This is a genomic window from Pontibacter mucosus (genome assembly GCF_003054055.1).
In the GTDB taxonomy this organism is placed as follows: domain Bacteria; phylum Bacteroidota; class Bacteroidia; order Cytophagales; family Hymenobacteraceae; genus Pontibacter; species Pontibacter mucosus.
Window position 1 is genome coordinate 55,509 of record NZ_QBKI01000015.1, and the last position, 57,381, is coordinate 112,889.

A 57,381-nucleotide genomic window follows, 5' to 3' on the forward strand; every position below is an offset into this window, starting at 1 on the left:
GGAAGTCTTACCAAAGCCTGCAGGTGCAGTTGGTAGCGCTGAGTGTGTTCCTGGTGAACCTGCTGCTGTTCCTGGCTATCCCTGCGGCGCTATGGGGGAACCTGCCCGCCTGGGCCTTTTTACTGGCCTACTTTACCAAGTTTGCCGTCGATTTCTTATTTTTAAGAGAGATAACCAATTTTCTACAGACCCGCCGTTTCCTTTGGTACTTCCTGCCGCTGCAGTTCGTATACACACCTTACGTGCTGATTGCGGCGGTTTGGGGGCTTTTGGGGCGCTACAACTGGAAAGGACGAACCATCAAAACCTATGAGCGACAACGAGTTTGACATACTGGATGAGTTATACTTTGTAACCCCCTACGCAGATCTTAAGAGCACCCTTTCTTTAACTGACGCAGAGCTATGCACTGCTTTACAAGTTCTTATCCGAAAAGGGTATGTCAAAATTTTCTACCCGGACCCCGATACTGAGCTGGAGTACGACGAGCTAAGCTTTAGTAAACACTGTCAGCAGTATGCTTTCCTGGCTACCAAGGCTGGTCTGATTGTGCATAACTCCAGCTAGTACCTTTGTGTTTGCTCCGAAGTTGCTTTCCTGCTTGATAATCAGACAAGTATATAAATGGCTTTTCAGTACAGTACCTCCAAAGTATAAAGTATAGCTGCCAGCTGGTATCAAAAACAGTCATAAGTAAAAGTTTTGGGGTTATTCATGTATCCGCTGATTATCAATGTATTATTGAAGGTCTGTAAAAAGATGCGCCCATAATATCCTGCAGAGACAGAAGAAAGCACGTATAAGTATGCCGGCGGGTGCGCCCTTGGGCAGTTAAAGCCGGACCATCTACTTATACAGCAGGCTTAGTCCGGATGGCTGAGAAGAAGCTCAGTTTTAACCGGAAATATGCCAAAGCTGCTCTTTTTTTTATACTTTTACGTTGTACAAGCATGGGCTTCCGGTGTCTGCGTTGGCACCCTGGGCGGCGGGAGGCGCTGTGCTGAGAACATTAAAAACCCGAACCTCAATGCCTGAGATAAACGTACCGAGTCCACAGCCACAGCAGGAGCTAAACCTGAAGAAGCTGGAGTTATCGGCGCTGCTGGAGATAACGCAGGCAATTAACGCCAACCTGCCCGAGGCTGCCCTGTACAAGATTTACCGCTTCACGCTGCTGGCCCAGTTAGGGATCAAGCGGCTGACCCTGTTCGTACATGACGATCAGTGGAAGTGTGAGATCTGCGCCGGTACCGACATGGACTTCTCCAGGGCCAGCTTGCCGGAGGAGATCCTGGCCTTGCAGGAGATCACCAAAGTATCGAAACTGCAGGTGGAGAAGAAGTGGCGCTGCTTCGATATCGTGATCCCGATTTTGCACAATGGCAAGGTGCTGGCCTTCGTGATGATAGGTAAGATAGAGAAGTATTCCAGCAACCTGGATGCCCTGAATTTTATACAGACGGTGAGTAATATCATGCTCGTGGCGATCGAAAACCACCGCATGGCCCGCCAGCGATTGGCCCAGGAGTCTATCCGCCGCGAGATAGAGATTGCCCGTGAGGTGCAGTCGATGCTCTTCCCCAAGAGCCTGCCCAACGACAGGGATGTGGTCATTCACGCGAGCTATATTCCGCACTCCTCCATCGGGGGCGACTACTACGACTTTGTGGAGATAGATGCCGACAACTTCCTGTTCTGCGTGGCCGACGTATCGGGGAAGGGCGTGCCGGCTTCGCTGCTGATGTCGAACTTCCAGGCTGGCCTGCGCACCATCCTGCGCCAGAACGCAGACCTGAGCACGGTGGTGTCGGAGCTCAACAACCTGATCTTCCGCAATGCCATCGCCGAGAAGTTCGTCACTACCTTTGTGGCGCTTTACAACCGCCTTACCCGGGAGCTGAGCTATGTGAATGCCGGTCACAACGCGCCCATCCTGCTCTACGAAGATAATACCCATACTTTGCTCAACGACGGTTGTACCATGCTGGGGGTGTTTGACGTGCTGCCGTTTTTGAACGTGGGCAAAGTGCAGGTGCCGCACAAGTCTGTTTTGCTGTGCTATACCGATGGCCTGACGGAAGTGTTTGATGAGGATGAGGCCGAGTTTGGCATCGAGGGCACGATCCACTTCCTGAAACGAAACCGCTACCTGAGCTCCAAAATGCTGCACCTGGAGCTGCTCCGCGAAATCAACCTCTACAACGAGGAGGCCAACTTCAACGACGACATCACGCTGCTCTCGTGCCGGTTTAAGTAGTTAGTTGCTAATTGTTGATTGCTGATTGTTTTTCGCAATCACATTATGCATAGGTATACCAAACAATCAACAATCAAATTGCTCCGCCTCTACAAAACACCCACGCTGCTCAAGAAACTCATGCCCGGTTATACCTGGCACCGCGAGGAGGCGGAAAAGGTGCTTTACCTTACGTTCGATGACGGGCCTATTCCGGAGGTGACGCCCTGGGTGCTGGAGGTGCTGGCAACGTACAAGGCCCGGGCAACTTTCTTTTGTGTGGGCGATAATGTGGCCAAACACACAGAGGTGGCGCGGCAGGTGCTACAGCAGGGGCACCGGCTGGCCAATCATACTTTTAACCACCTGAAAGGCTGGCAAACCCCGCTGCAAACGTATGTGGAGAACACCGAAAGATGCCAGCAGGAACTGGTGAAGCTGCAGCCAGAAGGGCTTAAACTATTCCGGCCGCCTTACGGGCGCATTACCGGCAGGCAGGCACAGGCGCTGCGCCAAAAGTATGAGCTGGTGATGTGGGACGTGCTCACCAACGACTACGACCGTTCCCTGGCGCCAGAAGTGTGCCTGCGGCAAAGTATAAAAAGCACCCAATGCGGCAGCATCATCGTATTCCACGACAGCCTGAAGGCGCAGCGCAACCTGGAGTATGCCCTGCCGCGCTACCTGGAGCACTTCACCAGCCTGGGCTATACTTTCCGGACCCTATGATCTTTTCGGTAGCCTATTTTATACTTTATTTCTCGCTCTTCTTGGTGCTGCTGGCGCTGCTGGTGTTCAACCGCAAGACCTATACTTTCAGTTTAAAAGAGCAACCCGCCGTCAGCATCCTGATTGCCGCCCGCAACGAAGAACACACCATCCTGCGCTGCCTGCAGGCCATCGAGGCGCTGGATTACCCTAAAGACAAAATCGAGGTGCTCATCGGCGACGATGCCTCTTCCGATAATACCCGCGCTGTGGTGGAGGCCTTTATCCTGGGCAAGCCGAATTATACGTGCATCCATATCACCCATACCTTGGGCAAGGCCAGGGGCAAGGCCAATGTGCTCGCGCATCTGGCCAAGCATGCCACTACCGATTTCTTTTTCTACACCGATGCCGATATTGCCGTACCTCCGCAGTGGGTAAAAGCTATGCTCTCGGGACTGCAAGACAATGTAGGGGTTGTAACAGGCATCACCACCACAGCGGGAAAGAGCCTCTTTGCCCAGCTGCAAACCTTGGACTGGCTCTACTCGCTGGGGCTGATGCAGGTGGTGTCGGATGTGGGGCTGCGGGTAACGACCATGGGCAACAACATGCTGCTGCGCCGGCAGGCCTACGAGCAGGTGGGAGGTTACGAAAGTATAGATTTCTCCGTGACAGAGGACATCGCCATTTTCAACCAGGTGCTCAAGCGCGGCTGGGGCTTCCGCAACATCTACGACCGCCACGTGCTGGCGCTCTCCACACCGGCTTCCACTTTTTCGGATTACCTGCAGCAGCGCCGCCGCTGGATGCGTGGCTCCATGCACCTGCCATTGTACATGGCCGTCATATTTATACTTTACTCAGCCTACTACCCCGTGCTGCTGCCTTTCTTTGCCTATACTTCGGTGGGGGCGATGCTGGCCATCTTCGGCTTCAAGCTGCTGCTTCAAAGCGTTTTCCTGCATATCTGCCTCCGCCGCCTGGGCCGGAGCGCCCGCTGGTGCCTTTACCCGCTGTTTGAGCTCTACATGCTCATTTCCATGATTATCCTCATCCTATACTTCTTTCTGCCCGTCAAAATCAGCTGGAAAGGCAGAAAATATTAGGAGTTAGAGAGTTTAGGAGTTTGGGAATTTGGGAGTTGTAGAGACGCCATACGTTGCGTCTGTTTAGTTAGAAAGTTAAAAAGTATAAATTCCCTTCATTGACGGGCTAGGGATGGTACGATAATGTTACTCTCAACCATCCACCAATGTAGCCATATAGCCATCCAACAACTATAAAATCCCTAACTTGCAGGTATAAATCGAAAGTAGCACCATCATTGATTGCTGATCAATGATAATTGATAATTGATAAATGAATTTAGTTGATTCGCACGCGCATATTTATTCTGAGAAGTTTAACGCCGACAGGGCCGAGGCGGTGGAGCGCTCGCGGCAAGAGGGGGTGAGTAAAATCTACATGCCCAACATCGACCATACCTCCATTGACGCCATGCTGGAGGCCGAGGAGAAGTATAAAGGCACCTGTATCCCGATGATGGGCCTGCACCCGACCTCGGTGGACAAAAATTTTGAGCGCGAGTTGTACCTGGTGGAGGAGTGGCTGGGCAAACGTGAATTTGCGGCGGTAGGGGAGTGCGGCATCGACCTGTACTGGGACAAAACGTTTCTGCCTCAACAGCAGGAGGCCCTGAAAGTACAGGTAGAACTGGCCAAAAAGTATAAACTGCCCATCGTGCTGCACACCCGCGACTCGTTTAATGAAACCTATGAAATCATTGCCGCTACGCAGGATGGCTCTCTGAAAGGCATTTTCCACTGCTTCAGCGGCTCCGTGGAGGAAGCTGAAAAAGTAAAGGAGCTGGGCTTTCTGATGGGCATTGGCGGGGTGGCTACCTTTAAAAACGGTGGCTTGGATAAGGTACTGCCGCACGTGCAGCTCGAGAACCTGGTATTGGAAACCGATTGCCCGTACCTGGCGCCCACGCCGCACCGTGGCAAGCGCAACGAGCCGGTATACCTGCCCCTGATCGCCCAGCGCGTAGCCGAGCTGATGCAGAAACCGCTAAAGGAAGTGGCGGAGAAAACCACGGCCAATGCCTTAACCCTTTTCAAACTATAGCATGCAGGTTGTAAAAGTAGACATAGACACCGCCGCACCGCTCAACCCGGAGGCCTCCATCCTTATTATTTATACAGGTGGCACCGTGGGGATGGTGTTTGATGAGAAGGAGAAGCACCTGGTGCCCTTCAACTTCTCCCAGATTGTGGACCACGTGCCCGAGCTGCGGCAGTTTAACTACCTGCTCACGGTGCTAAGTATAGAGCCCGCCCTGGATTCTTCCAACGTGTCGGTGCAGGACTGGCTGATGCTGGCCCAGCTGATTGGGGAGAACTATGAAAAGTATGACGGCTTTGTGGTGCTGCACGGCACTGATACCATGGCCTACTCTGCCTCTGCCTTAAGTTATTTGCTGGAGAACTTGCAGAAACCAGTCATCTTTACCGGCGCTCAGGTGCCCATTGGCCGCATCCGTACCGATGCCCGCGAGAACCTGATTACGGCCCTGCAGATTGCCGCCACCAAAAAGGAAGGAAAGAGCGTGGTGCCCGAAGTATGCATCTATTTCCGTAACCTGCTGCTGCGTGGCAACCGCTCCAAAAAGGTGGAGAGCAGCCATTTTGACGCCTTCAAATCGGGTAACTACCCTCCTCTGGCTGAGACGGGTATCGACATAGAGTATAGCTACGAGCACATCCTGCCGCATCCGCAGCAGCCTTTTAAGGTACACCATACTTTGAATGATCAGGTGGCTATCCTGAAGCTGTTTCCTGGTATCACGCCGCAGGTCGTGCAAAGTATACTGCAGGCGCCGGGGCTGCAGGGGCTGGTGCTGGAAACGTTCGGCTCAGGCAACGCCCCCACCAAAGCCTGGTTCCTGGATCTGCTCCGTGAGGCCGTAGACCGTGGCATCCTTATTTTAAATGTGTCGCAGTGCGACGAGGGGCGCGTGGACCAGGGCCGCTACGAAACCAGCAAGCACCTGCTGAACATGGGCGTGATAGGAGGGGCCGACATCAGCACCGAGGCGGCTATCTCCAAACTGATGTATGTACTGGCACAAGAAGGACTTAGCCATCAGGCGCGTACAGCGTTGCTGCAACGGGACCTGCGCGGCGAGATAACTTTGTAAAAAGTATGCGGTAGCTATACTTGCAGATATGCTTTTTATTGGCGTATATTTGCAACTCGATTAACAAAGAGAGTTGTCCGAGTGGTCGAAGGAGCACGCCTGGAAAGTGTGTATACCCCAAAAGGGTATCGAGGGTTCGAATCCCTCACTCTCTGCTGGTAGGAATATCAAAATCAGCTAAAAGCCTGCAAATGAAGAGTTTGCAGGCTTTTTTGTTTTTGCCGGACCCCTAAACTTTACACCTTTTCAGGTATTTTAGGTGCGTTATCCGGTGAGTTCCTTAAACGCCTCCATTGACTCACCGAATAGGAGTTTAACTGATTGATACACAAGGTGTACAGAAGCTGTGTGTCTTGACTGCGGTTGACTGCAAGGCTACTTTTGTCTAGCCTTTTAAGTATGATAAGGAGATTTTGCCTTCCTGAAGAAAAGCATAACAGCCCGTTGGCTGCCTGGCATGCAGTGCTTTGTCACCAGTGCCGGGAGCAGCAGTCTGTACCCCTTGCTTTCAGAGGTTGCCCCAGTGGCCCAGCTGTGGCTGGCGCAGACCAATGCAGGCCAAGGACATGACCTACAGGCCAGGCTTTGGTAACAAAACTACCTTAAGGGGGATGATTGCCTTACCTGTCCGTTCAGCTATTTGGAGAAGCTGTTTCTCCTGAATTACAGCCTCACCACCATTCTCACCTGTTGGCTCCAAATTTTTATGCCTGCATGATAGTAGACAAAAGTCTAAAATGGGAGGAACTCAAAAACTGCCAATAGCTACAGAAACGTAAATAATGTGGAAGATATTAATGATGTAGGTAATACAATGTTCCTAGGCGTTCGCATTTAATTTCACAACGTTGCTCACAATCAAACGCCAACAAAAATAAGAGTTAGCCTGCAGTGAGTTACATCGAGCAATCGCTGCATTACACTTTTGCTGTTCTCTTTTGACGTGGGCCCGGCTGTCCAAGACCAGCGTGCAGTGGCAAGCGGCAGCATCTTGTTAGAGAGCAATGAATGCAAAGGGTACTACCCGCTATTCCCTTTTGATTCTAGAGATTCATGGCTCGTATGGAGCTGGCAAAGGCATCCACGCCACAACCTGTTCGGTAACTTCCTTTCCGTTCTGCTCGTGCAGCCCCCGTGAGGCATCCACATCCCCCACCTCAACACTTTTAGAACCATCCTCATATTTGACAGTCAGGATAATGGGCTTCCCGATTTCAGGAACTGCTCTTCGATTGGTATCCAATTCAAAGTATTACACCATTAAGCATGTATACCATAACTGATGCAGTTTCCATAACCATACCAATTTAGTTACAGTTACTACCTTTGGGTAAATACACAAACGTAAGCTCCCTGCTATGGTATACAAGGTACTAATGACTGCTGCCTTATGCTTTCTTACGTTGAGTGTTCATGCTCAGGCTGTGGATTCATCCTACGCTGAAACTCCTGTAAATAGTAAGATAAGCATTGAGGGAGCCGTGGACGTCTACTACGGCTATGACTTCTCAGAGCCGTTAGCCAGAGAGCGACTCTACACCACGCAGGCTTACCGGCACAATGAATTCAACCTGAACTGGGGTTATATACGGGCACGGTATGCCACAGACCGTGTAAGGGCTACCCTTGCCTTGCAGACAGGCACTTACGTTCGGGCGAACTATGCCGCTGAGCCTGACGAACTGACGAGGCTGAAAGCGCAGGCAAATGCTGGCGTGAAGCTTGGGGAGGGAATTTGGCTGGACATGGGCATCCTGCCCTCTCACATCGGCTATGAGTCCACCTTCTCTGGTGACAACGAGATTTACACCAGGGCGCTGATGGCAGAGAACTCCCCCTATTATGAGACAGGAGCGCAGTTAACTACTAAGGTGTCAGAAAAGCTGACGATGAAGTTCCTGGTTCTGAACGGCTGGCAAAACATAGCGGAAACGAATGATGCAAAATCGTTGGGCTTTGGTGTGACCTACAATCCCAACGGGAAGACAGAGTTAAGCTATAACAGCTACTATGGTAACGAGGCACCAGATGGGGGCGAAGCCAAGCGAAGGTACTTTCACAATGTATATGCCAGCTACGCAGTCTCCGAAAGCCTCTCGTTGGCAGGAAGTGTTGACTATGGGCGGCAGGAACTTTGGGGCAGCGATGAAAAAGGAAGCTGGTGGGCAGCTATGATTATCGGGAGATACCAACTTAGTAAAAGGATTGCCTTGGCCAGCAGGGTAGAGCATTACAATGACAGCAACCAGATAATTGTCTTGACCGACACTTCCAATGGTTTCCAGACATCCAGTGCATCGCTTAATTTTGATTATGTACCTGCCCCCAACTTTCTTGTTCGATTTGAGGCGCGTGGATATGACTCGAAGGATGATGTGTTTGTAGGAGAAGGGGGATACAGCGGAAGGAATGCTCTGTTGGTCACTTCTTTATCGTTTAAATTCTGAGAAGCAACATGTGGTCAAAACCTGATGAGGCTGAAGGTTAATGGAAAAGACTTGACGTTACTTGCCCCCGAAAAACCGGGCCGCTGTAAAGTAGAGGAAACGGCAACCGTAATTCCAGGCGCATGGAACAAGTTTTTTCTTTCCGGCTCAGAAATATCGTGTCTCGCCCGTCTGGAGAAGGTCCCTACCAGTTTTCGCATTGAAGCTTGCGTTTTAGAAGTATAAGCTCTTAACTACTGCTGCTCCGGGCAGACGGGGACTTAACCGAGAAAGCCAGGTATAGCACAACAAGTATGGCTAGTATGCCTGAAGCGGCAAAGGTGGCTGCGGGCCCGTACAGTTGCCAGAGCAGGCCGGCCAGGGCAGAAGCGCCCAGCGTGGCTATACTTTCAAAGGCGGTGTAGGTACCAATGGCAGTGGCAGTATCCTTAGGTGCGCAGATGTTGGTGAGCCAGGCTTTGGATACTCCCTCGGTGGCAGCTGCGAAAAGCCCGTAAACAAAGATAAGTGCCAGGTATACCTCCATTCGCTGCGCCAGCGCCATACCCAGGTAAACCGCCGCAAACAGGCCCAGGCCCGTTAGATATACCGGTTTTAATCCCCACTTATCGGCTGCGATGCCCATCGGGAAAGAGGAGAGGGCATACACCAGGTTGTAGAAGAGGTAAAGGCCGATAACGTGCGTATCGTCCATCCCTGCCTCTTTCATGCGGAGCAGCAGGAAGAAATCGCTGCTGTTGAACAGCGCAAACAGCAGCAGGCCCAACAGCAGGCGCCTGTAGGCAGCCGGACTTTCCCGCCAGTAACGCAGAAACTCCAGGAAGTTATACTTGCTGCCCCCAGTGCTGACTTTAGCAGGCCTGCGTTTTTCCCGTAGCAGGTATAGCAGCAGCACCGAAGCCAGTCCCGGCAAAAAAGCTAAGTAAAAGAGCAGCGTATACTGTCCTGGGTTCAGGTAGAGGTATAGCAAGGCAATGCCCGGCCCGATGCAGGCGCCCAGTGTATCCATGGCCCTGTGGAAGCCAAACACGCGCCCTTTGGTTTGGGGGGTTGCTTCGTCGGAGAGCAGTGCGTCGCGGGCACCGGTGCGCAGGCCCTTGCCAAAGCGGTCGAGGGTGCGGGCGCCAAACACCCAGAGCGGCAAGCTGGAGAGCGCCAGCAGGGGCTTGGACACAGCCGCCAGCAGGTAGCCCCACCGGATGAAGGGGAGTCGTCGTCCGGTACGGTCGGAGAGGCGACCGAAGTAGCCTTTGCTCAGACCGGCTGTAGCCTGCGCCATCCCCTCCAGCACACCTATGAGTAGAACCGAAAAGCCAATACTGCGCAGGTATACGGGCATGATGGGGTAGAGCATCTCGCTGGCAATGTCGGCAAAAAGGCTAACCAGTGCCAACACCCAGACCGTGCGGCTGAGGAGCTTTACTTTCACAGGATTAAACTTTGACCGAATACCATCAACATATAAGTTGTATCTACCAGAAGCCTCACTTCCGTTTCGAGCGTGATACCCCAAAGTCTCCGGCTTCCTTCGTTATACTTTATACTTTGGCCAGCCCCTTATACTTTGATCAATACGTTCATACCTGGATTTATACTTATACTTGAGGTGTAAGTAGCCGGCAAAGAACTGTCACTCAGGCTGAAGGGGCGAGACAAGGCACTCGACAATACGTCCCACCCCCCTGCGAATACCTGCCCTGGCCAAATCCTGCAACGCCAAGTTTTGGCACCACCAAATTCCGGCTACTGTTTGTGATACTTATACTTCCTGAAGTATGAATGGAGGGCGCTGTCTACTTCTCCCTGGCTTTCTCTTGAGCCCCTCATTTTACACCTCGATGCTATTGCCTAACTGCCTCAGGTACAGTTGATGATTCAACGAGGTGCATCCTTCAAAATCAGGAAAAAAGAAATGCAATTGAACACAACAGCAGCTGCAGCAGCAACGTTTATACCATACAACGCACCGCAGACTTTTCTTGATGAGGCACTAATCTCTACACCTTTATTTTTGAGTTGGCTTGTACCTTCCGGAGGGCTGGCTAACTATGCCAAAAACTAAATCGGTGTATATGAAACGTCTCCTTTCTCTCATTTTACTGTGGATCCTTCTCCCGCTCACTTTCATCGCCAAAGCGCAAACCAAACCGGACAAAACCACGTGGCAACACAGCTACGAAGCAGCCGCCAAACAGGCCACGTTGGAGCATAAGCCAATTTTAATGGTGTTTGCCGGCTCCGACTGGTGCAAGCCCTGCATCCTGCTGCGCAGGGAAGTATGGGATACCCCGGCGTTCCGGGACTATGCCCACAACCACTTTGTGCTGCTGGAGCTGGACTTTCCCCGGTTTAAGAAAAACATGCTCCCGGCGGAGCAGACCAAGTATAACGAGCAAATGGCCAGCCGCTATAACAAGGAAGGCGTTTTTCCGCTGGTGGTGCTGACAGACGAAAAGGGACAGGTGCTGGCAAAGACAGGTTACCAGCCTGGCGGACCGGAAAAGTACATTGCCCATCTCGAGCAGCTATTGCAACAAAAGTAACTGCACTGGCCCCTTTATTAAAGGTTATACTTCTATGGCAAAGTCAATCCATCTATCAATACTGCTGCTGTTGCTGGTGATCAGTGGCGTGCAGGCGCAGGACCTGAAGACGCAGAAGAAGGTGCTTTTACTCATGGGCACACGCTTTGAGCTGGTGGCGGTGTCGGAGGATGAGGCGCTGGCAAACGAGGCCATAGAGGCGGGGATAAGAGAAATACAGCGGATAGAGGCCCTCATCTCGGAATGGCAGCCCACCTCGCAAACCAGCGCCATCAACCGGAGCGCCGGGGGGATGCCCGTACCGGTGGACGAAGAGTTGTATGAGCTCATCCGCCGCAGCCTCCGCATTTCGGAACTGACGGGAGGAGCTTTTGACATCAGTTGGGCGGCGGCTGACAAAGTATGGAAGTTTGATGGCTCGATGAAGAAAATGCCCGCACCGGAAGCGGTGGCCAACTCTGTCCGTCACATAGGCTACAAAAAGATACAACTTATACCCGAAACGCACAGCGTGTACTTAACGGAAAAAGGGATGAAGATTGGCTTTGGGGCTATCGGGAAGGGTTATGCTGCCAACCGGGCACGTGACGTTATGCGGGGCATGGGCATTCGCAGCGGCGTCGTGAACGCAGCCGGCGACCTGATTACCTGGGGCAGGCAGGCAGACGGGCAACCTTGGTACATCGGTATTGCCGACCCCGCCAACAAGGACAAGGTGTTCTCCTGGCTCACGGCCAACGAAACCGCCGTGGTTACCTCGGGCAGCTATGAGAAATTTGCCGAGATCAACGGCAAACGCTACAGCCACACCATCGACCCCCGCACGGGCTACCCTGCTACCGGCCTGAAGAGTGTGACCATCATTTGCCCCGATGCGGAACTGGCCGATGCCCTGGCAACCGCGACTATGGTGCTAGGCCAAGAGGAGGGGCTATACCTGATCAACCAGCTCAAAGGGGTGGAGTGCCTCCTGATCACCGACAAGAATGAGATGGTAGCCTCCGACAACCTGCACCTGCATTACTACAAGGGCAAGCCGCAGGCTCCAAAAGCGGCTGCTGTGAAAACTTCTAAACTTTAACCGGTATGAAGATTATAAAAGCCATCATACTGTCAGGGATTACTTTTTTGCCGGGCCTGCTCAGCAGCTGTGAGGTCGTGAAGCCGTACCAGAAAACCTACCTCAACGAGGAGGAGATGAAGCTGAATGCCCGCAAGCTGGAGGTGTTCGAGACAAATTTTCAATCCTACCGGGAGGGTGCCTCCGGCGCGAACGGTGGTAAAGTAGGAGGGGGGTGCGGATGCAACTAAGGTATATCGGGCTGATGGTGGCCTGCACGCTGGCTACTTCGGCCGTAGCGCAAACTCCCGTAACCTCTGCACCGGCACGACGGGTTCGTAAGCTCGAAGACACCGAAGTCAATATCCTGGGCAGCTACTATAGCCAGGACGGCAACCACTCCCCGGTTACAGGAGGCGTGGGCACAGAGCAGCTGACCGATGTGTCACCGGTTGTGATTGTGAATGTTCCGCTGGATACGGTGACCAACCTGAACGTGAACTTCGGGATGGATTTTTACTCATCGGCCTCTACCGACAACATCGACTTTAACGTATCCTCCGCTTCCAAGTCGGATCTGCGCACGCACCTGAACGTGGGCATCAGTCGCCGAAACAGCCTTTCCCGCATCACCAAAAGCGTCACGCTGGGCGCCTCCACAGAGTATGATTACCAGTCCTTCTCCCTGGGGGCCACCTGGGCAAAGGAGTCGCTGGACGGGAACCGGGAGTTCAGCCTGAGTGGCATGGTCTTTTTTGATACCTGGAAACTTATATACCCGGAGGAGCTCCGTGGAAACGGGGACTTGGTGAGCAATGACAAGCGGCAATCCTATACCCTCTCGGCCACCTTATCGCAGGTGCTGAACCAGAAAATGCAGGCTTCCCTGTCAGCGGATATCGTGTACCAGTCCGGGTTGCTGTCCACGCCGTTCCACCGGGTATACTTCCGGGAGCAGGAGTTGCCACGGGTAGAGCAATTGCCGGACCAGCGCTTCAAATACCCGGTGGGGCTGCGGCTAAACTACTATGTGAACGATTACCTGACCACCCGTTTCTTTTATCGTTTCTACAGCGACAGCTGGGGGCTAACGGCTAACACCGTGGAACTGGAGACACCCATCAAGCTCGGGCCGTTTTTCTCTTTCTATCCCTTTTACCGCTTCCATAATCAGAGCGCGGCCGATTACTTTGCCCCCTTCAAAGAGCACAGCCCGAGCCAGGAATTCTATACTTCCGACTACGACCTGTCCGGGTTGAGTAGCCACAAGGCTGGTCTGGGTATTCGCTATTCCCCTTTAACTGGTATAGGCAGGTTTGGACTGCCCTTCTCGAAGAACAGGGCGCATTTCAAAGGCATAGAAGTACGCTTCGGAAATTACTGGCGCAGCGATGGGCTCAGGGCCTTTATCATCAGCACGGATTTGAATTTCACGCTTCCTGGGAAATAGGTGCTTTTATGACATCAGCGTATAGCCTCAATAAGCTCCACAACACAGGCTTCCTGTTGGTTTTATACTTCTTACTTGCCTCTGTCAAGCTACAGGCGCAGGTATTGCCCCCGCAGCCAGACACCGCTGCCGCTTTTTCAAATGTAGGTATGGGGTTGCCCGGCGCAGCGGCTGTGGTAGCCAGAAGAAGGACGGTGCTTTCGCCTGTAGCCAAAGGAGCTGCCGTGTTGGTGGCGGGAGCGGGAATCTGGGCGGCGACTTTTGCCTGGGGCGATGAACCTGTGCAGCAGTACACCCAAAGCCATCGCACGCTAACGTCTGATGCGTTGTCTTCTGTTGTACAGCCATTGGGAAAACAGGGGTACATGGCGCCACTTGCCGGCGCTGCCTTTGCGGGCGGAGTGCTATTAAAGGATGAAAAGCTGCAGAAAGCCGAACTGCTATCACTGGGAAGTATACTCATCAGCGCAGGCGTGACCGGCACCCTCAAAAACCAGTTTCACCGCTACAGACCCAGCGACACAGCAGAAAACCACTATTTTGATGGGCCACATGCATCAGTACATACTTCGCTTCCCTCTGCGCACACAGCCACAGCATTTGCCGTGGCCACCTCTGTGGCGACCGTATACGGTCCTGAACATAGGTACGTACCGCCTCTAGCTTACGGGATTGCTACCTTAGTGGGGTTATCCCGCATCCACGACAATGCCCACTGGACGACAGACGTGATGGCGGGTGCCGTGGTAGGCTATTTGTCGGCGAAAGGAGCAAATTACCTCTACGACATGGCCAATCAGCAGTGGCGGATACGCAAGCAGCGGCGCTTGCTCATCACTCCTCAACCAGGTTTACGATCAGGAGGCGTGAGCGCTACGCTTGTTTTTTAGCCGCTACAGCTTTCTTGTTTGCGTGCTGCTTGTACTTGCTTACATAAAAATGCTCAATCCAGCATCCGGACGCCCTTCGCCTTGGCATGTCGCAGGATTGCCAGGCATGCTAGTCAGCCAAGCTGTACTACAGTTGCGGCCATACGCGAACGGGCGAGCTACCTTGATAAGAAAATCAAAAGAATGAACCTCACGGCATTAGATTGAGCATATGCGTAAGTGATAGTAAAAACAGAGTCAGCAGTTCTCGCGCTTATGAGGCTGGGAATACCCATCTGCTGAAGAATAGTTTAACTCTCCATTCTCATGCCTGAAGTCAAAACGCCGGAGCACCGCATACACATCCAGGGGTTGAGCACAGCCCAGGTACTCGCGTCAAGGGAGAAGTATGGCCTGAACCGGTTGGAGGAGCGAAAGGAAAATGCGCTGTGGGCGGCCATCAAGCGAATAGCTGAGGAGCCGATGGTGGTCTTGCTGCTGGTGGCTTCCCTGATTTACTGGGTAAGTGGCGACATAGGCAACAGTATATTTTTGGCCGTGGCCATTTTGATGGTAGCGGCCATATCCCTGTACCAGGACTCCAGGAGCCGCAACGCGCTGGAAAAGCTGCGTAGCTTCACGCAGCCAAACTGCAAGGTAATCCGCAACGGGATGGTGGAGGAAATCAAAAGCGAAGAGGTGGTGATAGGCGACAGCCTGATGGTAGAGGAGGGGAGCCTGATAGCGGCTGATGGCAGTATCGTGCAGGCGAACGATTTTTCGGTGAACGAGTCGATCCTGACCGGCGAGTCGCTGGCTGTGTTCAAGGACCAGCACCGGGACGACCATTTCGTTTACCAGGGTACCACCGTAGCCAGCGGCTTGGCCATTGTCACGGTAACTGCCATTGGCAACGACACAAAACTGGGCAGGATTGGCAAGAGCATGGAAAGTATAGCCGAGGAGGCCACGCCCCTGGAACTGCAGATCAATAGCTTTGTCCGGAAAATGGTGTTGCTGGGGGCCGTGGTGCTGGTTATCGTATGGGCGATAAATTTCTTCCATACTTATAGTATGCTCGACAGCCTGCTCAAGTCCTTAACCCTGGCCATGAGTATCCTGCCGGAAGAGATCCCGGTAGCCTTCACCACCTTTATGGCCCTGGGCGCCTGGCGCCTGATGCGGCTCGGGATTGTGGTAAAGCAAATGAAGACGGTGGAGACCCTGGGCAGCGCCACTGTTATCTGTACCGATAAGACCGGTACCATCACCGAGAACCGGATGCACCTCGACCGGGTCTTTGCGCTTGCCTCCCACCGGCTTTCCCGTCTGCACGAGGAACTGGACGAAAATGAGAAAGAGCTTATCCGTGTAGCTATGTGGGCCAGCGAGCCGATTCCGTTCGATCCCATGGAGCTGTCGCTGCACGAGGTCTACAAGAAACTGGCTGCGGCGGATGAAAGGCCCTGGTTCAGGATGGTGCACGAATACCCGCTGGGAGGGAAGCCCCCAATGATGACCCATGTCTTCGAAGACAACCAGGGCAGGCGCGTGGTGGCATCGAAGGGCGCGCCGGAGGCTTATCTTGCCTTGGAGGGCCTTTCGGCGAATGAGAAGGGCGAAGTGGAGCGCGTGATGCATGAACTGGCAGGAGAGGGCTACCGCGTGCTGGGCGTGGCGGAGGCGACCTGGGAAGGGAGCAAGTTCCCGGGCACACAACAGGAGCTGCCGTTTGCCTTCAAAGGCCTTGTTGCATTTTATGACCCGCCCAAACAGGGCATACAGGAAGTGTTCGAAGCCTTTTACGCGGCAGGGATAGAAGTGAAGATCGTTACCGGGGACAATGCCGCCACTACCGCCGCCATTGCCCGTCAGGTTGGCTTCCGGGGCTACGACAAAAGTATGTCAGGAGAAGAACTGGTTACAATACCCGAAGCAGAGTTGCCTGGTCGGGTCGTGGGCACCCGAATTTTTACGCGGATGTTCCCGGAGGCCAAGCTTCGCATCATCAACGCCCTGAAGGCAAAAGAGCAGGTAGTGGCCATGACAGGGGATGGTGTGAACGACGGACCGGCCCTGAAGGCCGCCCACATCGGCATTGCCATGGGCCGGAAAGGGTCCGAGATAGCCAAGCAGGCGGCTTCGCTCATTCTGCTGGAAGATGATCTGGGTAAGATGGTGGACGCCGTGGCCATGGGTAGAAAGATCTATGCCAACCTCAAGAAAGCTATTCAGTACATTATCTCCATCCACATCCCGATCATCCTGACAGTGTTCATCCCCCTGGTGCTGGGCTGGAAGTTCCCCAATATATTCTCTCCGGCGCACATCATCTATTTTGAGCTGATCATGGGGCCTACCTGCTCCATCATCTACGAGAATGAGCCGATCGAGAAAAACATCATGGAGCAGCGGCCCCGCAAATTTTCGCAGACGTTTTTCAACTGGCGGGAGCTAACCACCAGCATCGTACAGGGCCTGGTAATCACTGCAGGCTCTTTGTCGATATACCAATTTGCCGTGCAGCAAGGGTATAACGATGCCCTGACCCGCACCATGGTCTTTACCGTGCTGATCTCGGCTAATATTTTTCTGACCCTGGTCAACCGTTCCTTCTACTATTCGGTGCTCACCACCATAAAGTATAAAAACAATCTCGTGCTGCTGATTATTAGCGTGACCACTGTGTTGTCGGGCCTGCTGCTTTATGCAGAACCTTTAGCCCATTTCTTTGGATTTGTTCCCTTAACGGCAGCACAGTTGCTGCTGGCTATAGCCGCTGGGTTTGTTTCGGTGATATGGTATGAGGCTGTAAAGTGGATGAAAAGGCAAAACAACAAGGCCCAGGAAGAATGACTAAATGAATCCTGCCTCACTCACGCTATACTGGTAGGCGTACCAAATCAATTATTTTTTCTCCATCTTTATGGGCAAATTCGGATACCAGAAATTAAAATGAGTCCGGGTAACAGAATCCCTTGTAAATACTTTTTGGCAAGTAAGTGTATAGCGTCTGTGCATCTTGTAGCGACCCGGCCTACTCTTTTACCTTCCTCAGTTTGGTTTATTCCATCACATAATCGGCTGAAAAGGATTTGGGGTAGACTATCCATCTTTTGAGCATCGATTTCCAGAATCCGCTACCAGGCATAAGGCAACCATAGGTAGTATAGAAGCAAAGGCTTTTCACCATCACAGAACCTAAACTTAGGTATGTTTTGGAGATATGTGACACTTTATACCTGCTGGCTAACGCTGAGACGTATATGGTAAGTACTACGGAAGAGATGGGGGCACCGGGCTCTGGCTATGCAATGGTATAATTAATGCATGCATGTCAAGGGGCCTAAAGCACTAACGGGGAAGGGAACCCTTTTCTGGGTTTTTGGGGCCAGACTTTGGGGTAGGGAGCTAATGCCGGGCAGTAGCTTGGAGGCAGGAGTAGGGTTGCCTGCAGAACAATTTCATAGCTCCATGTATCTATCCTTCTTCTATATCGTTATATGTCTATGTTTTTAAAATGATCCAAATATTTAGGGGCGTCTGCCGAGGCCCTGTTATCAAAATGCACTTTCTCATCGTAATGCCCAATTGTTAAAGCCGAAGGCATGTTTATAGAAAAGATCGAAAGAACACTACTCCTGTTGCTGCTCTGCTGCGGCTTGCTGCTAAGCGGCTGCTTTAAAAAGCAAAACGGGGCAGAGGAAAAAGAACCGGAAACACCTGCCACACAAGTAGAGGGCAGGGGAGCCGGCACACCTGCCCCAACGGCTGCAGCCGCCACCCCCGAAAAAGTAGACGTGAATGTATACCTGGAAATCTCCAACGGTATGAAAGGTTTTATGCCAACCGCCGCCGCCGGGAAGGAGGCCACCACGTTCCAGAACAACCTGCTGCAGCTTATCTCGGAGGTGCAGGACGGGCGCTATGTGGGGGAGAAAGGCTTTTACCTGGCCAAGGAGGATGCCCAAAGCCGTCCGGTGCTCGACAGCGTGTCGTACAATACCATGAAAAGCACCATCGTTAGTGGTATTAAGGATGATGTGCGCGGCACGCCGCTTCCGGCGATGCTAAAAGCGGCTTTGCAGAAATCCATCGACCAAGGGGCAGTTAGTGTGATCATTTCTGATTTTATACATGGGCCCAGCGATCAGGGGCAGTTTATCTCCCTGGATGCCGACATCCGCAGCAGCCTGCGCGAAGCCGAGCACAGGGATTTGGCCATCGCCATACTTGCCAATGCGTCGGAGTTTTTAGGTACTTACCACCCGGCCGTAAAAAAGCCGCAGGTAAGGAGAAGCCTGAATGGAGAGGAGATACCCTACTATACATGGGTGATTGGGCCACAGGAGCAGGTGCAGGTTGTAACTAACAGGGTGCTGCGCAACCTGCCGGCGCAGCAGGCATACTTTGGCTTTGAGTATGAAAACATACCCTACACGGCGCTCCTGAAAGAGAAGCAGTTCCGGCCTGCCGGCGTAGTATACTGTAGCAGCCGCAATGCCGATCCTTGTACTTCTGTCAACCTTCAGCCTGAAAAGCAAGAACCGGTGGAGTTTACCATAGGGCTGGACCTGAGCCAACTGCCGCTGTCGATGCAAAGTATAGATTACCTGAAAAAGAACCTGAAAGTGACCGGCACGGGCAGCAGGGCAAGTATGGTGTCGGTTACGGCAGCCGACGAAAGTATAAAAGCCACGCCGGACCTGGCCAGGTATAACCACTTTGTGCGGGTGCGGGTGCCAGAGCTAACGGCAAGCTCCGGAACGATAGCCGTGCAACTGCCGCAGGTAACGCCAACCTGGATTACTTCCTGGTCTACCGACAACGACAACAACCCGGCGGCGGACCCGAAAAAGACTTACCAGCTTACTAAAATAATTGATGGCGTTCAGGCGCTGTACCGCGACCAGAGCGATCTCGTATTCAGTGCAACCATACAGTTTAACAAAGCAGACTAACGCGCATGATTCAACGTTTTTTTTCCGGACTCTACGAAATGGTGCTGGGGCGCCCTATCCCGGCCAACTTCACCAACGACTACCGCGAGGTGGTGTTCCCCAATACCGGCCTGATGCTGTTCATCATCACTCTAGGCATCGTTATACTTTATTACTATGTGCTGAACCGCGCCATGAGCACCGGCCTGTATAAAACGCAGCACTGGGTAATGTTCCTGCTACTGAACGCGATCATTGCTTTTATTATCCCGATCACGCAGGTAACCGGCAACGAGATCGAGACGCACTCTTATACTTACATGTTCGCTTTCGTGAACGTGGTATACAGTCTCATCCTTTTCTTCGTTTTCTCTTTACTACTCAAGAGGGGCTCCGTGCAGGCATGGACCACTCCTATGAAATGGCCTAACAAAAAATAACTATGGCAAAACTTTTTGTATTCGGAATTGGTGGCACCGGCTCCCGCGTGATCCGCTCGCTGGTCATGCTCATGGCGGCAGGTGTCAAGATTCAGAACTGTGATAAAATCGTACCCATCATCATCGACCCCGACACGCAGAACGGCGACATGAACCGCACCGTGGAACTGCTTAAAACCTACAAGCACATCCACGACGCCCTGGGCCGCCGCGACGAGGGGTTCTTCCATACCGACATCAGTACCCTGTCAAGTATAGCCGGAGATGGCACAGCCAAGATCCGTGACAGTTTTGTGTATGATTTCGGTGGGATAAACAAGCCGTTTAAAGATCATGTAGGCTACAACCAACTGGATGTGGAAAGCCAGGCGCTGATCGATTTGCTGTTTACGCCCGAGAACCTGAATAACAGCCTGGACGTGGGTTTCCGCGGCAGCCCGAATGTAGGTAGTGTGGTGCTGAACGAGATCATCGACTCGCCCGAAATGCGCTTTTTCGCCTCCAACTTCCAGCCCGGCGACCGCATCTTCTTTGTGAGCTCGATCTTTGGCGGAACAGGTGCCGCCGGCTTCCCGCTGCTGCTCAAGAATTTCAAGGACTCGCGTACCGGTTTGCCCAACGCAGCCAGCCTGAACACGGCGCTGACAGGCGCGATGGTGGTGCTGCCATACTTTTCCCTGGAGCAACCAGCCGCCGGCGTAGAGGCTGATTTTATCGATTCCAACACCTTCACCACGAAGGCCAAGGACGCGCTTTCCTACTACCAGAACCACCTGAATGGCGTGAATGCCGTGTACTACATGGGCGACACGCCGGACAAACCGATGGAGAACAACCCGGGCCGTGCCAGCCAGAAGAACGACGCCCACCTGATAGAACTGTTGAGCGCGTTGGCCATTGTGGACTTCATGGATTACTCGGATAATGAGCTTTCCGGAAACGAAGTATACCACGAGTATGGCCTGCGCGAAGATGTAAGCCAGGTACAGTTCCAGCACCTGGACAGCGAAACCCGCGACCGCATTGCCAAGCAGCTGATCCGCTTCCATTACTTTGAGCGCTACTACACCACGCACCTGCCGGGCGACGCGCAGGCAGCTTATGCCAAAGGCGTAGACCTGACGAGCGCCGTCCGCAACGAGCCGGTGTTTAAGGAACTGAACAAATTCCTGACGAACCCCGAGTTTGGGTACCAGGCCTGGCTGCGCGAGCTGAGCCGAAAGGAGCGCACCTTTGCTGCCCTCAACCTGAACGAAACGGACTTCAACCGCATGGTATCTGACAAGCAGATAGAGACGGGTTTCCTGAACAAAGGCATCCACCAGGGGGCTTTTGTAAAAGAGCTCAACCGTGCCTCCGAATCCATTTCAGACCGGGATGCTTTCAAAGCCACCATCAAAGCGTTTGAGGCCGCCACCGACAGGCTGGTGGAGGAGAAGCTGAAGTATAGCTAGGCCCCTGGCCCCCTCCAAAAAACAGGAGCGGAGTATAATAAGCTGGAATAGAGTTAGTGTTTCTCTTTGTCATCCTGAAAGGATCTTGTGGGAAGTGAGTATAGACTTTAACTATGAAAAGTCACAACTACTTTGTGTATATCATTACCAACCCGAGAAAAACAGTGCTATATACAGGTATGACGAATGATTTGCAGGTCAGAGTAGAACAACACAAAGCTAACCGCGGTAAACCGGAAACTTTTGCCGGACGCTATTATTGTTACAAGCTACTGTACTTTGAACGTTCTACTTATGTACAACATGCTATAGAGCGTGAGAAAGAGACAAAGCTTATGAGTAGAGAAGATAAGCTACAACTGATAAGGAAGGAAAATCCTATGCTGATGTTTCTGGATGTATAGGAGTAGAGAGGCTTACTGGTTCTTGCCCACAAGATCCTTTCAGGATGACAGATGTGGTAGGAATTACAGCATAAACACACTTAAACTATAAAAGCAGTTTTTTACTGCTGCATGTAAATCATATTATAAAAAACAAACATGCCGAAAGTACTTCGTCTACATAAAACCGGTTCTAACGTGGAAGGCTGGGCTAAAACCAGTCAGATCACCAGCACCGAGATTAAAGATATCACCGATGGCGCCGGTGGCCGGGCCTTGAAGATAAACGCCTCCATCCCGACGCCATTCGCCCGCATGCACCTCTTCGAAACGGCCTTCGATTTTGTGAAGCGCGGCGTGGCAGGTAACAACACCAATACCATTTACCATAAGTTCGTCACGCATTTCTGGGATCTATGGGAACTGCTCTACAACCACCAAAGCTACGCGCAGGCCGGTAACAAGATCATCATCCGCCGCTGGAACAAGCACCAGCAACTAGGGGCCATGCAGGCCAACCCGAACACGAGCCTGCTGGGCCGTACGCTGGAGCTTTTCATGAACGACAGCCGCTTCCAGGGCATTGAGGATATCTTCCTTATCTTCTTCGAATCGACCAGTCCGCGCGGCGACCGGCACATGCAGCTCATTGGCGGTACCTCGCCGCTAACCTTCCTGTTTGTGGCGCCAAACGTAAGGCCGCTAAGTATAAACCGTGCCCAGAACATCGGTACTTACTTCGACCAGAACTATGTGTCGCTGGAGCACCGGGAGCCAGATTTCAGGGAGTATGTGCACAAGCTGTTCGTGTCGAACCCGGCCATGATACAGGCTTTTCCGGCAGTGTACAATGCCCTGGACGAGAACCTGCTGCGAAGTATAAACATGGCCGGTGCGGTGGGGCAGGGCGCTATTGCCTCGCAGTACCTGCAACTCGTGGACTTCCAGCAGAATCCGGTGCATGTGGGGCACATCAATTTCCTGGTGAAGAAAGACCAGACCGCCGTGACCAGCAGCGATTTGTTTATCCGACCCACGCATACCGGCTTTGCCGGCGAAAGGCCCATTGTGCTGAAGCCTGAGCTGCGGCTGGCCCCTGACGTGAAGTATGTGAACAACCTGGCCTGGCCGGTGAACACCGTAGTGGGTTACGCGGATGAAAAGCCGTTGGAGAACCGTTCGTTGCCGGGCGTGGGCTTCAACTACCCATACCTGACCATAAACGATCTGCTGCAGGAGACGCTGGTACAGGTGCCTTACGAGGTAAACACTGATCGTTTTTATAGCGGCACCGTGGTATACCAGCCGGGCGTAACGGAGAAGTCCTTTAACTACCTGCTGCCCATCACGCCTTTATACTTTGATTTCTTCTCGCCGGAGGATCTGGCCAATCACCTGACCTTCCACATCGACGTGAACCATGTGCGGGTAACGCTCAGGGTGCCAACCGAGAAAGGAAGCGTGGTGTACGAGCGCAGCTACTATGACAACCCGCTCAACTCGAAAGATGCTAACGGCAACATCATCCCGGAGAAAGGCCATATCCTTAAATCCCGCATCGGCATGGGTGTGTTCCCGTTCTATAAATTCACCGACGCGGTGCAGTATAACGACTTCTATAAGGTGATGCTGGTGGATGAGGACATCGATCCGCTGCTGGTAAACAAGAACCACTCGCTCAGCTTTTTTGCGGGTGGTAAGCAGCTGGAAGCTGGCGGCGGTATTATCTCGGCCACGGCACACAAGCGTACTAAAAAGAGCAACAGCAGTGCGGGCAGTACTTACTACGAAATCCAGGGCACGCACTTCGATTTTGCGGAATTCCGGCACGAGGGAGTTGATTTTATAGGCAGGGCGCTTGTCGTGCCGAAGTTCCAGGAAATGCAGCAGGGGATACACAACTTTACCTTCGCCATTGACTTTGGAACATCGAACACGCACATTGCCTATACTTCCGGCGCCAACCAGCCGCCGCGCGAGTTCTCCATCACCGCCAACGATCAGCAACTGGTGATGCTCAACAAGCCTTCCGATGATCCGGCCCTGACAGACTACCAGCGTTTCCACAAACGCGGTTTCGGCAGGTTGTTCGCCGTGGAGACCCTGCTTAAGCGTGAATTTATACCGTTGATCATCGGCTCCGGCGGCTCTCTGTATAACTTCCCTACCCGTACAGCCACCTGCGAGTCTATTGATTTTGAGAACCAGATCACCAACCTGTTCGGCAACATCAACATCGGCTTCTCCATCAATACCGAGGGCACGCACCAGGAACAGTACAAGCAGGCCTACCACACCGACCTGAAGTGGAGTGAGACGCTGACCAATGCCGGCAAGCGCCGCATTGAGGCGTTCTTCACCGAGATCATGCTGCTCATCAAGAACAAGGTGGTGCTGAACAATGGCAATGTATCCAGCACGAAGATAGTATGGTTTGCACCGCTGAGCTTTGACGAGTACTCCCGCAACATGTTCCAGAATGTGTGGGATACGGTGTACAACAACGTGTTCAAGAATGGCAGAACGACGGTTTGCATTACCGAATCGGTGGCCCCGTTCTACTTCCTGTCCCGAACCGGGGCGGTGGTGCCGAGCCAGGACGAGAACCTGATCAACGTGGACATTGGCGGCGGTACCACCGACGTGCTGCTGTTCACCAACCGCAGGCCTTCGCACAGCTCCTCGTTCCGCTTTGCCGGCAACGACTTGTGGGGCGATGGCTTTGCCACCGTGAAAACGAGCAAAGACAATGGCCTGCTGCAATACGGCGTGGACCACGTGCTGCGCATCCCGCTCACGGAAGAAGGGCGCGAGTACCGCAAGTTCCTTGAAACAGCGCTTGATAACCCGGATTTCAACTCAGCCGACATCAGCTCGCTTTTGTTCAGTTATGATAAGGAGCTAAACTATAGCTCACAACTGCTGCAGGCGCGCCAGCTGCGGTTGATGTTCTACCTGCACTTCGGCGCCTTGATGTATCACCTGGCGCAGCTGGTGCAGCAACTCGACGTGAAAATGCCGCGCTACATCTCATTCAGCGGCCGGGGCAGCTTATACATCAAATTGCTGAGCGCGGGCAACAATCTCTCGAACGTGGAGCGCTATGCCAAGGCCATCTTCCAGAAGGTAACAGGGCAGGAGCCACCGGCCAACTTTAAGCTGGTGCTGGTGGATAATCCGAAGCAGGTAACAGCCAACGGGGGCGCGATGGCGCTGGAAGGAACAGACCTGAACGACCTGACCAACATCCCGATCATGAAACCAACCGGCTCGGCTAATCCGCAAGACGCCCTGACACCGGTAACCAAAACGCAAATTACGGGCGAGTTGCGCCAGGAAGTGATGGATAACGTGATGGCTTGCCTGGAAATGTTGCTCGACGATCCGGATATTTCGCCGCTGATGCGCTCGATGGGCGTGGAGGTGGACCCGATGCGGGTACTTGACTTCATGCGCGTGAACCTGCAGGATAGTTATACCATGATCCTGGAAGACACCGTGCGTGGCCTGACGGACCGGGAGCCGCTGCACGAGACCATGTTCTTTATGCCGCTCAAGCAGTCGCTCTACTTGCTGTCGAAAGAACTCTACAAGCAGCAGTCGCAGGTGAGCGCCATTTCTTAAAGTATAGGCAAGCGTCTTCAGCTAGGTGTTATCCTGGCCTTTGGTAGAGACAGGAAAGTATAAGTATAGATAATCTGTCTGAGTTTCTTTCCAAAGGTCAGGATGATGCTAAAACCATGTGAGGTAGCGGTAGCCTGAACGTAGTATAAGTCCTAATTCGGAATGTAACATCAAACCATGAATACAACTGCCATTATTATAAGTATCATCGCGTTGCTAGGTGCCGCTTTTGCTTTTTTTAGAGCCGTAAGCGCCTATAACATGCTCACCAAACGCATAAACAGGCTCAAGGAACAAAACAGCGACCTGGAGAGCCGCCTCCGAAGGCTAGAGGGTAATGCCAGCCGGGGCAACAGAGCATCCTCCGGAGAGCCAGGCGAAGGCGGTGCGCAGAAGAGACAACGACACGAGCAGCAGCCTGAGCAGCGTCCGAAACAACGCGAGCGGCAGCAACCCCAGCCCCAGCGGGCCGAGGATGTAGCCGAACAGCAGCAGCCACCAAAACGCAGAAAAGACAAACGCAGAAGAAACGAACCGGCAGAGCGCAATAATCCTGAAGGAAGGGAAAAAGCGGCGCCTGCCTCTGCCTCAGAAGCGGTGCGGATGGAGTTTGTCGGCAGCGACCTGCTGGACGAACTGGAGCGGGAGGCAGCCGGGGCCACGCCACCGCCGGTGCAGCCCGAGGCCGTGCCGGAAGCCGCACCTGACACGGGCACCCGCTTTGCCATTATCCCGGAGGATGGCGTGATACGGCAGCACCAGCTGCAGCACAACCCCGACTCCGACAGCTACATTGAAATGGATTTACCGGCCGATGGCAGCAGCACGACCCGCTACCGCTTCAACCTGTCGGGCAACCACGCCTTTGTAATTGCACAGGGTATTGACCGGCTGGAGAACGCCTTCGCATTCGAGAAACCAAGCAACCGTATGGTGAGCCGGGTGGTGCTGCAGGGCGACGGCATTTTGACCAAAGTGAACAACGGCTGGAGAATCCAGGAGAAAGCACGCATAGATTTCAGATAAACCCTTAGATGGAAGGCATTTTTATACTTGAGGCAGTACTGATATTCATCATACTTGGCTACCAGTTGTATATATACAAGGGGAACAAGCAGAAGATTAAAAGTATAGCCGGGCTATTTCCTTCCGAAGACCAGCTTAGCATACGGGAGCAGCTACTGGAAGCCGGAAGTATACAAAAACCTTCCGAAGCAGCACCCGACAGTACCGTATGGCAAGCCATTCTTGCCGGAAAGCCTTTCCGGGAGTATACGCCCTCCAACCCGGTGATTAAAAGAGTGGTGGCTGCAGAAAACAACATGCTGCAGATAGAGGCCAGGGGAGGTCCGGTGGCCAACCTAAGTATAGCCCGCGAAAAACTGGAGAAACTCTTTGCCGGGGGCAACATCCACCTGGTGCAGGGCGACCCGGACCCACTCATCACCACGGTAGCCTCAGGCGGGCGGGGAACCGCTACCATCGACCTGATAGAGGTGCAGCATCCTTCCGAAACCTTTGCCAGCATCATCCGGAGCACTAACCAGTACCTGAAGCGAAACAAAGGGGCGGCTGCGGATTTCGATATTCTCAAAGACGTGTCGGAGCGGTACTCGGAGGCCATGGATGCCGAGGTGCAGTCTACCGTTGCCACACCGCTGTATGTGGGCCTGCTGGGTACTTTCTCCGGGGTGATCATCGGTTTGTCGAGCCTGATTTGGTCCGGTTTGGGAGGGGACGAAGCGGGCGGCGCCGCGGGCTCTTTTATCACGGACCAGAACATTCCATCTTTCCTGTTTGGGGTACTGATTGCCATGTCGGGAAGCTTTCTGGGCCTGCTGCTGACGCTGATGGGAAACAACGCCCTGAAGAATGCCCGCAGCCTCCGCGACCGCAACAAGAACGGGTATTATACTTTCCTGCAGACCAACCTGCTGCCCAAACTTAAATCGGATATGGCGGCCAGCCTGGGCAACCTGAAGTCAGTGCTCGATTCCTTCAACAAGGATTTCCTGGACAAGGTGCTCGGCTTTCGGCCTATTGTGGATACGCTCACCGAGAACATCAGCACGCAGAAGGAATTCATTGAGAAACTCGATCAGATTGGCTTTACGCAGATGGCCAATGCCAACCTGCAGGTGTTCGATAAGATGAAGGAGAGCGAGCAGTTGTTCAAGAACTTTATGCAGTACCAGGTAGCCCTGAACGAGTCGGTGCGGAAAGGGGCGGAGCTCACGCACCAGATTGGGCAAGTGCTCGAGCGCCTGAACAGCCTGCAGGAGGGCTTCGACAAGGTGCCGGGATATTTACAGAAGCACGACGAGTCGATACAGCGGCAGGTGAATTTCTTTGGGCAGCACGAGCGTGAGTTGAACAACATCGGCTCGCGCATCGAACAGTATTTTGACAAGGCCGCGCTCCGGTTAACTGATTTAATGGAAGCCAGGCTGCAGCACCAGGAGCGGGACGCGCAGAACGCGTACGAAAAATGGCAGCAGCATTTCAGAAGGCTCAACGAGGACAATGTGTACCAGCGCATCCTCGATTACATGCGTCCGTTCGAGGACCTGAGCCAACAGCAGGGGAAACTAAATGCGTCGCAGCAGCAACTATCCGGAGAAATACGCCAGACAAACGAGCGCCTGCTGCAGAAGCTCGAAGCCGACACGGCAATTCAGCAGCAACTGCTGCAGCAGCTGCAACTGCTCAACACGCAGATGGCCAAAAGTATGGAGCCCGGACCGCTGAAGGCTGCACTTGATAAGCTCTTTGGCGGAGGGCAGGGCAGGAGGTAAATATGAGCAAGCAAAGCAGAGACTTCTTCTGGCCCAGCTATGTCGATCTGATGACGGTGCTCTTCCTGGTGATGCTGGTGCTATTTGTGCTGAGCTTTAAACTGTTTCAGGATAAGGACCAGGAGAACCGGGACAATATTGCCCGCCTGCAGGTGGAGGTACAGGAAAAGCGAAAGCTGGACGAGATCAAAGCCGCACTGTCCCGCCTGGATGACAAGTATTTTCAGTATAACGAGCAGTATAAGCGTCACGAGTTGCTGGTGGACGTGCTCTTTGAGCAGAGCAGTGCAGAAATTCCGCAACGGGCGCGGGCACCACTCCGCAGGGCAGGCGAGAACCTGAGCCAGGTGATCAACTCTATCGAGGAGGAGGATGTAAAGTACCTGATCGTGATTGACGGGCGCGCGGCCAGCTTCCCCAAGGGTGATCCGCGTAACATCACCCAGCGGGAGTATGCCCTGCAGCTGAGCTACCAGCGGGCGCTGGCCCTGCTCGACTTCTGGCAAAGCCAGGGCATCAGGTTTCCCAGAGACAGGGTAGAGCTGATTGCCGCCGGAAGCGGGTTTGAGGGGGCAGGCCGCAAGGGAGATATCCGCGACCGGCGCTTCGTCATCCAGATTCTCCCGAAGGTGGGCGCGCTGGAGGAGCAAGCCAGGTAGTACAACACAATGGCCAGTGCTTTGCCTGTCTCACCTGCCGCCCATAACGCCTTTTAGCTGCTTTTGCTCATCGGAAAGCGTTGGACGGGGACATGCCAAACTCTGCTGGTAGTGTTATTCGAAAGAAATAAAACATAGTAAATCAGTGGTTTACTGGCATACTTAATTCAGCCTTCCACTAAAAAATTCATTTTTTCTACATCCTAAGGGGTAAATTCGGCTACCCGAAAGCAAATTCGGGTTTTGGTGTCTCATATCGTAAACAGCACGGTACCTCCGCTGAAATTATTACGCTGCATATTCGTCACAAACTTCAGGCGCTTCATCACTTTTATTGTTTTTCAACTGCCCATTCTGCTATCATTGGTTCATGAATGACATGGCAATCAAAAACGTTATAGCCGAACCTATCCAGCGGAATAAGATAGAGTTCTGGGCAGCTACCACCATTTATGTGTTTGCGCTATTTTCCCTCTCCGTGGACAATAGCCCCAACGAGTCCTCGTTCAGGCACGCCAATGTGGTGTATCACTATTACGAGTATTTTTTCTGGCCCCAGTTGGTACGCTTCACCGTCATTTACCTGGCCTTCCTGCTACTTAACTTTAAGGTGGTGCCCAGGCTAATCCGGAAAGAGGCTGTCTGGCCGAACGTGCTGCTCGTACTGGCTGCATTTGTGGCTGTAGGAGTTGTGACGGGCGTGGCAGACACATACTTCAAGGCTTATTTGCTGCCCGGGTTCGACACCCTGCAGGAGTTCTGGAATTATATCTTCCAGCGCAGCTTTCAGAATACCCTGCGGCTCTTGCTCGTGTTCGGTTTTTATACTTTTATCAAGTATTTCGGGCTTTACCTGCTCTCCAATTCGGCTGCCATACAATCACGGTATCGGATGGTGACGCAAGACGTGATCACAACCTTTATAGTATGGCTGGTGAGTGTATTTGTACTGGTTTTGTTTGATGTAGGGGAAGAGGAAACAGCTGTCTGGGCCTTTGTATCACTTAGCGCCATCCTTTTATACTTCTTCTCTTTTTACGCGCTCATACCTAAATCGCTGGGGAAAAAGCGCCCCTTCGGTTCTTATGAGTTAAAGGTGTTGCTCATACTCATCCTTTCTTATTTGCCTGCCGTTTTCCTCTTACTGCCCGTTCTGGATAATGATGAGGCCTTTGGGATTAGTTTAGCCAATGCCGTGTTCCAGTTGGTGGTTACAGCGCCTGTTACCTGGTTTTTGTATAAACGGCAGTTAAGGGGCAGGGAGGAAGTAGTGGGGCTGAAAAAAGAGCTGGGCTACTCGGTCGCGAACCTGGACTTGCTGCGCTCACAGATAAACCCGCACTTTTTGTTCAATGCCCTGAACACACTTTACGGCACCGCCCTGCAGGAGAACAGCGAGCGCACGGCCCAGGGCATACAAATGCTGGGCGATATGATGCGCTTTATGCTCCACGAAAACCTGCAGCGAACGATACTGCTGGCGCGTGAGGTAGAGTACCTGCGCAACTACATCGATCTGCAGCTGCTGCGCACCTCTGCCTCTCCTGATATCATCATAGAGACCAAGATGGAGGAAGTACTGGAGCAACAGCATATTGCGCCCATGCTGCTTATTCCCTTCGTGGAGAATGCCTTCAAACACGGCATCAGCCTGCAGCACAAGTCCTGGATCAGGATAAGCCTGCACTGTGACCAGAACAGGCTATACTTTGATGTTTACAACAGCATCCATAAAAAGTCGGAGCAGGACCCGGAGAAGAACAAGTCCGGCATCGGGCTGAGGAACGTGAGGCAGCGGCTGGAATTGCTCTACCCTCAGAAACACGAGCTGATCATCCGCGAGACGCCCGAGGAATTCTTTGTGCACCTCACGCTGGAGTTGTAAGTATAAAGTATAAACGGAGTATATTTCGGGCAAAGTATAAAGGCAGGTATGAGAGCAATAGCGATAGACGATGAACCCATGGCGCTGGAAGTGGTGCGTTCCCATGCCGCGAAGGTACCTTTCCTGGAGCTTGCCGCCTGCTTTACCGATGCGTTTGAAGCATTGGACTACCTGCAGCAGGAGCAGGTCGACCTGCTGTTCCTCGACATTAAAATGCCCGATATCTCCGGGATAGAATTTTTCTCAAGCCTGCAGAAGAAGCCGATGGTCATTTTTACCACGGCCTATTCCGAGCACGCCGTGACCAGTTTCGAGCTTGATGCCATCGATTACCTGCTCAAGCCCTTCTCGTTGCCGCGGTTCATCAAGGCTTGCCACAAAGCCCAGGAGCTGCTGCAGCTTCGTGGTACGCAAGCCCCGGCCAGGGACTACCTTTTCCTGAAAACCGGCTATGAGCAGGTTAAGGTATACTTTAAAGAGATCTTATACTTAGAAGCCGCCGGCAACTACGTGACCTTTGTGCTGGAGGACAGAAAGCTGCTCACCCGCATGACCACCGGCGAGGCCACTGACCTTTTGCCAGCCGATAAGTTTGTGCGCGTGCACCGTTCCTACATTGTTGCCAAGAGCAGGATAGAGAAGATCGAGCGCCACCAGGTTACCATCCAGGGTAACGAGGTGCCGGTGGGGGCCTCGTACATACAGCAACTGCAGTTGGTTTAATGGCCCTAAAATCAGGACAGTGAACCTGCGGCCAGGAAATCAATTGTGGGGAAGCCAAGACTTTTATGAAGGATGTTAATTTTAGTCTTTGACCAAAGTTGCTTCCTTCATGTAGGCAGCTAGAGCCAAGTCCTACAATTCCCGAGGGTTCAAATACGCTACGCTGGAAAGAAAAAATACTTGTTCAATTTTCGGTTGCCGGTCGAAAGTTATATGGCATTCTTTGCATAAAAAGGATAACATATGACCTATAAACAATTACATGCACAACTCTACAAGGCAGCAGGAGCAGATGGCATCTTTGTCCCGTGCACTGCAAGAGAAGAAGACATAAGCGCAGTAACGCGAAGCACGGGATTGTCGCTAAACGTGATGTGTATGCCCAAACTGCTAACCTATGAGAAGCTGCCAGAACTTGGGGTAAAGCGGATAAGCATGGCTAATTTCCGCTTTGAGGAGATGTATGGGCATTTTGCACAAATGGTCCGTAACGTTAAAGACCAAAGAACCTTTAGCCCTGTGTTTGCCCATGTTAGTAACTGATAAAGGGAAGATCGAAACCTACTACAAAGCTTTGCTTAACAGAGATCAGAGCTTTGTAGGCATCTTTTTTGTCGGAGTCAGGACCACGTCTGTATTCTGTATTGCCACATGCCGTGCCCGGAAGCCTAAGGCAGAAAACGTAGAGTTCTTCACCACGTTCAAAGACGCGCTGAGCCATGGTTACCGCCCCTGCAAAGTATGCAGGCCAACTGAAAATGCAAACCTGGCTCCCGATCAGGTAAGTGCTGCTATAGCGTTAGTAAGGGATAACCCGAAAGAAAAGATAGCTGATTACACCCTCCGGGAAAAGCAGATCTGTCCGGTGCTGGTGCGCAGGTGGTTTAAGCAGCATTATGGGATAACCTTTCAGGCCTTTCAGAGAATGTACAGGATAAACCAGGCACTGCTGGAGCTGAAAGAGGGAAGGAGTGCCACCCAAACCGCTTTTGAAGCAGGTTACGAATCACTGAGTGGCTTTGGTTATACTTATAAAAAGCTGGTAGGCAGCTCTCCAAGGAAGAATAAAGCACAAAATGTGATCCTGATGAACAGGCTCACTACACCTTTGGGACCCATGATTGTTTGTGCCACCGATCAAGGGATTTGCCTGCTGGAGTTTGCTGACAGGAGGATGCTCGAAACAGAGTTCAGGGACTTGCAACAGCGCCTGAATGCCTCCATCATCGCAGGAGAAAACAAGCACATCCAGCAGGCCAGATCGGAGATAACTGAGTACTTTGCGGGACAGAGAAAAACCTTTTCCCTTGAGTTGCACACCCCCGGCACCACGTTTCAGAACCTGGTTTGGGAGTGCCTGATGCAAATTCCTTACGGAGAAACACGTTCCTATCAGCAGCAAGCCGCGGTGGTGGGATGCCCTAATGCTGTCAGGGCAGTCGCCTCTGCAAACGGGTTAAACAAAATAGCCCTTGTTATTCCTTGCCACCGGGTTATCGGTAAAAACGGCAAACTGACAGGGTATGGCGGTGGTTTAGAAAGAAAGCAGTGGCTATTGGATCATGAGAAGCAGCATGCCGGCAAGTAACAATCAATAACAGCGGCACTATGGCTAACTCAGGCTACTGGAAAGCTAAAAATATACCCACTAGTACTGCTTTTTCAGCCTTAGCTGTTATATTATACTTTGGTGAAACCTATCGGCACGTACGTATGATATACCAAGAAATTAAACCCAGCGTAAAACTTGAGCCCTACATTCACTCCTTTTGGGTGCTGAAGGGAGAGGAACCGGACAAGCAATGGGAGCGGAATTTCCCGGATGGCTGTGCCGGGTTAGTCATGAACCTGGGCGACACTTGTTTGACAGACAACGGTTTGGTTTCTATGGAGTTTGGTAAAACCTATGCTGTGGGTGCGATGACTTCTTTTAAGGACAGCTTTATCAACTCCAATACTCACTTAGTTGGGGTTTGCCTGAAGCCGGCAAGCTTTTCAGCTTTTTATAATTACGTCCCTCAGCATGACCTGACGGACAACACCGTTGAGTTTGATAGGCCCCTTTCATTCAATATTGACAAAGTCCTTGAAAACCCTTGCGGTTACCTGAACGAGTTTTTCATTAACAGAGTCAAAAGCAGAGGCAACCAGTTACAGTCCGTTATACAAGATATACATCATGCAAAGGGGCAGCTAAGCATTCAGGAGCTTTCTCAAAGGAACCACATGACAGTAAGGCAACTGGAGCGCCATTTTAAGAAGGAGGTTGGCATCTCACCGAAAGAGTATTCAAATATTGTCCGGTTTCAGCATGCTTTGTCTCTGATTAAGGGCGCTGATGATAAAAGAAGCTTGTTAGACATTGCCTTTGAGTGTGGTTATTATGACCATTCGCATCTAGCCAATGAAGTGAAGCGCAATACCGGGCTTTCGCCTTCGCACCTCTAGATTGTCGCATTTTTCCAAAGCAGAAACAGAAAGGTTACCGTTTCTTTGCAAGAAAAAAGTGAAAGGAAATGAAAAAAATCATTCTGAATCTTGCCGCAACCTTAGATGGGTTTATTGAAGGCCCGAACGGCGAAATTGATTGGTGCATCATGGACGATGACATGGACTTTGATGCCTTTATCCAAAGTATAGACACTATATTTTACGGCAGGGTGAGCTATGACGCCTGGGGCAACTTTCAGCCAGAGGAAAATGCAAGTCCGGCAGAACAGCTGATGTGGCAGGGGATACATTCCAAAGACAAGTACGTTTTTTCAAGTCAAAACCGAACCGACGGGAAAGCCACCTTCATCTCTTCCGACATTGCCAGCACTGTGGCCGCCATAAAAAAGCAGGGAGGCAAGGATATCTGGCTTTACGGGGGCGCAAGCCTTATCAAGACCTTCATCAACCTGGGGCTTATTGACCAATACAAAATCTCTGTCCACCCTATAGCATTGGGTAGTGGTAAACCCCTGTTTGAGGATCTGAGAGAACAGGTTGAACTGAAACTAACAGGCACACGGGTGTTTAGATCAGGGGTGGTAGAGCTGACGTACGAACCAGCATAAATTACGACCCACCAACAGCACCGCCCCAAATGTGGCGGCGAGCACAACCAACTGTACTATACACACGGGATGGTGGCTTTCGGCTTCAAAACGCGGCCTGTGGGCAGGTGCCATACGTGCACGTCATGTTAAATAACTCGACATCTTGTAAAAAATTGGGCGCTACAGGGGTTATCAAACGCACTCCACAGCACTTTTTACTCCTGCTGAAGTTGCTGGCAAGGTTTCCAGCCAGCACCCCAACACTCAACAAGTTATTTAAATAAGTAGGATAACGGCCTGGCGGATTGCTTTCAGACTATAAATGCTTACAGGCAAATCGCCAATGAAACGCAGGAGAAAGTTGTTGCCACCAGAGGCATCGGGTTTTGCACCGATTGTTACGGAAGGGAGAGGGAGCTAGTGTAAACTTTTCCTTCCCCTGCAGGCTGTAGGGGAGTTTTTTTGCAACTCCCGCCACAGAAGATACTGTTCAGGACGGCATGGTACCTGTCGGCGAAAAGCTCATGGCACCAGTCTTCAAGCAGTAGTAACTCCTCGGTATCAAGTTGGGCCACCCCTTTCCTCAACTCTTTCTCAAACAAGGCCCTGTCGAAGCTCACCTTCCACAATATTAATTCCAGATATTCCAGCATACGGTTTCGCTTGTAAGTTATAGAGCAAAGCTACGGATGGCATGTTACCCTAAGGCAACGGGACTGTTATGCTAGCGTCAAGAAAAGCAAACCGGCTGTAGAGAGCGACGCCGGTTACTGCTTGCCTACTACCAGGTGGGGAGGTGCAGGTGTTAGTATACGCTTGATCCCTAGCGGACACAGGTGTGGAGGTGCCGGACTTGTGTTGGCTTTTTCGGGAAAGTGCTTCGAACGTGACCAAAATCGTTGACATGGTGCACCAGAAGGCCTGCGGGTGAGCGTAGAACTACAGGCAGTTGCGTCTTGCCAGGCACAGGGCTTTTGTGTCGCAGGGAGAAAGGGGCCGGATTACCTGCACTTCCGGAAGGAGCTTATCCTGGCCTAACTAGCGAGAGGCTTTTTCCAGCACCTTTGCTATCCCGGTATAGCCCCGCTCCCGGGCATGCTGCAGCGCTGTCACGCCATCTTTGTCGGGGATTGTGATGTCGCAGCCGGCATCCACCAGCGTCTGTACCACCTCCACGTAGGTCTTGCTGCCGTCTCCCAGCACAACGGCTTCCATCAAGGCTGTCCAGCCCAGGCGGTTCACGTGGTCGATTGGGAAGCCTTCGGTGTTGGCCAGCAGCTTCACCACTTCCAGGTGGCCCCGTTCGCAGGCGGGGATCAGGGCGGTGCCGTGGTAGCGGTTAAACACATCAAAACGGGCGCCATGCTCCAGGTACAATTTCACCAGCGAAGTATAACCGGCGGCACCGGCATACAGGAAGGGGCTGTCTTTGATGGCATCCTGCTGGTTTACGTCAGCGCCATGCGCCACCAGCAGCTGCGCCATTTTCAGGTCGTTGTTATGGGTAGCCAGCAGCAGCAGGGACCTTTTCTGTTGATCGGTGGCGTTGACATTGGCACCGTTAGCCAGGGCGGTGGCCACCTTGTCTAGTTTCCGGTTTACGACGGCCTTTACAACGGTATCCTGGGCAGTTTGCGTGCGCATAGTGGTTTCAGACTGGCATGCGGTAAAAAGAAAAAAGGAAAGCTTTAAAAAGAATGTGTTCATACGGCAGAATTGTGGAAGATGATTTTTCCTTGATGAATCAACGATGTGACAGGAGAGATACGGGATACGGCTTCTGCCGAGCAGCTGGCATCTACCAATACCATATCGGCTATGTCGCCAACTTGTGGCCATTGGCGCTTGCCCTCATCGCTTAGCGGCAGGACGTTGTGCGTGGTCAGTTTCAGGCAACGGGAGAGTTCAAACTCGGTGGAGTAGCCGTAGAGCTGCGCCATCAGGTTGGCTTTCTGCAGCACGCTGCCCGAGCCGAAGGTGTTCCAGTGGTCGATGATGGAGTCGTTGCCGGTGCGCACGTCCACGCCATACTTGTACAGTGTCGGGATAGGCATCATTATACTTCCGAAAGGGATGGTGGAGATAATGCCCACCTGGGCCGCGGCCAGTTTCTCGGCTACCTCCTCCAGTTTAGGGTTCTCTAACCTGGCCAGCACAAAGGCATGGCTGATAAAGGTTTTCCCTTTCAGGACCGGGTTCTCGTTTATCCGTTCGATCAGGTACTCCACGGTGCGCAGCCCAGGCTCGCCGCCCTCGTGCAGGTGTATGTCAATTCCTTTGCTATGGTCGAGGGCCAGTTGCACTATAAAATCTAGACCTTTCTCCACGTCCCCATCGATGGCATGCGGGTCCAGGCCACCAATGTAGTCGATGCCCATCGTGGCGGCTTCTTTCATCAGCGCCTCGGAGTTGGAACGGAAGATGCCGTGCTGCGGAAAGGCGACCAACTCTGCGCCAAAGCTATCCTTTTTGTTCTCCAGGGCCTGCTGCAGGTTTTTCAGGGAGTCGAGTCTGGAGGTGGGCTCGATGTTGACGTGGCTTCTGGCAAAGTTGGAACCCTTCGACTGCAACAGCTCGATGAGCTTCTCGGCCCGCTCGGTAGAGGTCTTGAGCATCTCCGGCAGCACCTGCTGCTCGTAGGCAATCATATCCTGCACGGTTCGGTTTTTCTTTCTCCGGGCCTGCCATGGGCCACCGTAAAACGTTTTGTCCAGGTGGATGTGCATGTCCTTGAAGGCGGGAAGCAGCAAAAGCCCCTGGGCATCGATAGCCTTGGCACCTGGATTGTTGGGCAGAATGGCTTTGATTTTTCCTTCACTCAGCTCAATGGTGAACAACTCAGTTTTGGTGCCGGTTACTTCCCCTTCCTCGTAAATAAAGCCTGTTTCGAGCCTGACGTTTTTCAGCGTCAGGTTCTTGCCCGTAGCAGTTCCAATGCGCTGCTCAGGGGCTTCTGCCTGACTGGCGGCAAGTATACTGTTGCATCCCATCAGGCTGCTGCCAGCCAGCAGCATTGAAGAGTTAATGATAAAGTCTTTCCGGGTTATACGTTGTGGGGCCATACTTCTTCCTTTTATACTTGCAAAGGTAACCCCCGTTATACTTCTGGCAGATGCAGGATTACTGCCAAAACTTGTGGATTTTATAACTGGCTCCGGAAAGCGCGCGGCGAAGTACCTGTCTGGGCCTTAAAGAAGTTGGAAAAATAAGCCAGGTCGCTGAAGCCAAGCTCAAAGGCGATTTCTTTCACCGTCATCTCAGAAGCCAGCAGGAGCCGCTTGGCTTCCAGGGTGATGCGGTTCTGGATGAGGTACATGGCCGGGACCTGCAGGTGCTTTTTACAGAGTATGTTGAGGTAGTTAGCCGAGATATGCAACTGTTCAGCATAAAAGGCCACCGTCTTGTGCTCCTTAAAGTATAAATCCACCAGGTTGTGGTATTTCAGCAAGGCAGGGGCGGCACGGTAGGCCGCCAAGTCCTCATACTTGCTTTCGGCCTCGCGGCTGATGAACTGGGCCACCAGTTGGCACCGCAGGGTGAGGATGCCCCAGTGAACGGGCCGCCTACGTAGCTCGTCCCGGATGGATTGAAACTCGTAGCGCAACTGCCGGAAGGTCTCCGCGGAGAGGCTGAGCACGGGGTACTTCTGGTAAAGTATAAAAGAAAACTCCAGGGAGGACGAGAAGGTCTCAAACAAGGGACGGCTGATCATGAGTTGGTAGGCCAGGGTGGTTTTCTCCAGGTCCCAGCGGTGCACCTGGCCCGGAAGCAACAAGTGTAGCTGGCAATCGCCTACAGTGTACTCCCGAAAGTCGATGGAATGGGTGCCGCCTCCTTTCTCCACCAGGAGCAGAATGAAGAAGTCGTGCTTGTGGGGTTTCTCGATGTGCCGCTCCCCACAGAGCTCGTGGTACTGCAGGTTCGCCTCCGACTGCAGGTCCGGCAGAAACTCCTGTATGCCAAGTATGGGAAAATAGTCTTTCTCGATCACCGGGGTAAGTATAAGGTATGGCTCTCCGCCAGCTACAACACAGTAAAGGGAATCAGGGTGGCGCAATCACCACCTTTAAACGCCGCATGCACCTTTTTCGTGCTTTATATGCCGTTTGTACTTTAGATTTGGAAGTAGAAAGTATAAATTGTTATCGTATAAGGATTTAATAAGTTTGGGCTGTTGCTCAGGCAAAAGGGTGTATACAGCCCAGGCTGCGCAGATGCGCCAAGGATAACTTATACTTTCTTTTATGTGGTTTGTTAGCAGGCAGCGGCAGTAGGGAAGTAAGTTGACCACATTATCCCGGATCTTAAAACCATTGTGCCCTATGCTTATGAAATACTTTTTCTTCCTCCTGCTGCTAGTTTATACTTCGGCTTTGCACGCCCAAACCACCCCGGCAGCGGATGAGTATGCCAAAGGACGGGACATCATCCGGGAACTGCAGACCATCGTGACACCCAACGGGTTGCAGGAAAGCTACCAGGTGGAGGTGGGCGGGGTGCAGCACGCGGTGTATGTCAGGGGCAAGGATAAGGAAAACCCGATCATCCTTTTTGTACATGGCGGCCCTGCCTCTCCGCTTTCACCCGTTATGTGGACCTTTCAGGGGCCGATGGAGGAGTATTTCACCTTTGTGAACTACGACCAGAGGGCCTCGGGCAGAACCTATACTTTAAACGACACCGCACAATTAGGCAAAACCCTCTTCATCGATCAGTATGTAACGGATGCCATTGCGTTGGCGGAGCATGTACGGGAGAAGTATGGGAAAAGAAAGCTTATACTCATGGGCCATAGCTGGGGAACCATCATCTCCATGAAGGCGGCGCTCCAGCGGCCGGATTTGTTTTATGCCTATGTGGGCATTGGCCAGGTGATAAACACCGTAAAGAATGAGGAAATCAGCTTTGCGTACGCGCTCAGGGTAGCTTCTGAGGAAAAGAACGAAGAGGCCCTGAAAGAGCTGACCTCTATTGCCCCATACCCCGGGGATAAACCCCTGACAAGGGAGCGTATTGTGCTGGCCAGAAAGTGGCCTCAGTACTACGGGGGGCTGTCTGCCTACAGGACTGATTCCAGACAATTTTTCGCTGCCCCCTTACTATCCCCGGAGTATACCAGACAAGAGGTCTCGGCCATAAACCAGGGCAGCCTTTTCACGCTGGAGAAGGTATTGCCGGAATTTTTGGAGGTTAATTTCGATGGCATCAAATCATTTCCGATCCCTGTGTTCATGTTCATGGGGCGGCACGACTACACCACCCCGTCCGAACCTACCGCGCAGTGGCTGGCGCAGGTCAAGGCGCCTAAAAAACAGGCGATCTGGTTTGAGCACGCTGCCCATCTTATCCCGCTGGAGGAGCCTGGTAAAATGCTCGTTTCCCTGCTGGAACATGTCAGGCCGCTTGCATTGGAAGCAAGTGGGCGGCCAAAGAAAAGCAGGTAATAGGTACGGTGAATTCCTTATTCAGCCATAGTGCAGGAAAAGCGGGAAGTGAAAGTATATAGGCCGGGTCCTATCCCGGCCTATATCTTCTAGAACATATTCATTCTCGTCTACAGAGCTGCTTTTTAACATTGCTGCGATTAAAGCTCTACCGTAATGTAATCATTTTGCTTGAGGTCAAACATATAGGTAAGGCCGTTGGGCGTAACTTCTACACCATCAACCAAATCCGTAGCAGGAATCTTAAACTGCTGCAGCGACATACCGCATAGCATGTACGTCACTCCGGCCGTCCGGCCTTTCTCTATCTCAGTAGCCATTCCGCCATTTTTCTTAAAGGCCTCCACAGATTTTCCGCAGGCCATTATCACAAAGGATTCCCGGTTATACTTACTTTCTCTGGTGATTGTCTGGGCTGTGTTAACCGCTGCCTTCAGGTGGTTGGGCTGGCTGATGAGCACGGCATATTTGGTAGACGCCAAGGCTGTGGATGCTTGTGTTGCATGCTGTGCATTTGTCGTGGCGCAGGAACCCAGCAGCACCATAAAACCAACCGCCAGGGCTGCCGCATTGTTGTTGTGGCGTATGGGAGCCAACCTGGCTTTCCTCTTTTGTTCCAGAACCTGGTCCAGGCCATAGTATAAGGCACCGTTCACAAGAAAGAAGATGAGCAAACCAATCAGCGCCACGTTCTTGAACAAAGGGCCATAGTCCCCGCTGCCTACCTGAACTGTCAGCGTGACGGGAATCAGGATGGCCAGCAGTACGGCAGAAGCCAGTTTTGTTTTAAAGCCCGCCAGCAGCAGAAGGCCACCCACAAGCAAGCCCATACCTGAAAGTATGATGAGCGTTTCGGCGGGTGCCATCCAGGTGGCCAGGTGCGCAAAGGGCGCCCTTTCTAACCTGGCAGCTGCACCAGCGGTTTTCAGCAGGTGGCTTGTACCTGCCACCATAAAAATCAGGCTGCCCAAGCCGCGCAGCGCGAGGAATGATATTTTTTGTTTTGGGGTAGATTCCATAAGATTTGATATTCTTAAAATAACTTTTGAGAGAATGTAGGAGCCTGCCTGCACTTAGCTGGTGGGCAAGTACAGGTATGGCAGCACCAGCTGTAACTCCGGTCAGTTCAGCTGTGCCTGGCTGTAAAGCGTATTTTAAGAATGGCGGGGCGGCTCGGGATCGTACTCCAGAACAGGAGAAAGGTGCTTACGGATATGTGGAAGTATAACATCCGGTCGTGGTGGAAACAGGAGTATGGCTTCCTCCTGATGTTCATTTGCCAATGCATACACCTGCTGATGGCAGTCCCAGGCTACACCTGCTGCGTTGTTTTGCTTATGGGAGTGCGTCTGGTGTTTCAGGCATTTTCGAGCGCAGGGCTTTTTGCTAAAAAGCTTCACGTTGCTGCACGACTTCTTGAGCTCAACCTGCTGTGCAAAGCTGCGCATACTGCTGTTCTTCGGTATTGCGAAGAGCAGGAGCACAAAGCTTACAAAAAACAGCAGGTAAATCCTCATCATTTAGTTCTGTATAGTGCCAGTTTTACAGGCCCGCAAGCCTTCAGGCTATACTTTTCTAAGTATTAAATCAGCATGGCTTAACCAAGCTGGTGCGGCATTCTTTGCTTTGCCACAGCAGCTTTTGGGTGCAGCACATCCTGCACTCAGATAACAATCCTGCCCCCACGGTAAGTATAGCTGTGCCCAGTATAACAGCTTTCAGCCCAAATAAGTCACCGAAAACACCGGCAGCTACCGCTCCCGCCACATACCCGAAGTCGCGCCAAAAGCGGAAGATACCCAGGCTCTGCGGCCGTTGGCTGGGGTGCGTGTTCTCGGCCACCACCGACAGGAAGTTAGGATAAACCAGTGCCGTGCCAGCTCCCAGCATAACAAGTGTCCCCACCAGGACAGGGTAGGAGCCGGTAAAGATAAGCAACCCAATGGCTACGCCCTGTAGCAGCATGCCTATACTCAGCAATTGCTTTTTGCAAAGCACATCGCCCAGCTTACCAGTTACCAACTGGCCCAGCCCCCATACCACCGGGTAAATGCCGGCCAGCAGGCCTGTTTCGGCAAGGGTATAGCCTTTAGAGCTTAACAGCACGGGCAGCAGCCCCCACAGGATGCCATCATTCAGGTTGTTCACAAAACCGTTCAGTGTCACAGATCCTAAGTTGCCGTGGCGCCAGGTGGTATCCTTCCAGACATTGTGCAGCAGCGGGATGTTGGTCTGCTTTACTTCGGTCTGCACATGGCTGTGCGTATCGCGCACCAGGAAAATAGTGAGCAGCAAACCGATAATGGAGAAGCCTATGCCTGGAACAAAAGCGTATGTTACATCTCCGCTTGTGAAAGCGATATATCCTGCCAGGAAGGCCACCAGCCCCACCGCCAGGTAGCCGGCAAACTCATTAATGCCCATGGCCAGGCCACGGTTCTTTTCCCCTACCAGGTCAATCTTCATCACCACGGTGGCCGACCATGCCAGGCCCTGGTTTATGCCCAAAAGCAAGTTAGCCGATATAACCCACCACCAGGCATCGGCATACAGTAGCAACCAGGGTACGGGCAGGGCAAACAGCCAGCCTGTCAGCAGCAACTGCCGGCGGGTATACTTTGCGGCCAGCTGGCCCATTGCCAGGTTAGCGCCTGATTTGGCCAGGCCAAAAGCAACTATAAACGACAATAGGGCGGTGTGCCCGTTTATACCGAAAACTGTCTCGGCAAACTCCGGGATTACGGATCGCTCCAGCCCCACCATGGCACCCACAAAGCCGTTTACGAGCACCAGCAGCCAGAACTGCTTTGCGTTCTCCCGTAAGCCAAGTTTGATATCCGATGCTTTTGCCATGGTATTCTCTTGCTCTTGCCTTTTGGTTCTAGTACGTTAGAAAGCCCCGGCACCGGGGCCGGTGACTTTCTTAACGCACTTTACTTTTAGCCAGGTTTTAATGCGGTAAGCTGTCTTTGATGGCGCCGTACAGGAACGTCCCGGCTATGGCGCCCACCACCGCTATCAGGATTGACCAGTACTGGAAGCCAATGTTGACGAACATTGGCCCTGGGCAGGCACCGGTCAACGCCCAGCCCAGGCCAAAGATGGTTCCGCCGATCAGGTAGCGCGGCACGGACTTCTCTTTTGGTATAAATACGATGGGGTTGCCCTGGAAATCACGCAGCTTGTACTTCTTGATTACGTAGGTGATGATAATGCCCAATACCACGGCCGTGCCGATAATGCCGTACATGTGGAACGACTGGAAGCGGAACATCTCCTGAATGCGGAACCACGATATGGCCTCCGACTTACTCATCACGATGCCGAACAGGATGCCGGCAAGTATAAATTTTAATCCCTTCACGGTAATTTAATTTCTAATGATTAATGGCTAACTAATGAATTATGAGTAAGGATGAATGAATAATAAGCAAAAGATAGTACTGAAGGATTAAGTATAACATCCATTGTATTATTATGTAATGAAAGATGAACATTCATTACCCATTCGTCACCGCTCATCACTCATTAAAAAATAAGTGGCATCAGTACCCAGGTGGTGAACAAGCCACCGATAAAGAAGCCGACCACAGCAATAAGCGATGGCAGCTGCAGGTTAGAGATACCACTGATGGCATGGCCTGATGTACAACCACCAGCGTAGCGCGCCCCAAATCCTACGGCAAATCCGCCCAGTAAAAGGATAAGGAAGCCTTTAAGTGAAAAGGCGCTCTCGAGGCTGAAGATCTCCTCCGGCTGTATGCCCTCCGGTGCTGAAATACCCAATGCGCTCAGGTCTTGAATGGTTGCCTGGGATATTTGAACGGCCTCTCCGTTCGAAAGAAACTCAGATGCGATAAAGCCGCCCAAAATGGCACCTACCAGGAACAGCAGGTTCCAGGTCTGGGCACGCCAGTCAAAATCAAAGAACTTCACGGTTTTTCCAGCACCGCAGGCAGCGCAAATCGTGCGCAGGTTGGATGAGAAGCCAAACGACTTCCCAAAGAACAGCAGTATCAACATGACCAAAGCGATAACGATACCCGATGTATACCAGGGCCACGGTTGACTCAAAAATTCTATCATTTCTTGCTTGTTTAGTTTAGGGTTTAGAAGACAGGGCAGCGCTGGAACCAAGTGGCAGCCCTTCCCTGCTTTACGGGGTTATTGTTTGGGCCAGGCATTTATACCGCCGGCCAGGTTATAGGCTTTGAATCCCTCTTTGCCCATGATGTCGCAGGCAGAACCGCTGCGGTTGCCGCTGCGGCAGAACACAAAGTACTCTTTGTCCTTGTCCATCGTTTTCAGCGCCTGCTGAAACTGGGAAGAAGTAACATCGAGGTTCCTGGCTCCTTTAATAGAACCACTGGCAAACTCACCGGCTGTTCTCACATCCAACAGCTCTGCCTTTGGGGCGCTTTGGTACATGGTTCTGAAAGCAGCGCCGTCCAGGTTTTCATAATTTTTTGGTTTTGAGCTGAATATATTAAACATAACTCTACTACTTTAAAGTGAATTACTCAATTTTTTTATACTATGCAAAGGTCGTAACAGTCGCAGCCTTTGTCTGTGACTTTGGTCACGCAGAAAGTAGATGCACTCAGAAACTCAATGGCTGGCGCAGTGCTACACCACGCCAGCGCAACAAGCGTCTTTAATCAGAAGAGGTTACTTTAGTGTGCTTGGGCAAACGAAAGCGGTTTTCGGTACACTTGTTTCAGAGATGGCCTTGAAGCCACCTTCCACGTTCACCACGTTCTCAAAGCCCCTGGCTTTCAAGATTGACGCTGCAATCATGGAGCGGTAGCCACCGGCACAGTGCAGGTACATGGCTTCCTCTTTAGGCAGTTCGGCCAGGTGCTCGTTCAGGTAATCCAGCGGGGCGCTCTGTGCCGTCTCTACATGTTCGGCCTGGAACTCACCTGGCTTACGCACGTCCACCACTTTAATGGCATTGTTTTGCTCAAAGCGCTGGGCAAATGTCTCAGCTGAGATAGAGGCGATGGTATCTACTTCTTTTCCAGCCGCTTTCCAGGCGTCCATACCGCCTTTGAGGTAACCGATAGTATAATCGTAGCCTACGCGGGCCAGGCGGGTTACTACTTCTTCTTCGCGGCCTTCGTCTGTTACCAGCAGTATCTGCTGCCTGATGTCCGGAATCAGGGTGCCAACCCAGGGGGCAAAGTTGCCATCGATACCGATGTTAATGGAGTTAGGGATGAAACCAGTTGCAAATGTCTCCGGCTTACGCGTATCCAGTACCAAGGCACCCGTTTCGTTGGCTGCCGCCTCTAAAGCCTCCGGCGATAATGCCTGCAGGCCTTGCTCCAGCACACTTTCTATGTTGTCGTAACCTTCCTTGTTCATTTTCACGTTCAGCGGGAAGTATGCTGGCGGCGGCAGCAAGCCATCGGTTACTTCCTTGATGAACTCTTCTTTGGTCATGTCGGCACGAAGGGCGTAATTCGTTTTCTTCTGGTTGCCCAGCGTATCGCTCGTCTCCTTGCTCATGTTCTTACCGCAGGCCGAACCCGCCCCATGGGCCGGGTACACGATCACATCATCTGCCAGCGGCATGATCTTGTTGCGAAGCGAGTCGTACAGGTGTCCTGCCAACTGCTCCTGCGTCAGGTCAGATTTTGCAGCCAAATCCGGACGCCCCACATCCCCGATGAACAGTGTATCGCCGGAGAAGAGCGCGTGGTCTTTTCCCTGCTCATCTATCAGGAGGTAGGTGGTGGACTCCATCGTGTGGCCCGGTGTATGCAGCACCTTAATGGTGATATTACCTACTTTCAGAGCTTCGCCATCTTTAGCAATGTAGGCATCATACGTTGTTTTGGCGTTTGGTCCGAAGACAATCGTGGCGCCGGAAGCTTTGGCTAAATCCACATGCCCAGACACGAAGTCGGCGTGGAAGTGCGTCTCCAGCACATACTTGATAGTGGCATTGTCTTTCGCTGCTTTATCCAGGTATGGTTTCACCTCGCGCAGCGGGTCTACGATGGCGGCTTCGCCGTTGCTCTCGATGTAGTAAGCGCCCTGAGCCAGGCAACCGGTATAGATCTGTTCTACTTTCATGGTAGCTGATTTTTATGGTTTCTTAGTTTCTAGATGTATTGTCACCCTTTTCCTGATGACCATACAAAATTCGGAAATAGTATAGCATGTGTCTGTGACTTATATCACGTTGCTGGTTTTAGGCGAAAAATACTTCCTTGATGATGATGTAGATTCCCATTACGAGCACAAACCAGCCAAAGGAAGTCTTCAGTTTATCGGCGTGGATCCTGGTGGACAGGAAGGAGCCGATGAAGATACCGGAAATAGAAATGGTCGAGAAGATGGCGAGAAACATCCAGTCTATCTCATAGTTGAAGATGTCGCCCACAAAGCCGAACAGCGATTTTACGGCTATGATGAGCAAGGAAGTACCCACGGCCATCTTCATGTCCAGCTTACTGAAAAGCACCAGGGCCGGGATGATCAAAAAGCCGCCGCCAGCGCCGACCAGTCCTGTGAGCGTACCCACTACCAAGCCTTCGGCCAGAATGCCGCCGTAGTTAAACTTAGGCTCGGGGTGTACTTCTTTTAGGTCCGTGTGCTTGATAGCGGAATCTGTGTCCATGTTCTCATCCACTGCATCGGCTGGCTCTGCCGGAACTTCTTTTTTCTTTTTGATCATAGATATGGAGGCAAACACCATCAGGCCGGCAAACAGGAGCATCAGCAGCACGCCTTTGGTAACCATAAAGTCACCTACTGAAAAGAGATTCCCGGGTATGGCTGGCACCAGGTAGCGGCGCGTCAGGTAAACTGCCACAATAGAGGGCAAACCAAACACAACGGCTGTTTTCAGGCTAACCAGCCCCTTCTGGTAAAATTTGTATGAGCCCACCAAACTGGTAAGGCCGACGATAAACAAAGAGTAAGCGGTGGAGATAACAGGGCTCAGGCCCAGTAAATACACCAGTACCGGCACGGTAAGTATAGAGCCGCCACCACCGATAAGGCCAAGGGATAAGCCGATGAGCATGGCAGCGATGAATCCGAGTATTTCCATTTTCCTAAAGTTTTATCTTGAAATCCGATACAAAAGTAGGGCAGGGCGGCAGGGAGCACAGTGACTGTTGTCACACAGGGGGCTATCTGGGATGAAGCTAAATGAAAAGGGGCCTGGTGCATCACCACGTCCCTTTTCGCTGTACTTCATAAAGTTTCCCCAGGCGGTGTACCTCTGACGGGTTTTTGCGGTTCAGCCTGCACTGGTTTATAGCAGCCTCGTGATACCCCCCGGTGAGCTGCTGAGTTCGCCGGCTATCAGTTGATGAGGAGTTATACTTCGTTCCCGCGTACTTTTGCATGGCACCCTTGGTAAAAAGTAGCCTCTCGTCTATCTTATTCAGACCATCCCATCCAAGGCTTGCAGGCGCATACACTGCATTCTTTCCTTTGCCTTCGGCGGCTAACAAGAGGCGCCCGGGCAACAAAAAAGCCGTGCTTTTCAGCACAGCTTTTTTGTTGCCCGGCTTGAGAGTAGGGACTACGCTACCGCTCGAGGATAATTTTTACGGTCTCGACCTTTTCACCAGCGGCCAGCCGGGCCACATAGAGACCTTTTGACAGGCCCTCTGCTACCACCTCATGCTCGTAACGCTGACCTGCCTGTGCCGTGCCTGTGGCAATTCGCCTTACGAGTGCCCCTTTCAGGTCGTATAGTTCCAGGCTGTAGTCGGTGTCCTGCTCCGTGGTAAAGCCAAGGGTGGTGCGTTCGCGGAAGGCGGTGGGGTAGGCCATGAGCCCCTGCGCCGCAGGCCCTTCCTCCAGGGCAAGCACGGCACCTTCTCTGATGGCCTTCATACTTGGCCCATGGATGGTGATGTTACCGCCACCGATGGCTGCGCAGGCCGGCGCGTTTTCTGCCAGGTTAGTAGAGCAGGCTGCCTGGTTGTTGTAGACCACCGCGCCGCGGGTACCGTCGGCGTTCAGCTCCCAAATCAGGATGCGCAGCCGATCCTCTTCTTTGTTCCTCTGGGTGTGCTTTGCGCTGTAGTTTCCGTCTGTAGCCGAGACTAGGTAGGCGAAGCGACGCGGGTCGGTGGTCATGCCCCCTGAGCCGTTAAGGTAGGAGAGAGTGCCCTGGCCGCGGAAGAAGGCGTTGTTGCCGGTAATGACCAGCGAGCCATCCTCGACACTGGTGCTGCGGAAAATGGCTGGCCCGCTTTCCAGCAGGAGCATGAGGGAGCCCTGCGCTACGTCTTCCGTTTTAGGTTTATACTTTGCCACCAGAGCCCATTGAATCCTGCCGCCGCCTTGCATTAGTTCGTAATTCGGGTTGGCAGGCGTAATGAGCCAGCCGCTGCCGGTGACAAAGCCGGCTTGTGGGTTGAACACATGCACGTATAGCGTGGTGTCCTGGGTGGGGCAACCCTCGCCGCCGCTGTAGCTGACACTTAATCTATACACATCGGGCGTAGCGGGCCAGTCAACCGAGATGGAGGAAGTGCCCTGTCCGGTAAAGCCTGTGTAGTCAGATCCGCCGGAGCCGGTGATGCGCCAGGTATAGCTGGTGGCGTTTGAGCCGGTGAGAGTGTAGACGGCATTTTTGGTATTTGTGGCAGCCGTTGTGTTGCCCTGGATGGCCGCATCGGCCAGAACTGCGCATTGGCCCTGGCTGTACTTGACGGTGATGATGTCAGTCCCGGTTCCTGTACGGAAGCCGTAACCGGTCACGAAAACATTGCCTTCAGCGTCTAAGGCCAGGTCCCTGGCGGCGTTATCTGTCTCACCTTCTTCTGTCTGGATAGCCCATACCTGGGTGCCGTCTGCTGCGTTATACTTGAGGGTGTTAAAAGCTCCTCCCGAACTTGTTTCACTGCGACCGGTGACATAAACTCCTCCCGCATTGTCCACAGCAATGGCATTTGCAAAGTCTAAGGCATTGCCATCATACCGTGCTAACCATTTCTGTGCCCCTGAGGAGGCTTCGTAGCGGATGGTGACAACATCATAGGTATGATCCATTTCTTCCCCTCCCATACTTTGGCTACCTCCGGTAACGTATACGCCGCCACTATTATCGACTGCTATGGCTGTTGCATGATCGAATCCATCTTTGCCGGCATCATACCGGCTTACCCATTGCTGCTGGCCAGTTGCTGCATCATAGCTTACCGTAGCATAATCCGCAAAAGTATGGATGCCTTCGCTGGAGCCGGTAACGTAGACACTGCCCTGGTTATCGACGGCAATGTCTGAAACCCATTCCTGTCCAGCGCCCTCCCCGCTGTAGGTGCTGGCCCATGCCTGCGTTCCTGTGGCGGCGTCGTAACGGACGGTGAGGTAATCGCCAGCGCTATTTCCCGTGACGTAGACGCCCCCTGTGCTGTCAACTGCAATGGCTTCCGCGGCATTGTTATCATTGCTTTCTCCCTTGAGTGAGGTGGCCCATTCCTGCTGCCCGCTGGCCGCATCGTAGCGGATGGTGACAAAAGTGGAGGTGTTTTCTCCTGTTTGGCTGCTTCCGGTTACGTATACACCTCCTTTACCATCTAAAGCTAGCCCTGCAGCATTATCCCAGCCATTGTAATCACCGTTGTAGCGCTTTTCCCAATCCGTGTTGCCGGTAGCGGCGTCGTAGCGGATAGTGACGTAGTCCCCATCGCTGCTTCCGATCACAAAAACACCCCCTTCGTTGTCAACGGCGATGGCGCGCACCTGATTGTTAAGGCCACCATCATATAATCTGACCCAAAGCTCCTCTCCTGTGGGGGAATACTTGATGGTGACAATATTGGCTTGGCCTACGTTGAAATTGTGGTTGTCGCTGATGCCGGTTACATAGGCATTCCCGGCAGCATCTACGGCAACAGCTATTCCATAGTCGCTTTGACTTCCAAAGCTGTTAAAGCGTTGCTCCCAGTCTTTTTCACCGGTAGTAGCTTCATAGCGGATGACAACAATGTCAGGGCCTGTCTCTCTGGCAGCGTTGAACCCGGTAACAAGCACGCCTCCCTTGTTATCTACTGCAATGCCCTCTGCCTCAGCCCAGCCTTCTTCTTTTCCTCTATAAGTACTGACCCATTTTAGGTTACCTGTGTCTGCCTCATAGTGAATGGTGGTAAATGCGTAGGGGCTTTCCCCGGTTTGGCTGGTACCGGTCACATAAACGTCGCCCTGGTTATCTACGGCGATGCCTGCAGGCTGATCCCGCGTATTATCCGCCTCATTATAATACCTAAGCCATTTCTGCTCTCCGGTGGCAACATCATACCTGATGGTGGTGAAATCTGAATTGTTGTAGGTGCTGCCGCTGTAGCCTGTAACATACACGCTCCCCTGGCTGTCGACGGCAATCGCGGTTGCCCAGTCGTAGCCGTTGCCAGCCTTATTATGCTGCCTGTCCCACAACTGCTCTCCGGTGGTAGCGGAGTACCGGACGGTGGCAATGTCATACCCCGTCATGCTGTTGTAGGTGGTTCCGGTAATAAAGACACTACCCTGGTTATCAACAGCGATGAATGGCTCCCCAAAGACTCCCCCCATGCTGTAGCGGCTCACCCAGTCCTCTCTGCCGGTAGCGGCATCATAGCGAACGGTGGCGTAATCGGCGCCAAAATCCCCCGTGTAGCTTACACCGGTCACATAAACGCCGCCCTGGTTATCAACGGCAATGGCTGTTGCAAAGTCCGTGTTATTGCTCTCGCCGTTGTAGGTGCTGGACCAAATTTCATTTCCGGTAGCGGCATCATAACGGATGGTAGCATAATTGGGGCTCTCTGTACTGATGGAGGTATTACCGGTGATGTAGACGCTCCCCTGGTTGTCGACAGCGATGTCTGTAGCGCGAATACCTGTAGCGTTATCCCAACTTTCTGCACCAGTTTGAGCGTCGTAACGGACTATCGCATCGCCAGTAGCCACATATACGCCGCCTTTATTATCTACCGCAATGCCAGTGGCATCACTAAAAGATCCTTTTGCGTATTCCTGTACCCACAATTCCTCACCTGATGGTGAAAGCTTAAAAGTCACGGCTTTACTTTCGTATGTATTGTTGTTGTTGGCCGTGCCAATGACATAGCTATTGCCCTCATTGTCCGTAACAATGTTTTTAGCGTTTGCAGGTTTGTCTCCCGTTGGCCCGGAGCTATCATATGTTCTGATCCATTCCTCAACGGGCTGCTGCGCCTCTGCTTTTATACTTAAGGTTAATAAGCATAGCCCGAGGCAGTAAAGTAGTTTTGTTTTCATAGCAGTAGAAAGTTTAACATTTGTGTAATGCAATAAGGTATGTATGGGATGGAGAGCTTCTGCTAGTGATACAGAAGCCGAAAGGGCAGCCGGAATAAAACTATCTTATTAAAATAGGTACGATTTTTATTTGTATAGTTATATTTTTAAGAGCCTAAAAAACGCTTTATTTGGTTTAGGTAGGTGCTTGCGGTGTAAAAGGTATAAAAGCTTTGATGAATAGCAGCTTCCGGTAAGGTTTTATGGGGAAAACCGGTGAGCCCAAGCTTTAAAGTTCCGTGCGTAAGTAAAGGCATGCTATAGTTCCTGCCGGCTTAGGTCGCAGGGAAGTTAAGTGTAGTCTAATTTGTGCCATTTGCTGGCCCCTTTGCTGTTACAGCCCACCTAAGCCATAGCGTATGCATCAAAGGAGAAGGTACACCCTCCCAGACTAAAAAAAGCCTCCTGGTAGCACCAGGAGGCTTTCTATATGATCAGTTTTTATACTTACTGCTTCTTACCGGTATGCCTAAGGCAGCAGCACCCACCTGTTCACCATGTTGTGCGGTCCTTCCAGCACAATTTTATACATGCCGCCAGATGTCGACCCTCCGACCGGAATTACTGCCTTCTCTCCTTTAAGCGGTACTGTCTTTACCAGCTTATATTCATCTTGGCCACCCTCTTTAAAATGATTGGTAGAGGCCAGCCATACTTTTACCTTTCCCTTTTTCTGCTGGGCTTTCCAGCCAAGTATAAGCGAGTTGTTTTGGTAAACAGCAGTCGGCTGGGCTAACGATATATTCCCAGTGAAGGGCACACCGTCTATTTCCATCTGCACTTCCCGTGGCAGCGAAATATCCATAAAGCGGGCTACACTTGGCATGATGTCCACTATACCCGGCTTTTGCGCAAAGTAACTGTTCAGGTCACGAGCGTTGGTCACAATCCAGGTGGTGCGTTCCCGCTCGGTCTGGCCACCGTGGTGTTTTCCGGTTTCACTGTCTCTTCCATGGTCCGTCGTGATGACTATCAGCCACTCTTCCTGGTGCTGCCGCTGCCTGTATTCGATAGCCTCCCAGATACGGCCTACCTGGTTGTCAGCATAGGTAACGGCCCTGTGGAGCTGGTCGCTGTCACCGTAGCGGTGGCCCATGTCATCGGGGTACTGCAGGTATACCCAGGATAAATCAGGGGCATGCTCCCGTATACCGGCCGCCGCCCCATTGGCCACATGCTCATCAATGCGGTGCATGTATTCACTTTCCTTGTCATGCGGAAAGGTAACCGTGTCCAACTCGAATCCGTCGAAGGCATAGTCTACCTTTATACTTCCTGTTTCCGGCAAGCCATCTCCAACCAGCTTGGTCCGGTTATCGAGCCAACTGGAGAAAACACCGATTTTCTTTTCCGGATACTGCGCTTTCAGGTGCCTGAATATGGTCCAGTAGTGGTAGTTGGGAGCCTTGATGGCGTTGCCCCAGACATTGTGCTTGTTCACCCAGGTGCCGGTCAGCATGCTGTTATACCCAACCGCCGAGATGGTGGGCGTCTGAGAGTAACCGTCTTTTTCACCACCGACGTAGGCCCGGGCATAACCGCCCACGGCAGCAATCCGGTCCATGTTCGGGGTCGGGTGCTTCTCCAGCACATCGGCCGCAATGCCATCCACCATAATGAACAGTGCTTTCTTCTTCCCTGCCTGGGCCCATGCCGATTCTACAGAGAACAGGCACAGCAGCAAAAGCAGGCTTTTTACTATCTTATTGGTTGAGCTCATATTTAATTCTTGCTATACGTGAATTTCTGTTATTCCTGGCGCAGCAACCACATCGTGGCGTTGATGTCATCTCCCTCCGGATATTGCCTGTCGATGGCTGCCTCCACGTGCGCTCTGTTCAGCTGAAACTCATTCTCGGGGTACATCCAGCGTTTTGGGATTCTTTTTTCGTTCAGCATACCGCTGCCGCTCACATCAAAGGCAGGGAGACCAGTGCGGCGCTGCTCATAAAAAGGCTGCCAGCCCGAGTTCATAAAAAAGGAGATATACTTTTGGGTCAGAATAGCGGCCAGCGGATCGGCTGCCTGCAACTGCGCCTCCGGCTTTGCCAGGTAATCGTTTATGCTGCTTTGGGGAATACCGTAAAACTGCATGCTCGCCTCGATGCCCTTTTTGTAGTAATCTTCTGCATTGCCGCTGATCCACCCCCTGATGGCTGCTTCGGCCAGTATAAACTGCACCTCCGCATAGCCTATCGCCAAAGCCGGCTCATTGACGGGGTTGTTGTAGTACCGGGCATTGATTTTAGAAGCTGCGCCGCCCACAACTTTCGCTTTATTCTGGTCCAGGGCATCGCTCCCCCTTACACCACCATATGCCGAGAGGTCTTCTGCCGGGCGCGTGGACATGTTGGGTGCCAGGGCGGCCAGCCTGGGTAAACGCGGGTCTTCGAGCTCCTGCAGCAAGGCGACAAAGGTTTCTTCCATATAGTAGGCAGTCTGTAAGCTATTGTTGTTGTAATGCGGGTAGCGGTTACTCTCCAGGTCGTAGTATGGCAGGGCAGCGTTGTCATTGTTTGAGCCAAATATCGGATACTGCGCCGGATTATCCACTATCTCCCGGAAGCGTTGCTTTACCTGGAGCTTGGGATTGTTCTCTTTCAGCGAAAGGTTCATGAGCACGCGCAGCGAAAAGGAGTTGACCAGCTTTTGCCATTTCTTCAGGTCTCCCTTGTAGAGCACATCGCCGGCGATCGGCTCTTGTGTGCTTGCCAGGATCGCGTTGGCGGCTTTCAGGTCTTCTAACACACCCAGGTAAATGTCTTCCTGCCTGTCATAGGCCGGGGAGAAATTGCCCTCACCCCCCTTGAGTGCTTCGGAGTAGGGAACATCGCCAAAAGTTTGCGTTAGGCCAATGATAAAGTATGATTTGAAGAACTTGGCCATGGCCGCATACACCGGCTTATTCAGACGCGCGGCTTCCTCTTCAAGCCGTACCACCTGCCTTAAATTGTTGTAGTTGCCATACCCCGACCGCTGCCAGCCATAGTACTGCTCCAGGGAAACCCCGTCTGTGTTGACAAGGTACCGCGAGGCCAGCGCAGCAGACAAGGGTACATTGTTAAAGGCGCTGATCTCAATGTTGGTGAGCAGCAGGTCAGGTGTTGCCTGCGTCGTGCGGTTGGGGTCCAGTTGCAGCTCCTCGAAATCCTGGCAGGCAGAAAAGCATGTTGCAAGGAGCGTAAATAAGAGTATTCGTATATTTTTCATTTCTGTTCGGGTTAGAATTTAAGGTCGACGTTGATGCCCATGCTCCGGGTGGCTGGGGTCTGCAGGTTATCTGCCCCGGTGTCCGGGTCTACGTTCGGCAGCTTCGACCACAGCAGCAGGTTGCGCCCCACAAGCGATACAGAGGCTGCCTGCAAAGGCGTCTTTTGGAGCAGGCTGGCCGGAAGCTGGTAGGTCAGCGTTACTTCGCGCAGCTTCAGGAAGGTCTCATCGTAGTAGTGGTAGTTATGGTTGTGCCCGTTGCTGGTGTTGATCATGTAGTTGATGTAGCTCACGGCTTTGGTGTTGGGAGCAAATTGGCGTGTATCTTCTACCACACGGCCCTGTCCGTCATACCTCACTTCGCCGCCTGTTACGATTACCCCTTCGCCTACAAAGGTGGCCTCCCCGTTGTTTGCCTCATCCCGGAAGTGGTTTACCGTGCCTGGGTGCGAGCCTCCCCACCACATTTTCTGGTTGGTGGTCGAGTAGATTTTTCCGCCCAGGCGCCCGTCGAAGAGAAACTTCAGGCTCACGTTTTTGTAAGAGACTGCGTTTTCAACGCCGTACGTCCAGTCCGGCTCGTCATAGCCCACGAAGCGGGAGAACGGATCTGATTTCGGGTAACCGTTGCTGTTGTAGATGATGCTGCCGTCCGGCGACTTCTCGTACACCCAGGCAAATATTTTGTCTGTGCGGTCACCTACCTTGAGGCGGTTCAGTTCCTCGGCCCCCCCGAAAATCTCCTTCAGGTAACGGCGGTACTGGCTGGCGTTGGCGGTGATGTCCCATCTCAGCCCGTTGCGTTGCACCGGTGTGGCCCGCGCAATCAGTTCCACGCCTTTTCGCTGGTATACGTTGCCGTTCTCCAGCCTGTAGGCGAAGCCGCTGGTCAAGGAAACAGGTATGTTGGTGATGTTATTATAGTCGCGTGACTGGTAATAGGTAAGATCAAAACCCAGCCTGTTCCGCATCAGGTTCAACTCGATACCGGCCTCCCAGGTATCGGATGTTTCGGGCTTCAGGTCCGGGTTCAGGTTGCTGCTGCCATAGTATAGGGAAGGTGCGCCGTTCCATTTAACACCGTTTTCATAAGCGGCGATGTGGCTGTACGGGTAGACCCCCATGCGGCCTTCAGAGACACGCGACCAGGAACTGCGCAACTTCAGATAGGAGATAACGGAAGGCATGGTCACCAGGTCCGATACAACCAGAGAGCCCGCCACAGAGGGGTAGAAGAAGGAGTTGTTGCTGACCGGCAGGGTGGATACCCAGTCATTTCGCCCGGTAACGCTCAGGTAAAATGCGCCGAAGGCCTCCAGGTCCACCACTCCGTAAACGCTGTTTTTCTTTTGATTCTCTATGGAGTTGGAGCCCTGAACCGGATTGGCAGAGTTGCCAATGTTATAAAAACCAGGGATGGTCAGCCCATCGGTAGCCAGGTGGTTGCTTTTGAGATCCTGGTAATTATTTGAGCCTCCTGCCTGCACTTTGAGCGCGAAGTCCTTGCCCAGGTCACGCTCGTACTGCACAATCAGGTCCGAAACGATGTCGAAGTAGTGCTGGTTGCTCACATCATAATTGCCCCTGGACTTGTTGCTGTAGCCAACGTAACTTTTCGGCTCTTTTGTACTTCTGGTCAGCCCGTAGAGGTTAACGCCTGTCCGGTAGATGGCGCTGAAAGAGGGGCTCAGCTCATAGTCGAAAGTAACTGACCCGAAGGTGTTGTCTTTGTAATACCCCCGCTGGAATTCGTAGGCCTGGAAGTAGGGGTTGTTGTACCACGACTGGTTGTAATGCCGTTGCTGTTCTCCCTCTCTGCCTTCGGCCCAGTAGTTCCGGAGGTCCCGCACGTCTACATCGGCGCCTGTCCAGAGCACGAGGTTGTAAAGGTAATTGGTAGGGCCATACCCGGTTTCGGGGAAGTTATCCGTGTACTGCCTGTTATAGCTGAGGCGGGCATCGGCCTTTAACTTGGGGGACAGGCTGTAGTTGCCCGCCACGCTGAAGGAAGAGTTGTTCAGGCTGGTGTTCGGCACAATGCCCTTCTGGTAGATATGGGACGCCGCTGCCCGGAAGCTGCCTTTCTCCCCGCCGCTGGTGACGCTCAGGCTGTTGGTGGACATCAACCCGGTCTGAAAGAAGTTCTCCACGTTGTCTTTGCCGCGCGAAATCCAGGGCAGGGGCTGGCGCACGCCTGTCACAGGATCCACTGGGCTGTTGTACTGCGGTGTTTCCCAGAAGCCGCTTGGGGTGCCGGCGCTAGGCTGATCCAGTTTAGGGCCCCAAATCCAGCCCGCACCCTCAATTCCTCCGCCGGACCCGTCCACGTAAGCATACTTTCCGTTATTGCCACTGCCATAGGTGGTCTGTACTTCGGGAATGCGGATAAAGCTCGGCTGGAACATGGTGGAGGAGTTCAATTCCACACTCAGTTGCTGTTTCCCGCCACGCTTGGTCGTGATCATAATGGCGCCGTTACGACCGATAGAGCCATACAGGGCGGAGGCCGTAGAGCCTTTGAGCACGTTTATACTTTCAATATCGTCGGAGTTGATCTTCCAGATGTCGGCCGTCTGATCCGGCACCCCGTCTATCACCACAAGGGGCTTTCGGCCTCTCAGGCTGATGGCTGGATCCTGAAACAGATCGGTGGAGCTTTTGATGCTGAGTCCCGCCACCTTCCCGACCAGGTTGTTGATGGCATTTCCCTCACGGGCTTTTTGCTTCAGGTTCTCCGATGTTTTTCTCGTTCTCCGTGCCTTATAAGTGCGGCAAAACTATAGAGGCGATGTTACTCCAATGTTGAGCTAATATTAAGGAATCGCTATGAAAGGCAGTCTGTGTGCGGGCGGCGCGGATGGGTTTATAGTAGTTACTGCCGAAGTATAAGTATAAGTATAAGTATAAGTATAAGTATAAGTATAAGTATAAGTATAAGTATAAGTATAAGTATAAGTATAAGTATAAGTATAAGTA

At 52.4% G+C, this 57,381-nt stretch carries 48 protein-coding genes and 1 tRNA gene (1 of these 49 cut by a window edge); 31 read left to right on the plus strand and 18 right to left on the minus strand.

What is annotated here, in order from left to right; all coding sequences use genetic code 11:
- The 8 genes from C8N40_RS21430 to C8N40_RS21465 form a co-directional block, all read left to right on the plus strand.
- Positions 1–329 carry the 3' portion of a glycosyltransferase family 2 protein gene (locus tag C8N40_RS21430; RefSeq protein ID WP_108213859.1) on the plus strand. It extends 820 nt beyond the left edge of the window, so 329 of the gene's 1,149 nt are visible here — the last part of the coding sequence; the start codon falls outside the window, past its left edge; its stop codon occupies positions 327–329.
- Positions 310–567 carry a hypothetical protein gene (locus tag C8N40_RS21435; RefSeq protein WP_108213860.1) on the plus strand — a complete coding sequence of 86 codons (258 nt, stop codon included), beginning with the start codon at positions 310–312 and terminating at the stop codon, positions 565–567. Before C8N40_RS21430 ends, C8N40_RS21435 begins: the two co-directional genes overlap by 20 nt.
- A gap of 460 nt (positions 568–1,027) precedes the next feature.
- On the plus strand, positions 1,028–2,257 hold the full coding sequence (locus C8N40_RS21440) for a PP2C family protein-serine/threonine phosphatase (protein WP_108213861.1): 1,230 nt from the start codon (positions 1,028–1,030) through the stop codon (positions 2,255–2,257).
- Between the two features lie 78 nt (positions 2,258–2,335).
- Positions 2,336–2,965: a polysaccharide deacetylase family protein gene (locus C8N40_RS21445; RefSeq protein WP_245905219.1), complete on the plus strand. Its 630-nt coding sequence runs from the start codon at positions 2,336–2,338 to the stop codon at positions 2,963–2,965.
- Positions 2,962–4,053: a glycosyltransferase gene (locus C8N40_RS21450; RefSeq protein ID WP_108213862.1), complete on the plus strand. Its 1,092-nt coding sequence runs from the start codon at positions 2,962–2,964 to the stop codon at positions 4,051–4,053. Before C8N40_RS21445 ends, C8N40_RS21450 begins: the two co-directional genes overlap by 4 nt.
- Positions 4,054–4,306: 253 nt before the next feature.
- Complete coding sequence (locus C8N40_RS21455; protein ID WP_108213863.1) at positions 4,307–5,074, plus strand: TatD family hydrolase; 768 nt, start codon at positions 4,307–4,309, stop codon at positions 5,072–5,074.
- A 1-nt stretch (position 5,075) separates the two neighbouring features.
- Entirely contained in the window at positions 5,076–6,146 is a 1,071-nt protein-coding gene (locus tag C8N40_RS21460; protein WP_108213864.1) for an asparaginase, read from the plus strand.
- 67 nt (positions 6,147–6,213) lie between these two features.
- A tRNA-Ser gene (locus C8N40_RS21465) sits at positions 6,214–6,301 on the plus strand.
- A gap of 896 nt (positions 6,302–7,197) precedes the next feature.
- On the opposite strand, the gene C8N40_RS21470 is transcribed toward C8N40_RS21465, so the two are convergent.
- On the minus strand, positions 7,198–7,389 hold the full coding sequence (locus C8N40_RS21470) for a hypothetical protein (protein WP_108213865.1): 192 nt from the start codon (positions 7,387–7,389) through the stop codon (positions 7,198–7,200).
- 181 nt (positions 7,390–7,570) lie between these two features.
- On the opposite strand from C8N40_RS21470, the gene C8N40_RS21475 reads away from it, so the two are divergent.
- A complete protein-coding gene (locus C8N40_RS21475) occupies positions 7,571–8,593 on the plus strand; it encodes a porin (RefSeq protein ID WP_170114179.1) in 1,023 nt (340 codons plus the stop codon).
- 229 nt (positions 8,594–8,822) lie between these two features.
- On the opposite strand, the gene C8N40_RS21485 is transcribed toward C8N40_RS21475, so the two are convergent.
- On the minus strand, positions 8,823–10,022 hold the full coding sequence (locus C8N40_RS21485; RefSeq protein ID WP_245905220.1) for an MFS transporter: 1,200 nt from the start codon (positions 10,020–10,022) through the stop codon (positions 8,823–8,825).
- An 11-nt stretch (positions 10,023–10,033) separates the two neighbouring features.
- On the opposite strand from C8N40_RS21485, the gene C8N40_RS22875 reads away from it, so the two are divergent.
- The 21 genes from C8N40_RS22875 to C8N40_RS21585 all read left to right on the plus strand — a co-directional run bounded on the left by C8N40_RS22875 (position 10,034) and on the right by C8N40_RS21585 (position 34,477).
- Positions 10,034–10,198 (plus strand): hypothetical protein, encoded by a 165-nt coding sequence (locus C8N40_RS22875; protein ID WP_170114180.1) that lies wholly within the window; start codon positions 10,034–10,036, stop codon positions 10,196–10,198.
- Positions 10,199–10,665: 467 nt separating this feature from the next.
- Positions 10,666–11,136, plus strand: coding sequence for a thioredoxin family protein (locus tag C8N40_RS21490; protein ID WP_108213868.1), 471 nt, complete (start codon positions 10,666–10,668; stop codon positions 11,134–11,136).
- A gap of 34 nt (positions 11,137–11,170) precedes the next feature.
- Positions 11,171–12,217, plus strand: coding sequence for an FAD:protein FMN transferase (locus C8N40_RS21495; protein ID WP_108213869.1), 1,047 nt, complete (start codon positions 11,171–11,173; stop codon positions 12,215–12,217).
- A gap of 5 nt (positions 12,218–12,222) precedes the next feature.
- Complete coding sequence (locus C8N40_RS21500) at positions 12,223–12,447, plus strand: DUF4266 domain-containing protein (RefSeq protein ID WP_108213870.1); 225 nt, start codon at positions 12,223–12,225, stop codon at positions 12,445–12,447.
- Positions 12,438–13,646, plus strand: coding sequence for a DUF3570 domain-containing protein (locus C8N40_RS21505; RefSeq protein ID WP_108213871.1), 1,209 nt, complete (start codon positions 12,438–12,440; stop codon positions 13,644–13,646). The genes C8N40_RS21500 and C8N40_RS21505 overlap by 10 nt, the downstream gene beginning before the upstream one ends.
- Positions 13,647–13,654: 8 nt before the next feature.
- Positions 13,655–14,536, plus strand: a complete 882-nt coding sequence (locus C8N40_RS21510; protein ID WP_108213872.1) for a phosphatase PAP2 family protein — start codon at positions 13,655–13,657, stop codon at positions 14,534–14,536.
- A gap of 306 nt (positions 14,537–14,842) precedes the next feature.
- Complete coding sequence (locus tag C8N40_RS21515; RefSeq protein ID WP_108213873.1) at positions 14,843–17,371, plus strand: cation-translocating P-type ATPase; 2,529 nt, start codon at positions 14,843–14,845, stop codon at positions 17,369–17,371.
- 752 nt (positions 17,372–18,123) lie between these two features.
- Complete coding sequence (locus tag C8N40_RS21520) at positions 18,124–19,476, plus strand: hypothetical protein (RefSeq protein ID WP_108213874.1); 1,353 nt, start codon at positions 18,124–18,126, stop codon at positions 19,474–19,476.
- A 5-nt stretch (positions 19,477–19,481) separates the two neighbouring features.
- Positions 19,482–19,895, plus strand: coding sequence for a hypothetical protein (locus C8N40_RS21525; RefSeq protein WP_108213875.1), 414 nt, complete (start codon positions 19,482–19,484; stop codon positions 19,893–19,895).
- 2 nt (positions 19,896–19,897) lie between these two features.
- Positions 19,898–21,349 (plus strand): hypothetical protein, encoded by a 1,452-nt coding sequence (locus C8N40_RS21530; protein ID WP_108213876.1) that lies wholly within the window; start codon positions 19,898–19,900, stop codon positions 21,347–21,349.
- Positions 21,350–21,462: 113 nt separating this feature from the next.
- Positions 21,463–21,753, plus strand: coding sequence for a GIY-YIG nuclease family protein (locus C8N40_RS21535; protein ID WP_108213877.1), 291 nt, complete (start codon positions 21,463–21,465; stop codon positions 21,751–21,753).
- A 138-nt stretch (positions 21,754–21,891) separates the two neighbouring features.
- Positions 21,892–25,356 (plus strand): acetate and sugar kinases/Hsc70/actin family protein, encoded by a 3,465-nt coding sequence (locus C8N40_RS21540; protein ID WP_108213878.1) that lies wholly within the window; start codon positions 21,892–21,894, stop codon positions 25,354–25,356.
- 177 nt (positions 25,357–25,533) lie between these two features.
- A complete protein-coding gene (locus C8N40_RS21545; RefSeq protein WP_108213879.1) occupies positions 25,534–26,382 on the plus strand; it encodes a hypothetical protein in 849 nt (282 codons plus the stop codon).
- Between the two features lie 8 nt (positions 26,383–26,390).
- Positions 26,391–28,151 (plus strand): hypothetical protein, encoded by a 1,761-nt coding sequence (locus tag C8N40_RS21550; protein ID WP_108213880.1) that lies wholly within the window; start codon positions 26,391–26,393, stop codon positions 28,149–28,151.
- A 2-nt stretch (positions 28,152–28,153) separates the two neighbouring features.
- Positions 28,154–28,810 carry an OmpA family protein gene (locus C8N40_RS21555; protein ID WP_108213881.1) on the plus strand — a complete coding sequence of 219 codons (657 nt, stop codon included), beginning with the start codon at positions 28,154–28,156 and terminating at the stop codon, positions 28,808–28,810.
- Between the two features lie 379 nt (positions 28,811–29,189).
- Positions 29,190–30,695: a sensor histidine kinase gene (locus C8N40_RS21560; protein ID WP_245905221.1), complete on the plus strand. Its 1,506-nt coding sequence runs from the start codon at positions 29,190–29,192 to the stop codon at positions 30,693–30,695.
- A gap of 48 nt (positions 30,696–30,743) precedes the next feature.
- Positions 30,744–31,418, plus strand: coding sequence for a LytR/AlgR family response regulator transcription factor (locus tag C8N40_RS21565; protein ID WP_108213883.1), 675 nt, complete (start codon positions 30,744–30,746; stop codon positions 31,416–31,418).
- A 243-nt stretch (positions 31,419–31,661) separates the two neighbouring features.
- The gene (locus tag C8N40_RS21570) at positions 31,662–31,961 is read left to right on the plus strand and encodes an isocitrate lyase/phosphoenolpyruvate mutase family protein (RefSeq protein WP_108213884.1); all 300 of its coding nucleotides are present in this window, start codon (positions 31,662–31,664) and stop codon (positions 31,959–31,961) included.
- The gene (locus C8N40_RS21575) at positions 31,948–33,006 is read left to right on the plus strand and encodes a bifunctional transcriptional activator/DNA repair enzyme AdaA (RefSeq protein WP_108213885.1); all 1,059 of its coding nucleotides are present in this window, start codon (positions 31,948–31,950) and stop codon (positions 33,004–33,006) included. Before C8N40_RS21570 ends, C8N40_RS21575 begins: the two co-directional genes overlap by 14 nt.
- A gap of 20 nt (positions 33,007–33,026) precedes the next feature.
- Complete coding sequence (locus C8N40_RS21580) at positions 33,027–33,866, plus strand: helix-turn-helix domain-containing protein (RefSeq protein ID WP_245905222.1); 840 nt, start codon at positions 33,027–33,029, stop codon at positions 33,864–33,866.
- A 68-nt stretch (positions 33,867–33,934) separates the two neighbouring features.
- Positions 33,935–34,477 carry a dihydrofolate reductase family protein gene (locus tag C8N40_RS21585; RefSeq protein WP_108213887.1) on the plus strand — a complete coding sequence of 181 codons (543 nt, stop codon included), beginning with the start codon at positions 33,935–33,937 and terminating at the stop codon, positions 34,475–34,477.
- A 380-nt stretch (positions 34,478–34,857) separates the two neighbouring features.
- On the opposite strand, the gene C8N40_RS21590 is transcribed toward C8N40_RS21585, so the two are convergent.
- The 4 genes from C8N40_RS21590 to C8N40_RS21605 form a co-directional block, all read right to left on the minus strand.
- Positions 34,858–35,112 carry a hypothetical protein gene (locus tag C8N40_RS21590; RefSeq protein ID WP_108213888.1) on the minus strand — a complete coding sequence of 85 codons (255 nt, stop codon included), beginning with the start codon at positions 35,110–35,112 and terminating at the stop codon, positions 34,858–34,860.
- A gap of 385 nt (positions 35,113–35,497) precedes the next feature.
- The gene (locus tag C8N40_RS21595; protein WP_245905223.1) at positions 35,498–36,103 is read right to left on the minus strand and encodes an ankyrin repeat domain-containing protein; all 606 of its coding nucleotides are present in this window, start codon (positions 36,101–36,103) and stop codon (positions 35,498–35,500) included.
- A 59-nt stretch (positions 36,104–36,162) separates the two neighbouring features.
- Positions 36,163–37,521, minus strand: coding sequence for an amidohydrolase family protein (locus tag C8N40_RS21600; protein ID WP_108213890.1), 1,359 nt, complete (start codon positions 37,519–37,521; stop codon positions 36,163–36,165).
- An 80-nt stretch (positions 37,522–37,601) separates the two neighbouring features.
- Entirely contained in the window at positions 37,602–38,516 is a 915-nt protein-coding gene (locus C8N40_RS21605; protein WP_245905224.1) for an AraC family transcriptional regulator, read from the minus strand.
- Between the two features lie 265 nt (positions 38,517–38,781).
- Between C8N40_RS21605 and C8N40_RS21610 the strand changes: the two genes are divergently transcribed.
- On the plus strand, positions 38,782–39,903 hold the full coding sequence (locus C8N40_RS21610) for an alpha/beta fold hydrolase (protein ID WP_211318162.1): 1,122 nt from the start codon (positions 38,782–38,784) through the stop codon (positions 39,901–39,903).
- A 140-nt stretch (positions 39,904–40,043) separates the two neighbouring features.
- Here C8N40_RS21610 and C8N40_RS21615 read toward each other — a convergent pair whose 3' ends face one another.
- From C8N40_RS21615 to C8N40_RS21675, 12 genes are all read right to left on the minus strand, one after another.
- Positions 40,044–40,922 (minus strand): DoxX family membrane protein, encoded by an 879-nt coding sequence (locus C8N40_RS21615; protein ID WP_108213892.1) that lies wholly within the window; start codon positions 40,920–40,922, stop codon positions 40,044–40,046.
- Positions 40,923–41,057: 135 nt separating this feature from the next.
- Complete coding sequence (locus tag C8N40_RS22500) at positions 41,058–41,423, minus strand: hypothetical protein (RefSeq protein ID WP_146173621.1); 366 nt, start codon at positions 41,421–41,423, stop codon at positions 41,058–41,060.
- A gap of 67 nt (positions 41,424–41,490) precedes the next feature.
- The gene (locus tag C8N40_RS21625) at positions 41,491–42,756 is read right to left on the minus strand and encodes an MFS transporter (RefSeq protein ID WP_108213894.1); all 1,266 of its coding nucleotides are present in this window, start codon (positions 42,754–42,756) and stop codon (positions 41,491–41,493) included.
- Positions 42,757–42,853: 97 nt separating this feature from the next.
- Positions 42,854–43,267 (minus strand): YeeE/YedE family protein, encoded by a 414-nt coding sequence (locus tag C8N40_RS21630; RefSeq protein ID WP_108213895.1) that lies wholly within the window; start codon positions 43,265–43,267, stop codon positions 42,854–42,856.
- Positions 43,268–43,431: 164 nt separating this feature from the next.
- Entirely contained in the window at positions 43,432–43,989 is a 558-nt protein-coding gene (locus tag C8N40_RS21635; RefSeq protein ID WP_108213896.1) for a YeeE/YedE family protein, read from the minus strand.
- 78 nt (positions 43,990–44,067) lie between these two features.
- Entirely contained in the window at positions 44,068–44,397 is a 330-nt protein-coding gene (locus tag C8N40_RS21640) for a rhodanese-like domain-containing protein (protein ID WP_108213897.1), read from the minus strand.
- Positions 44,398–44,571: 174 nt separating this feature from the next.
- A complete protein-coding gene (locus C8N40_RS21645; RefSeq protein ID WP_108213898.1) occupies positions 44,572–45,984 on the minus strand; it encodes an MBL fold metallo-hydrolase in 1,413 nt (470 codons plus the stop codon).
- A 118-nt stretch (positions 45,985–46,102) separates the two neighbouring features.
- Positions 46,103–46,966 (minus strand): sulfite exporter TauE/SafE family protein, encoded by an 864-nt coding sequence (locus C8N40_RS21650; RefSeq protein ID WP_108213899.1) that lies wholly within the window; start codon positions 46,964–46,966, stop codon positions 46,103–46,105.
- A 485-nt stretch (positions 46,967–47,451) separates the two neighbouring features.
- Positions 47,452–51,156 (minus strand): SBBP repeat-containing protein, encoded by a 3,705-nt coding sequence (locus C8N40_RS21660; protein ID WP_108213900.1) that lies wholly within the window; start codon positions 51,154–51,156, stop codon positions 47,452–47,454.
- Between the two features lie 508 nt (positions 51,157–51,664).
- Positions 51,665–52,915 carry an alkaline phosphatase family protein gene (locus C8N40_RS21665; protein WP_108213901.1) on the minus strand — a complete coding sequence of 417 codons (1,251 nt, stop codon included), beginning with the start codon at positions 52,913–52,915 and terminating at the stop codon, positions 51,665–51,667.
- A gap of 29 nt (positions 52,916–52,944) precedes the next feature.
- A complete protein-coding gene (locus tag C8N40_RS21670; protein WP_108213902.1) occupies positions 52,945–54,405 on the minus strand; it encodes a SusD/RagB family nutrient-binding outer membrane lipoprotein in 1,461 nt (486 codons plus the stop codon).
- A gap of 11 nt (positions 54,406–54,416) precedes the next feature.
- Positions 54,417–57,134 carry a SusC/RagA family TonB-linked outer membrane protein gene (locus tag C8N40_RS21675; protein WP_108213903.1) on the minus strand — a complete coding sequence of 906 codons (2,718 nt, stop codon included), beginning with the start codon at positions 57,132–57,134 and terminating at the stop codon, positions 54,417–54,419.
- Positions 57,135–57,381 lie beyond the last annotated feature (247 nt).

Excerpts from the sequence above, each read along its gene's own strand:
- C8N40_RS21435 (WP_108213860.1), top strand. The coding sequence starts at position 310 with ATGAGCGACAACGAGTTTGACATACTGGATGAGTTATACTTTGTAACC.
- C8N40_RS21440 (WP_108213861.1), top strand. The coding sequence starts at position 1,028 with ATGCCTGAGATAAACGTACCGAGTCCACAGCCACAGCAGGAGCTAAAC.
- C8N40_RS21450 (WP_108213862.1), top strand. The coding sequence starts at position 2,962 with ATGATCTTTTCGGTAGCCTATTTTATACTTTATTTCTCGCTCTTCTTG.
- C8N40_RS21455 (WP_108213863.1), top strand. The coding sequence starts at position 4,307 with ATGAATTTAGTTGATTCGCACGCGCATATTTATTCTGAGAAGTTTAAC.
- C8N40_RS21460 (WP_108213864.1), top strand. The coding sequence starts at position 5,076 with ATGCAGGTTGTAAAAGTAGACATAGACACCGCCGCACCGCTCAACCCG.
- C8N40_RS21490 (WP_108213868.1), top strand. The coding sequence starts at position 10,666 with ATGAAACGTCTCCTTTCTCTCATTTTACTGTGGATCCTTCTCCCGCTC.
- C8N40_RS21495 (WP_108213869.1), top strand. The coding sequence starts at position 11,171 with ATGGCAAAGTCAATCCATCTATCAATACTGCTGCTGTTGCTGGTGATC.
- C8N40_RS21500 (WP_108213870.1), top strand. The coding sequence starts at position 12,223 with ATGAAGATTATAAAAGCCATCATACTGTCAGGGATTACTTTTTTGCCG.
- C8N40_RS21505 (WP_108213871.1), top strand. The coding sequence starts at position 12,438 with ATGCAACTAAGGTATATCGGGCTGATGGTGGCCTGCACGCTGGCTACT.
- C8N40_RS21510 (WP_108213872.1), top strand. The coding sequence starts at position 13,655 with ATGACATCAGCGTATAGCCTCAATAAGCTCCACAACACAGGCTTCCTG.
- C8N40_RS21515 (WP_108213873.1), top strand. The coding sequence starts at position 14,843 with ATGCCTGAAGTCAAAACGCCGGAGCACCGCATACACATCCAGGGGTTG.
- C8N40_RS21520 (WP_108213874.1), top strand. The coding sequence starts at position 18,124 with ATGTTTATAGAAAAGATCGAAAGAACACTACTCCTGTTGCTGCTCTGC.
- C8N40_RS21525 (WP_108213875.1), top strand. The coding sequence starts at position 19,482 with ATGATTCAACGTTTTTTTTCCGGACTCTACGAAATGGTGCTGGGGCGC.
- C8N40_RS21530 (WP_108213876.1), top strand. The coding sequence starts at position 19,898 with ATGGCAAAACTTTTTGTATTCGGAATTGGTGGCACCGGCTCCCGCGTG.
- C8N40_RS21535 (WP_108213877.1), top strand. The coding sequence starts at position 21,463 with ATGAAAAGTCACAACTACTTTGTGTATATCATTACCAACCCGAGAAAA.
- C8N40_RS21540 (WP_108213878.1), top strand. The coding sequence starts at position 21,892 with ATGCCGAAAGTACTTCGTCTACATAAAACCGGTTCTAACGTGGAAGGC.
- C8N40_RS21545 (WP_108213879.1), top strand. The coding sequence starts at position 25,534 with ATGAATACAACTGCCATTATTATAAGTATCATCGCGTTGCTAGGTGCC.
- C8N40_RS21550 (WP_108213880.1), top strand. The coding sequence starts at position 26,391 with ATGGAAGGCATTTTTATACTTGAGGCAGTACTGATATTCATCATACTT.
- C8N40_RS21555 (WP_108213881.1), top strand. The coding sequence starts at position 28,154 with ATGAGCAAGCAAAGCAGAGACTTCTTCTGGCCCAGCTATGTCGATCTG.
- C8N40_RS21560 (WP_245905221.1), top strand. The coding sequence starts at position 29,190 with ATGGCAATCAAAAACGTTATAGCCGAACCTATCCAGCGGAATAAGATA.
- C8N40_RS21565 (WP_108213883.1), top strand. The coding sequence starts at position 30,744 with ATGAGAGCAATAGCGATAGACGATGAACCCATGGCGCTGGAAGTGGTG.
- C8N40_RS21570 (WP_108213884.1), top strand. The coding sequence starts at position 31,662 with ATGACCTATAAACAATTACATGCACAACTCTACAAGGCAGCAGGAGCA.
- C8N40_RS21575 (WP_108213885.1), top strand. The coding sequence starts at position 31,948 with ATGTTAGTAACTGATAAAGGGAAGATCGAAACCTACTACAAAGCTTTG.
- C8N40_RS21580 (WP_245905222.1), top strand. The coding sequence starts at position 33,027 with ATGGCTAACTCAGGCTACTGGAAAGCTAAAAATATACCCACTAGTACT.
- C8N40_RS21585 (WP_108213887.1), top strand. The coding sequence starts at position 33,935 with ATGAAAAAAATCATTCTGAATCTTGCCGCAACCTTAGATGGGTTTATT.
- C8N40_RS21590 (WP_108213888.1), bottom strand. The coding sequence starts at position 35,112 with ATGCTGGAATATCTGGAATTAATATTGTGGAAGGTGAGCTTCGACAGG.
- C8N40_RS21595 (WP_245905223.1), bottom strand. The coding sequence starts at position 36,103 with ATGCGCACGCAAACTGCCCAGGATACCGTTGTAAAGGCCGTCGTAAAC.
- C8N40_RS21600 (WP_108213890.1), bottom strand. The coding sequence starts at position 37,521 with ATGGCCCCACAACGTATAACCCGGAAAGACTTTATCATTAACTCTTCA.
- C8N40_RS21610 (WP_211318162.1), top strand. The coding sequence starts at position 38,782 with ATGCTTATGAAATACTTTTTCTTCCTCCTGCTGCTAGTTTATACTTCG.
- C8N40_RS21615 (WP_108213892.1), bottom strand. The coding sequence starts at position 40,922 with ATGGAATCTACCCCAAAACAAAAAATATCATTCCTCGCGCTGCGCGGC.
- C8N40_RS22500 (WP_146173621.1), bottom strand. The coding sequence starts at position 41,423 with ATGATGAGGATTTACCTGCTGTTTTTTGTAAGCTTTGTGCTCCTGCTC.
- C8N40_RS21625 (WP_108213894.1), bottom strand. The coding sequence starts at position 42,756 with ATGGCAAAAGCATCGGATATCAAACTTGGCTTACGGGAGAACGCAAAG.
- C8N40_RS21635 (WP_108213896.1), bottom strand. The coding sequence starts at position 43,989 with ATGATAGAATTTTTGAGTCAACCGTGGCCCTGGTATACATCGGGTATC.
- C8N40_RS21640 (WP_108213897.1), bottom strand. The coding sequence starts at position 44,397 with ATGTTTAATATATTCAGCTCAAAACCAAAAAATTATGAAAACCTGGAC.
- C8N40_RS21645 (WP_108213898.1), bottom strand. The coding sequence starts at position 45,984 with ATGAAAGTAGAACAGATCTATACCGGTTGCCTGGCTCAGGGCGCTTAC.
- C8N40_RS21650 (WP_108213899.1), bottom strand. The coding sequence starts at position 46,966 with ATGGAAATACTCGGATTCATCGCTGCCATGCTCATCGGCTTATCCCTT.
- C8N40_RS21660 (WP_108213900.1), bottom strand. The coding sequence starts at position 51,156 with ATGAAAACAAAACTACTTTACTGCCTCGGGCTATGCTTATTAACCTTA.
- C8N40_RS21665 (WP_108213901.1), bottom strand. The coding sequence starts at position 52,915 with ATGAGCTCAACCAATAAGATAGTAAAAAGCCTGCTTTTGCTGCTGTGC.
- C8N40_RS21670 (WP_108213902.1), bottom strand. The coding sequence starts at position 54,405 with ATGAAAAATATACGAATACTCTTATTTACGCTCCTTGCAACATGCTTT.